This window comes from Streptomyces shenzhenensis, assembly GCF_003688995.1.
Lineage (GTDB): Bacteria > Actinomycetota > Actinomycetes > Streptomycetales > Streptomycetaceae > Streptomyces > Streptomyces shenzhenensis_A.
In genome coordinates, this window is record NZ_PENI01000055.1 from 1 (window position 1) to 40,539 (window position 40,539).

Annotated in this window: 36 protein-coding genes; 20 read left to right on the forward strand and 16 right to left on the reverse strand. The window is 72.9% G+C overall.

Annotated features, from left to right (window positions below; translation table 11 throughout):
- The coding region (locus CTZ28_RS44255; protein WP_121895418.1) for a potassium-transporting ATPase subunit C at positions 1-629 on the forward strand (629 nt) is incomplete at its 5' end.
- A 375-nt stretch (positions 630-1,004) separates the two neighbouring features.
- Positions 1,005-1,724: an FAD binding domain-containing protein gene (locus tag CTZ28_RS44260; RefSeq protein ID WP_121895419.1), complete on the forward strand. Its 720-nt coding sequence runs from the start codon at positions 1,005-1,007 to the stop codon at positions 1,722-1,724.
- A 153-nt stretch (positions 1,725-1,877) separates the two neighbouring features.
- Here CTZ28_RS44260 and CTZ28_RS44265 read toward each other — a convergent pair whose 3' ends face one another.
- Positions 1,878-2,960: a fatty acid desaturase family protein gene (locus CTZ28_RS44265; RefSeq protein ID WP_121895420.1), complete on the reverse strand. Its 1,083-nt coding sequence runs from the start codon at positions 2,958-2,960 to the stop codon at positions 1,878-1,880.
- Positions 2,961-3,214: 254 nt separating this feature from the next.
- Here CTZ28_RS44265 and CTZ28_RS44270 point away from each other — a divergent pair, with 254 nt between their 5' ends.
- Both CTZ28_RS44270 and CTZ28_RS44275 read left to right on the forward strand, forming a co-directional pair.
- Positions 3,215-4,024 (forward strand): SAM-dependent methyltransferase, encoded by an 810-nt coding sequence (locus tag CTZ28_RS44270; protein WP_121895421.1) that lies wholly within the window; start codon positions 3,215-3,217, stop codon positions 4,022-4,024.
- A 319-nt stretch (positions 4,025-4,343) separates the two neighbouring features.
- On the forward strand, positions 4,344-5,675 hold the full coding sequence (locus CTZ28_RS44275; RefSeq protein ID WP_121895422.1) for a cation:proton antiporter: 1,332 nt from the start codon (positions 4,344-4,346) through the stop codon (positions 5,673-5,675).
- Here CTZ28_RS44275 and CTZ28_RS44280 read toward each other — a convergent pair.
- A complete protein-coding gene (locus tag CTZ28_RS44280) occupies positions 5,635-6,294 on the reverse strand; it encodes a response regulator (RefSeq protein ID WP_121895423.1) in 660 nt (219 codons plus the stop codon). The genes CTZ28_RS44275 and CTZ28_RS44280 overlap by 41 nt on opposite strands.
- A 3-nt stretch (positions 6,295-6,297) precedes the next feature.
- On the reverse strand, positions 6,298-7,245 hold the full coding sequence (locus CTZ28_RS44285) for a sensor histidine kinase (protein WP_121895424.1): 948 nt from the start codon (positions 7,243-7,245) through the stop codon (positions 6,298-6,300).
- A 266-nt stretch (positions 7,246-7,511) separates the two neighbouring features.
- Here CTZ28_RS44285 and CTZ28_RS44290 point away from each other — a divergent pair, with 266 nt between their 5' ends.
- From CTZ28_RS44290 to CTZ28_RS44300, 3 genes are all read left to right on the forward strand, one after another.
- Complete coding sequence (locus CTZ28_RS44290) at positions 7,512-7,793, forward strand: DUF3040 domain-containing protein (protein WP_121895425.1); 282 nt, start codon at positions 7,512-7,514, stop codon at positions 7,791-7,793.
- A gap of 490 nt (positions 7,794-8,283) precedes the next feature.
- Entirely contained in the window at positions 8,284-9,498 is a 1,215-nt protein-coding gene (locus tag CTZ28_RS44295; RefSeq protein ID WP_121895426.1) for a cation:proton antiporter, read from the forward strand.
- Between the two features lie 112 nt (positions 9,499-9,610).
- On the forward strand, positions 9,611-10,711 hold the full coding sequence (locus CTZ28_RS44300) for a PucR family transcriptional regulator (RefSeq protein WP_121895451.1): 1,101 nt from the start codon (positions 9,611-9,613) through the stop codon (positions 10,709-10,711).
- Between the two features lie 217 nt (positions 10,712-10,928).
- Here the strand turns inward: CTZ28_RS44300 and CTZ28_RS44305 are convergent, their stop codons facing one another.
- Positions 10,929-12,194, reverse strand: coding sequence for a cation:proton antiporter (locus CTZ28_RS44305; protein WP_121895427.1), 1,266 nt, complete (start codon positions 12,192-12,194; stop codon positions 10,929-10,931).
- A gap of 6 nt (positions 12,195-12,200) precedes the next feature.
- Positions 12,201-12,671, reverse strand: a complete 471-nt coding sequence (locus CTZ28_RS44310; protein ID WP_121895452.1) for a cation:proton antiporter regulatory subunit — start codon at positions 12,669-12,671, stop codon at positions 12,201-12,203.
- 153 nt (positions 12,672-12,824) lie between these two features.
- Here CTZ28_RS44310 and CTZ28_RS44315 point away from each other — a divergent pair, with 153 nt between their 5' ends.
- Complete coding sequence (locus CTZ28_RS44315; RefSeq protein ID WP_121895428.1) at positions 12,825-13,268, forward strand: hypothetical protein; 444 nt, start codon at positions 12,825-12,827, stop codon at positions 13,266-13,268.
- A gap of 147 nt (positions 13,269-13,415) precedes the next feature.
- On the opposite strand, the gene meaB is transcribed toward CTZ28_RS44315, so the two are convergent.
- From meaB to CTZ28_RS44335, 4 genes are all read right to left on the reverse strand, one after another.
- Complete coding sequence (gene meaB / locus CTZ28_RS44320) at positions 13,416-14,405, reverse strand: methylmalonyl Co-A mutase-associated GTPase MeaB (protein ID WP_121895429.1); 990 nt, start codon at positions 14,403-14,405, stop codon at positions 13,416-13,418.
- 6 nt (positions 14,406-14,411) lie between these two features.
- On the reverse strand, positions 14,412-16,586 hold the full coding sequence (gene scpA, locus CTZ28_RS44325) for a methylmalonyl-CoA mutase (protein ID WP_121895430.1): 2,175 nt from the start codon (positions 16,584-16,586) through the stop codon (positions 14,412-14,414).
- Positions 16,586-18,394 (reverse strand): methylmalonyl-CoA mutase subunit beta, encoded by a 1,809-nt coding sequence (locus tag CTZ28_RS44330; RefSeq protein ID WP_121895431.1) that lies wholly within the window; start codon positions 18,392-18,394, stop codon positions 16,586-16,588. The genes scpA and CTZ28_RS44330 overlap by 1 nt, the downstream gene beginning before the upstream one ends.
- A 147-nt stretch (positions 18,395-18,541) precedes the next feature.
- Entirely contained in the window at positions 18,542-19,039 is a 498-nt protein-coding gene (locus CTZ28_RS44335) for a MarR family winged helix-turn-helix transcriptional regulator (RefSeq protein ID WP_121895432.1), read from the reverse strand.
- Between the two features lie 101 nt (positions 19,040-19,140).
- On the opposite strand from CTZ28_RS44335, the gene CTZ28_RS44340 reads away from it, so the two are divergent.
- Entirely contained in the window at positions 19,141-19,656 is a 516-nt protein-coding gene (locus CTZ28_RS44340) for a YceI family protein (RefSeq protein WP_121895433.1), read from the forward strand.
- A gap of 215 nt (positions 19,657-19,871) precedes the next feature.
- Here the strand turns inward: CTZ28_RS44340 and CTZ28_RS44345 are convergent, their stop codons facing one another.
- Positions 19,872-21,566: a hypothetical protein gene (locus CTZ28_RS44345; RefSeq protein ID WP_121895434.1), complete on the reverse strand. Its 1,695-nt coding sequence runs from the start codon at positions 21,564-21,566 to the stop codon at positions 19,872-19,874.
- A 251-nt stretch (positions 21,567-21,817) separates the two neighbouring features.
- On the opposite strand from CTZ28_RS44345, the gene CTZ28_RS44350 reads away from it, so the two are divergent.
- The 4 genes from CTZ28_RS44350 (at position 21,818) to CTZ28_RS44365 (ending at position 24,568) form a co-directional block, all read left to right on the forward strand.
- Entirely contained in the window at positions 21,818-22,237 is a 420-nt protein-coding gene (locus CTZ28_RS44350) for a cell division protein SepF (protein WP_121895435.1), read from the forward strand.
- A 75-nt stretch (positions 22,238-22,312) separates the two neighbouring features.
- Positions 22,313-23,563 (forward strand): AAA family ATPase, encoded by a 1,251-nt coding sequence (locus CTZ28_RS44355; RefSeq protein ID WP_121895436.1) that lies wholly within the window; start codon positions 22,313-22,315, stop codon positions 23,561-23,563.
- The gene (locus CTZ28_RS44360; protein ID WP_121895437.1) at positions 23,560-23,922 is read left to right on the forward strand and encodes a nucleotide pyrophosphohydrolase; all 363 of its coding nucleotides are present in this window, start codon (positions 23,560-23,562) and stop codon (positions 23,920-23,922) included. Before CTZ28_RS44355 ends, CTZ28_RS44360 begins: the two co-directional genes overlap by 4 nt.
- Positions 23,923-24,094: 172 nt before the next feature.
- On the forward strand, positions 24,095-24,568 hold the full coding sequence (locus CTZ28_RS44365; protein WP_121895438.1) for a DUF6099 family protein: 474 nt from the start codon (positions 24,095-24,097) through the stop codon (positions 24,566-24,568).
- Between the two features lie 215 nt (positions 24,569-24,783).
- On the opposite strand, the gene CTZ28_RS47580 is transcribed toward CTZ28_RS44365, so the two are convergent.
- Positions 24,784-24,957 carry a hypothetical protein gene (locus CTZ28_RS47580; protein WP_183154886.1) on the reverse strand — a complete coding sequence of 58 codons (174 nt, stop codon included), beginning with the start codon at positions 24,955-24,957 and terminating at the stop codon, positions 24,784-24,786.
- Between the two features lie 181 nt (positions 24,958-25,138).
- Here CTZ28_RS47580 and CTZ28_RS44370 point away from each other — a divergent pair, with 181 nt between their 5' ends.
- From CTZ28_RS44370 to CTZ28_RS44380, 3 genes are all read left to right on the forward strand, one after another.
- A complete protein-coding gene (locus CTZ28_RS44370; protein WP_121895439.1) occupies positions 25,139-26,062 on the forward strand; it encodes an LLM class F420-dependent oxidoreductase in 924 nt (307 codons plus the stop codon).
- 191 nt (positions 26,063-26,253) lie between these two features.
- The gene (locus CTZ28_RS44375) at positions 26,254-27,714 is read left to right on the forward strand and encodes a 3' terminal RNA ribose 2'-O-methyltransferase Hen1 (protein WP_121895440.1); all 1,461 of its coding nucleotides are present in this window, start codon (positions 26,254-26,256) and stop codon (positions 27,712-27,714) included.
- Positions 27,711-30,254 carry a polynucleotide kinase-phosphatase gene (locus CTZ28_RS44380; RefSeq protein ID WP_121895441.1) on the forward strand — a complete coding sequence of 848 codons (2,544 nt, stop codon included), beginning with the start codon at positions 27,711-27,713 and terminating at the stop codon, positions 30,252-30,254. The genes CTZ28_RS44375 and CTZ28_RS44380 overlap by 4 nt, the downstream gene beginning before the upstream one ends.
- 92 nt (positions 30,255-30,346) lie before the next feature.
- Here the strand turns inward: CTZ28_RS44380 and CTZ28_RS44385 are convergent, their stop codons facing one another.
- Positions 30,347-31,246, reverse strand: coding sequence for an NAD(+)/NADH kinase (locus tag CTZ28_RS44385; protein ID WP_121895442.1), 900 nt, complete (start codon positions 31,244-31,246; stop codon positions 30,347-30,349).
- Positions 31,243-32,289, reverse strand: a complete 1,047-nt coding sequence (locus tag CTZ28_RS44390; RefSeq protein WP_121895443.1) for an SPFH domain-containing protein — start codon at positions 32,287-32,289, stop codon at positions 31,243-31,245. The genes CTZ28_RS44385 and CTZ28_RS44390 overlap by 4 nt, the downstream gene beginning before the upstream one ends.
- Before the next feature lie 136 nt (positions 32,290-32,425).
- On the opposite strand from CTZ28_RS44390, the gene CTZ28_RS44395 reads away from it, so the two are divergent.
- Both CTZ28_RS44395 and argF read left to right on the forward strand, forming a co-directional pair.
- Positions 32,426-33,649, forward strand: coding sequence for an arginine deiminase (locus CTZ28_RS44395; RefSeq protein ID WP_121895444.1), 1,224 nt, complete (start codon positions 32,426-32,428; stop codon positions 33,647-33,649).
- Between the two features lie 101 nt (positions 33,650-33,750).
- Entirely contained in the window at positions 33,751-34,758 is a 1,008-nt protein-coding gene (argF, locus tag CTZ28_RS44400; protein ID WP_121895445.1) for an ornithine carbamoyltransferase, read from the forward strand.
- Positions 34,759-34,952: 194 nt separating this feature from the next.
- Here the strand turns inward: argF and CTZ28_RS44405 are convergent, their stop codons facing one another.
- Positions 34,953-35,405, reverse strand: coding sequence for an ATP-binding protein (locus CTZ28_RS44405; RefSeq protein WP_121895446.1), 453 nt, complete (start codon positions 35,403-35,405; stop codon positions 34,953-34,955).
- Between the two features lie 302 nt (positions 35,406-35,707).
- Between CTZ28_RS44405 and CTZ28_RS44410 the strand changes: the two genes are divergently transcribed.
- Positions 35,708-36,535, forward strand: a complete 828-nt coding sequence (locus CTZ28_RS44410) for an enoyl-CoA hydratase family protein (protein WP_121895447.1) — start codon at positions 35,708-35,710, stop codon at positions 36,533-36,535.
- Positions 36,536-36,537: 2 nt separating this feature from the next.
- Positions 36,538-38,925 carry a bifunctional salicylyl-CoA 5-hydroxylase/oxidoreductase gene (locus CTZ28_RS44415; protein WP_183154887.1) on the forward strand — a complete coding sequence of 796 codons (2,388 nt, stop codon included), beginning with the start codon at positions 36,538-36,540 and terminating at the stop codon, positions 38,923-38,925.
- Here the strand turns inward: CTZ28_RS44415 and CTZ28_RS44420 are convergent.
- Together CTZ28_RS44420 and cysD are read right to left on the reverse strand one after the other, a co-directional pair.
- Positions 38,888-40,105: a sulfate adenylyltransferase subunit 1 gene (locus tag CTZ28_RS44420; RefSeq protein WP_121895449.1), complete on the reverse strand. Its 1,218-nt coding sequence runs from the start codon at positions 40,103-40,105 to the stop codon at positions 38,888-38,890. The two genes, CTZ28_RS44415 and CTZ28_RS44420, sit on opposite strands and share 38 nt — an antisense overlap.
- Before the next feature lies 1 nt (position 40,106).
- The coding region (gene cysD / locus CTZ28_RS44425; RefSeq protein WP_121895450.1) for a sulfate adenylyltransferase subunit CysD at positions 40,107-40,539 on the reverse strand (433 nt) is incomplete at its 5' end.

Sequence of the window (40,539 nt, forward strand, 5' to 3'; positions counted from 1 at the left end):
CGGGCCTGCGCGCCCTCCTCGTGCTCACCCTGGTGACCGGTGTCATCTACCCGCTGGTCGTCACCGGCATCGCCCAGGGGCTGTTCCACGGCAGGGCGAACGGCTCCGAGATCACAGCGGACGGCAGAGTCGCCGGCTCGTCCCTGATCGGGCAGTCGTACAACCTGCCGCTGAAGAACGGCCAGGAGACCCCGGACGCGGACCTGAAGTGGTTCCAGGGCCGCCCGGCCAACGGCCTCGGCAGCAACAGCCTCAACACCCGGTACAAGCTGATCCTGTCCGGTGCCACCAACCTCTCCGCCGACAGCAAGGTCCTGATCGAGCAGGTGCGGGACGCCAAGGCCGCGGTCGTCAAGGACAACTCGGTGCCCGGCCACACCGTCCGGCCGTCCGACGTCCCCGCCGACGCGGTCACCTCGTCCGGCTCCGGCCTGGACCCGGACATCTCCCCGGCCTACGCCGCACTCCAGGTCCACCGGGTCGCCGCGAAGAACGGCCTTCCGGCCGCCCAGGTCGACAAGCTCGTCGACGACCACACCACCGGCCGTACCCTCGGCTTCATCGGCGAGCCCCGGGTGAACGTCCTGGAGCTCAACATCGCGCTCAAGGGCCTTGTGGCGCAGCACTGATGGGGTGGGACGACGACACACACGGGAGCCGGTGGCCGGGGAACCCCCTCTGCCGCCGGCTCCCGCCCGGCGCACCAGCGGATCCCGCCGTCGAACATGGCACGCCGATATAGGGAATTGCGCCGCCGCTTCGCCGTGAATCCCGGAATTCATAAGCCCGGTACATTGCGCGGAAAGCGGCGGATCCGTCTTCGAGGCGTACGGCACGGCCGGCACCCGCCGTATCTGAGATACCGTCAGTTTTCCCTGGTCATGCTCATGTGAGCCCTTTACGCGCCCCCCGCTGTGCGGCAAAAATACGCCGTGCCGGTGGGGCGAAGGTCGACCTATCGCCTCTCCCGCCTTCAACTCCCCATGAAAGGCAGGTCGGTTGCCGTGCTGCTGCGGTTTCCCATATCCGTGTCCGAAGCCCAGGAGTGCCTGGCAGAGGAGGCCGTCCCGATCGGCGGGGCGACACTGGTGTGGGCCACCTGGCAACGCGACGGCTTCCCGCAACGGGCCATGTCACTGCGCGACCTGCCGGAAGCCAACGTCATCGGCGCCGAATCCCTCGGCGGTGCCGTCCTGCTGAACCGGGTGGACGAGCGGGTACCGGACGTCCTGCGGCTGGCCGCCGCCACCATCGGCACCGGCGCCGTGCGCCGGACCGCGACCGTCGGCGGCAACATCGTCGGCAGCGCCCTGCGGTGCCTGCTGCCCGCGGCCCTCGTCCTGGACGCCCGCGCCCGGGTCCTGGACGCCGACGGCATCCACGAGACCGACCTGGCCGAGGTCACCGCCAAACGCCCGCTGCTGCTCAGCATCCACTGGCGCGCACCGCTCGCCAGCGCGTACCACAAGGCGCCCGGCGAGATCGGCGGGCCGCCGCAGCTCGTCGTCGCGACGGCGCTGCACGCGGACGCGGGCGGCCGCAACCGGCTCCGGGTCGCCGTCCGCGACGGCTACGACGTGTTCAGCGGCAGCGTGGTGTGCGAGGCCGGCACCGACGCCGGACAGGTGCAGAGTTCGCTGCGGAGGCAGCACCTCGGCGACCTCCCGGACGAGGCCTGGGACGCGATCGACGAACAGGTCCGCGACCTCCTGAGCCGCGCGTGACGACCCCTGCGGGGTGCTCAAGCACCCGTTCTTCACAGCCACGCTGAAGCCGTCCGTGGCTGCGGCGGCTGAGCCAGGGCGAACCGCTGCGGGCGCCTGCCGTGGAGGGCCGACGCCCGCAGCAGACGGGGGGATCCGACGCTCCCCGCGCCGTCAGGACGCCCTGCGCCGCTGCCTGATCGGTTCCCCGACCCGATGCATGTGGGTGAGAGCCTCGCGGTACGACCGGATCAGCCCGGTCTCGTGGTAGGGCACGCCGATCTCCGCGCAGTACGCGCGCACGATGACCTGGGCCCGGCGCAGATGGGGCGTGGGCATGCTCGGGAACAGGTGGTGCTCGATCTGGTAGTTGAGACCGCCGAGCATCACGTCGGTGAGCGGGCCGCCGGTCACATTGCGGGAGGTGAGCACCTGGCGGCGCAGGAAGTCGGGCCGTTCGTCACCGCTGAAGGTGGGCATGCCCTTGTGGTTGGGCGCGAAGGTGCAGCCGAGGTAGACGCCGAAGAGGCACTGGTGGACGGCGAGGAACGCCACCGCCTTGCCGGGGGAGAGCACCAGGAACAGCGCGGACAGATAGCCCGCGATGTGCAGGAAGAGCAGGACGCCCTCCAGGACACGGTTCTTCATGGACGGCGAGCGCAGCGCCCGTGCGCTCGCCACGTGCAGGTTGAAGCCCTCCAGCGTCAGCAGCGGGAAGAACAGGAAGGCCTGGTGGCCGCCGATGAGCCGGGCCAGGCCGCGGCTGTGCCGGGCCTGTTCGGTGGACCACACCAGGATGTCCGGGGCGACGTCGGGGTCGAGTTCCTCGTGGTTGGGGTTGGCGTGGTGGCGGGTGTGCTTGTTCATCCACCAGCCGTAGCTCATGCCGATGCCCAGGTTGCCGAAGAGACGGCCCCACAGTTCGCTCGGCCGGCGCCGCCGGAAGACCTGCCGGTGCGCCAAGTCATGGGCCACAAGGGCGATCTGACCGAAGATCAGCGCCATGCAGGCGGCGACCGCCAGCTGCCACCAGGTGTCGCCGAGCGCGAAGAAGATCCCCCAGCCCGCCGCCAGCAGCGCGATCACCAGGCCGAGCCGCGCCGTGTAGTAGCCGGGGCGCCGCCGCAGCAGGCCCGCGTCCGTGATCCGCCGGGAGAGCCGGGCGAAGTCGCTGCCCGCCGCGGGGGCGGAGCCGGGCGCAGGGCGGCGGGGGGCGGGCGTGCCGGCCGCGACGGAGGAGTCGGTGGAGATCGTCATGCTGTCGAGTCTCGGGGCGGCGGACCGGCCGGGACAGCCTGCCAGGCACCCGAAGCGGCCGGGGGCTGTCCCCAGGCACCCCAGGGGGCTGCCCCCACTCCGGGCCGCTGACCTCGGTCTTTTCTCCGTCGTACGCGGGCCGGGGCGGTCCGCCCGCCGTGTGTCACGAACTCGCCTCGGCTCAGGGCACGTTGATGATCACAGCGTGGGTTAGTGTGCTCGCGTCGGCACACGCGAATGAGTAGGACCGAACGATGAGCGACAGACTGACCGGCGGCATGGCACCCTTCAACTCCTCGGTGGCGCACCCCGCGCGCGTCTACAACTTCTGGCTCGGCGGCAAGGACAACTATCCGGCGGACGAGGAGGCGGCGCGCCTCGCGGCGGCGGCGAACCCGCAGATCATCCCGGCCGTCCGGGCCAATCGCGCGTTCCTCGGCCGGGCGGTGCGCGAACTGAGCCGCGCCGGGATCCGGCAGTTCCTCGACATCGGCACAGGTATCCCCGCCGCCGACAACACCCACGAGGTGGCGCAGCGAGCCGACCCGGGCTCCCGGGTCGTCTACGTCGACAACGACCCGGTCGTGCTCGCCCACGCCCAGGCCCTGCTGGTCAGCGCGCCGGAGGGCGCCACCGACTACCTCCAGGCTGATCTGCGGGACGTCGACCGCATCCTCGCGGAGGCGCGCAACACCCTCGACCTGTCCCGGCCCGTGGGCCTGATGCTGGTGGCGATCCTCCAGTACATCCCGGACGCGGACGACCCGTGGGGGATCGCGCGCCAGCTCCTGGACGCCCTCCCGGCCGGCAGCTACCTCGTCCTGTCGCATCCGGCCTCGGACATCGGCGCCGACGAGGTCTCCGAGTCCATGCGCGTCTACAACGAGCGGGCAGCCGAGCAGGCGGCGCCGCGCAGGCACGCGGAGGTGTCCCGGTTCTTCGAGGGCACGCGGATCCTCGACCCGGGCGTGGTCGAGCTGCCGCAGTGGCGTCCCGACGCCGACACCGTCTCCGAGGGCGGCCCGCTGCCGATGTGGTGCGGTGTGGGACACAAGGAGCAGTGAGCTGACGTAACGTCAGATATGGCAGGTACAGAGCGGGCGGGCACCGGATCCGGTGCCCGCCCGGCGCTCGAGGGGTGCGGGCAGCTGCGCGACCTGCCACGACGCCGCCGCGGACGAGGGACGAGCCGGCACCGGATCGTGGCGGCGGCCTCCAGGGGCCGACGGGGTGGGATGGGGGTCGGCCCGGGGGTGAATTGGGGGTCGGCACCGATGGCGGCTCCGGGGGCGGGCCTGTGAGGGTGGGGTGTGCCGCGCTGCGGGTGCGGGGGGCAGTCCGGTACCAGCCGTCCCGAGACCGCGGTGCGGAAGGCGGTGGCCCGTGGGACATGCCGACACGCTGCTCGCCATGGGCGGTGCCTTCATGGGTGCCGCACTGCTCGCCCGGCTCGGGGGCCGGATCGGGCTCCCGACGATTCCGCTGTTCATGCTCGCCGGCATCCTGCTCGGCCCGCACACCCCCGGACCGGTCCTCGTCGAGGACGCGCACGAATTCGCCATGCTCTCCGCGCTCGGGCTGGTCCTGCTGCTGTTCTGCCTGGGCCTGGAGTTCCACCTCGACGACCTCAGGAACGGGGGCCGGCGGCTGCTGACCGCCGGCGGCGTCTATCTGCTGCTGAACGTCGGAGCGGGCCTGGCCTTCGGCTTCGCACTGGGCTGGGGCGTGCGGGAAGCGCTGGTGCTCGCCGGTGTGCTGGGCATCTCCTCGTCCGCGATCGTCACCAAGATCCTGATCGACCAGGGCCGTCTCGGCCGTCCCGAGACCCGGCTGATCCTGGGCGTCATCGTGGTCGAGGACATCTTCCTGGCGCTGTACCTCGCCGCGCTCCAGCCGGTCGTCGGCGGCGCCCAGGGCGCCGGGGACGCGGTGGCGCAGGGCGCGAAGGCGTTCGGATTCCTGCTGGTGCTGGCCGCCGCCGCGCGCCACGGCACCCGGCTCGTCAGCCGCCTGATCGTGACCCGGGACAACGAACTGCTGGTCATCAGCTTCCTGGGCGCCGCGGTCCTGATCGCCGGGGTCTCCGAACTCCTCGGCGTGGCCGACGCCATCGGCGCCTTCATGGTCGGTCTGATCCTGGCCGGCACCCCCTCCGGCCCGCGCATCCGCGCGCTGGTGCACCCGCTGCGCGACGCCTTCGCCGCGATCTTCTTCTTCGCCTTCGGACTCATCATCGACCCCGGAGACCTCGCCTCCGTCGCCGTACCGGTCGCCGCCGCTGCCGCGCTGACCCTCGTGATGAACGTCGCCGCGGGCCTGTGCGTCGCCCGCCTCTACCGCTACGGCCCGGAGCCCGCCGCGGTGATCGCCACCACTCTCGTGGCCCGCGGGGAGTTCGCGCTGATCCTGGCGGCCATGGCCACCGGCGCGGGCCTGGACGGCCGTCTCGCCCCCTTCATCGCCGGGTACGTCCTGGTCCTCGCGGTCCTCGGCCCCGTCGTGGCCGGACACGCGCGGCTGTTCGCCCGCGTCCTGCGGCCCGCGCACGGCCCGCCCGGCACCCCTGCCGAGGCCCCGGACGCCGAGGCCCCGGACGACGCCCCGGACACCCATGCCTCGGACGTCGACGCCCCGGACGCCGACGCCTCCGGCGCCCCGTCCCGGTCGGACTCGGTCAGGGCTCTATCAGGCCGACGCGGATCGCGTAGCGGGTGAGTTCCAGCCGGTCCTTCAGGCCGAGCTTCTGCAGCAGGTTGGCGCGATGGCGCTCCACCGTCTTCGGGCTGATGACGAGCAGGTCGGCGATCTCCTGCGAGGTGTGCCCCTCGGCGACGAGCTTGAGGATCTCCTCCTCGCGGTCCGTGATGGCCCGCGCGGGCAGCGCCCGGCCCTCCCGGGCCAGGTCCAGATAGGTGCGTACGAGGGCGTTGACGGCTCCCGGGTAGAGGAACGGCTCGCCGCGCATGGTGGCGCGGCAGGCCTCGACCAGGTCGCGGTCGGCGACGGACTTGAGGACGTAGCCGGAGGCGCCGGCGCCCAGTGCCTCGAAGAAGTACTGCTCGTTGTCGTACATCGTCAGGATGAGGATCCGCAGGTCGGGCTCGGTGCGGGAGAGTTCCCGGGCGGCCTGCAGACCGGTCAGCCGGGGCATGGCTATGTCGAGGATGGCCAGATCGGGACGGTGGGCGCGGGCCTGCGCGACCGCTTCGGCGCCGTTGTCGGCCTCGGCCACGACGGTCAGATCGGGTTCGCTCTCCAGGATGAGCCGTACCCCGCGGCGGACCAGGGCGTGGTCGTCGGCGAGCAGGATACGGGCGGGCGCGGGCTGGGGCATGGTTCAGGGATTCCGGTCGGGTACGGGGACGGCCAGACGTACTTCGGTGCCTCCACCGGGCCCGGGGCCCACCCCGAGATCGGCGCCGATGAGCAGGGCGCGTTCGCGCATGCCGTGGATGCCGGCGCCTTCGGGCGCACCGCCGATGCCGCGGCCGTCGTCGCGGATGCGCAGCTCCACTCCCGTGGCCGTGGTCCGGAGGCTGAGTTCGGCGCGGTGTGCGTGGGCGTGCCGGGCGGTGTTGGTGAGCCCCTCCTGGGCGACGCGGTAGACGACCAGCTCGGACGCGCGGGCCAGCGGTGGCAGATCCGCGTCGAGCCGGGGCTGGACGGCCAGGGTGGGCCCGGTGAACTCGGCGGTCAGGGCCTTCAGCGCGCGGGTCAGGCCGAGCTCGTCCAGGACGCCGGGGCGCAGCCGGCGGGCGATGCGCCGGATCTCGTCCAGGCTGCCCCGGGTGGTCTCCTGCACCTCGTGCAGCTCCGTGCGCAGGCCGGTCGGGGCGTGCCGGGCGACCCGCTCCAGTTCCAGCAGGACGGCGGTCAGGGTCTGCCCGACCTCGTCGTGCAGCTCCCGGGCGATGCGATGGCGTTCGGCCTCCTGGGCGGAGAGCGCGCGGGCGCTGCTGGTCGCCCGCTCGTCCTCGAGCCGGTCCAGCATGGTGTTGAACGCCGTGATCAGCTCGGCCACCTCGCCGTGCCCGTCGACCGGCGGGCGCCGCCCGGGCCGCAGCAGGTCGGCCGTGGTCATGGCGCGGGTGAGGCGTTGCAGCGGGGCCAGGCTGACGCGCAGCAGCAGGGCGTTGGCGACGAGCATCGCGGCCAGGCCCACGGCGAGGATCGCGGCCTCGGTGAGCAGCACGGGGGTGGACACGGTGACCGGGCCGAGCAGCAGAGCGGTGGCCGCGACGAGTACGACGGCGTTCAGCAGAAAGATCCGCCAGAACAGGGGCACCGCGTTCCGCCTCCTCGACGTGGACTCCGCTGCCACCAGGGTGGTGGTGTTCCGGCCAGGGCGCCATCCGTGCCAGCACCCATCTTCCGGGCCGTGCACCCGGTATGCGTGACCGCTTCCGTGCGGGGCAACCACCAGGAAGGATGAGGGCCGAACCCGATGGCGGCAGGCTGCGGGCGGGGGAGAGCCTGGAGGTCCGGTGGGCCGGTCGCGCCGGGAGCGACGGTCCGGTCCGTGACGGTGTCAGGTCCGGGAGGGATGGAGCCGTGACCCAGTTCGACGACGAACGCCTGGTCAATCTTGCCGCACGGCTGGAACGGGACGACCCTCGATTCGCCCGCGCCCTGGGCGCCGGGCGTCCCGCGCGGCCCCGTGAGTACCGGCGCACCGGCGCCTGGTGGGGGCTGGCCACCGGCGCGGTCGCGCTCGGCGCGGGCGTCTTCCTGCCCCACGGGCTGCTGATCGCGGCCGGCCTCGTGGTCATGGGCATCGCCGTGCAGCTGCTCGACCCCGACCGGGCCCGGCGGCGGAACGGGTCGTCGCGGTGAGGTTCCCCTATGCGCCAACGTTGACGTTCTTCTGAGGCCCGGTTCCGGGATGCGATAGACTTCTTTACCGAGTGCTTACGCTCTGTTGAGCGTTGGCTTGCTCAGTCGTTGGTGGTCGCCGGTTCCCGGCCGACGTGATGGGGGGCGTGAGATGGACCGAGTCGTCCGCGCGCGTACCGCCGTCCGGGTCCGCGTCGACAACACCGCCCGCGACAGCGTTCCTGATACCGACAGCGCCGCCTTGAGCACCCACCGCTCCCGCTGACGCCCCGGATCCACTGCCGATCCGGTTCCCTTTCCAGCGCGACGAGCCGCCCGGCGGCTCCCGCACTCACCCGCCCGGCACCCCGCTCGCCGTACGACGACTTCGAGCCGCCGGGCCGGCCAACGGACATGCGCACGCGCAACGGCACCGGCAACGCGTCCGGCGCCCGGTACCCGCGAAGGCACAGACGCCGCCACCGAACCGATCGACGGAGGTCAGACGCCCGTGCACGACACCACCGCCATGCTCATCGAACTCGGGGCGATCATTCTCGTCCTGGGCCTGCTGGGCCGCATCGCCGGGCGGGTGGGCTTCTCGCCCATACCTCTGTATCTGCTCGCCGGGCTCGCCTTCGGGCAGGGCGGCATCCTGCCCCTGACCGCCAGTGAGGAGTTCGTCGCCACCGGTGCCGAGATCGGGGTGATCCTGCTGCTGCTCATGCTCGGCCTGGAGTACAGCGCCCCCGAACTCGTCACCACCCTGCAGACGCAATTCCCCTCCGGGGCGGTCGACTTCGTCCTCAACGCCGTTCCCGGCGCCGTGGCGGCGCTGCTCCTTGGCTGGGGTCCGGTCGCCGCCGTGGCGCTCGCCGGGGTCACCTGGATCTCCTCGTCCGGGGTGATCGCCAAGGTGCTCGGCGACCTGCGCAGGATCGGTAACCGGGAGACCCCCGTCGTCCTCGGGGTGCTCGTCCTGGAGGACCTGGCCATGGCGGTCTACCTGCCCATCCTCACCGCCCTGCTCGCCGGGGTGAGCCTGGCCGGCGGCACCGTCACCCTGCTGATCTCACTGGGCACGGTCGGCGCCGTCCTGTACGTGGCGCTGCGGCACGGCCGTCTGGTCAGCCGCGCGGTCTCCTCCGACAACGCCGAGATGCTGTTGCTGGTGGTGTTGGGGCTGACCCTGCTGGTGGCCGGGGTCGCGCAGCAGCTCCAGGTGTCCGCGGCGGTCGGTGCGTTCCTCGTCGGGATCGCGTTGTCCGGTGAGGTCGCCGAGGGTGCCCACAATCTCCTCGCGCCTTTGCGGGATCTGTTCGCCGCGGTGTTCTTCGTCTTCTTCGGTCTCCACACGAATCCTGCGGACATTCCGCCGGTGCTGCTGCCCGCGCTCGGGTTGGCCGTCGTGACCGCGCTCACGAAGATCGCGACGGGGTACTGGGCCGCCCGCCGGGCCGGGATCTCCGCGAAGGGCCGCTGGCGGGCCGGTGGCACCCTCGTCGCCCGCGGCGAGTTCTCCATCGTCATCGCCGGACTCGCCGTCGGCGTCGAACCGCGCATCGGCCCCCTGGCGACCGCCTACGTACTGCTCCTCGTCATACTGGGGCCGCTCACCGCTCGCTGGACCGAACCCCTCAGCCGCCGCCTGACCCGCCGCCCACGGCGCGCGGTGCCCGATGCCACGGCGGCCGACCCGGTGGAGGTGGCTCGTGCGAACGGCTGAACACGGCAAGCGGGGCGGCCCCGGCGCGGAGGAGCACCGGAAGCAGGCGGGGCGTGAGGGCCCCGAGGAGCGCATACGGGCGGGGGAGACGGTGACCGTGGACGGGTTCCGGATGATCGAGGAGGCGTACCCGGGTGCGTCCCGGGCACGGCCCACGCCCGCGGAGGAGGCCACCACCGAGACGTTCCTCGACGGCTTCCAGCAGATCCTGGCGGACGCCGCGGTCACCGGCCGCCGGCTGACCCGCCCCGAGATCGAGTCCCGGCGCCTGCTCGGCGCCCGCGCGGCGGAGGCCGGGCACGGCTGGCGGGCCCTGGTACGCGCGCATCTCACGGCGGGCCGGGCCGGCCGGCCCGCCGGGGCCGACCCGGACAGCGTCCTCGCCGTCGTCGAGCAGGCGGTCGACGCGTTCGCCGACGGATACGAGCGTGCGCAGCGGCACGTCGTACGCCGGGAGGAGGCCGCCCGCCGTGAGTTCATCGACGACCTGCTGCACGGGCGCGGCGACCCCGGCCAGCTCGCCTCGCGCTGCGAACGGTTCGGGCTGCGCCTGTCCCGCACCCACTCCGTCGCGGTGGCCGGCGGGCCGGAGGGTTACGACGAGTCCGACCCCGTGCCCCGGCAGGTCGCGGACGAGTTGTTCGCCCGCTTCGAGAACCGCCGCATCCTGTTCACCACCAAGGACGGGCGGATGGTGTGCATCGCACCCGGCGACCAGGACGACGTGCTGACCTGGTTCGGCAAGCTCGTGCACGCCCGGGTCGTGGGGAGCCAGGTCGCCGTCGGACGGCCCCGGCCCGGCACGGTCGGCATCGGGCACAGCTACGAGGAGGCGCTCAACGCCCTCGACGTCGCCCAGCGGATGGGCTTCGACGATCCGCTGCTGCGCGCCGCCGATCTGCTCGTCTTCCCCGTCCTGGCCCGCGACCGGCCCGCGCTGATGGACCTGGTCCGGCACACGCTGGGCCCGCTGGAGCAGGCCCGCGGCGGTGCGCAGCCACTGCTCGACACGCTCACGGCGTACTTCGACAGCGGCTGTGTGGCCACCGTGGCGGCACGCGAACTGTCACTCAGCGTGCGCGCGCTGACCTACCGGCTGGCCCGGATCCACGCCCTGACCGGCAGCGACCCCACGGACCCCGGCGACCGCTACACCCTGCAGACCGCAGTAGTCGGAGCCCGCCTCCTGGCCTGGCCGGGCCGCCCCCTGTAACTGGCCCCGGTGGGGCAGGCGCCTTGAAGGGGCGCGGGGAACTGCGCGCTCGGCCACGACGGCGCTGCAGCCGGGTGACGGCGTGTTGTGGGGGTGCCGAACCGACCCCGGTGGGGCAGCCGCCCTGTAGGGGCGCGGGGAACTGCGCGCTCGGCCGCGATGGTGCCGCGGGCGGGGGACGGCGTGCTGTCGGTCCGGCCCCCGCCCCCGGGAGGGGTCAGGCGTGACCGACCGTGTCAGGATCCTCCGCGGAGCGCTCCGCGGAGTCCCTCGGTGCCGTGACCGCCGCCTCGGCGGGCGCCTCGGTCGCGACCGACGGCTTGCCGAAGCGGCGCGTGAGTGCCAGGGCCACCGGCTCGGTCCAGCGGGCGGTGAGCGGCCCCAGGACGACCAGGATCAGCACGTACGCCGTGGCGAGCGGCCCGAGCGAGGGCTCGATCCCGGCGGTCACGGCGAGTCCGGCGATGACGATGGAGAACTCGCCGCGGGCGACGAGGGTGCCACCGGCACGCCAGCGGCCCTTCGCGGAGATCCCGGCCCGGCGGGCGGCCCAGTACCCCGTCGCGATCTTCGTGAGCGCGGTCACGACGGCCAGCCCGAGCGCGGGCAGCAGCACCGGCGGAATGTCCGCAGGATTCGTGTGGAGACCGAAGAAGACGAAGAACACCGCGGCGAACAGATCCCGCAAAGGCGCGAGGAGATTGTGGGCACCCTCGGCGACCTCACCGGACAACGCGATCCCGACGAGGAACGCACCGACCGCCGCGGACACCTGGAGCTGCTGCGCGACCCCGGCCACCAGCAAGGTCAGCCCCAACACCACCAGCAACAGCTTCTCCGGGTCGTCGCTGGAGACGAAGCGCGAGATGTGCCGCCCGTAGCGCACCGCGAGGAGCAGTACCAGCCCGGCGACCCCGAGGGCGATGGCCAGCGTGACGCTGCCCGCGGCCAGCCCGGTGCCGGCCAGCAGCGCGGTGAGAATCGGCAGGTAGACCGCCATGGAGAGGTCTTCGAGGACCAGGATGCTCAGGATCACCGGGGTCTCGCGGTTGCCCAGCCGCCCCAGGTCGCCGAGCACCTTGGCGATCACCCCGGACGAGGAGATCCAGGTGACCCCGGCGAGGACCACGGCGGCGACCGGACCCCAGCCAAGCAGCAACGCCATCACCGCGCCGGGCAGGGCGTTCAGCGCCGCGTCCACCAGACCGGCCGGGTACTGCGTCTTGAGGTTGGAGACCAGATCGCTCGCCGTGTACTCCAGGCCGAGCATGAGCAGCAGCAGGATCACCCCGATCTCGGCACCGGTGGCGACGAACTCCTCACTGGCGTCCAGCGGCAGCAGCCCGCCCTCGCCGAAGGCCAGTCCGGCGAGCAGGTACAGGGGGATCGGCGAGAACTGCAGCCGCCCGGCGAAACGGCCCAGCAGACCGAGCCCGAGCAGGACCGCGCCGAACTCGATCAGGAAGATTGCGGAGGAGTGCACAGACCGTCACTCCCGACCGAGGATCTCGGCTGCCGCGTCCACGCCCTCACGGGTGCCGATCACGATCAGAGTGTCGCCGCCGGCCAGCCGGAAGTCGGGGCCCGGGGAGGGGATCGCCTCGGCCCGGCGCATCACGGCCACGATGGACACGCCGGTCTCCGTCCGCATCCGGGTCTCGCCCAGCAGCCGCCCGTTCCAGTGGGACGTGGCGGACAGCTCGACCCGCTCGGCCACCAGGCCCAGCTCGGTCGTCGACAGCAGGCTCGGGCTGTGGTGCTTGGGCATCAGCGCGTCGATGAGCGCGTCCGCCTCCCCGGAGGCCAGCCGCACCGACAGGGCGCAGGCGTCCGGGTCGTCCTCGCGGTAGGCGCTCAGCGTCCTGGACCCGTCCCGGTGGGCCACCACCGACAGGCGCCGTTGTTCGCGTGTGGTCAGGTCGTAGCGCACTCCGATGCCCGGCAACGGCGTACTGCTCATGCGTGCGGCGCCCACTGCGGCCCCCTGTCTGGTTTGACTGTTCCTTTGCAAAACGGTTGGTGACACTCTAACGAGCGCCCCGGAACCGGCCGAGGGAGCCCGTCGGGCACCACCCTGCGTCGGCACCGGGCAGGACCGGAAGGAAGCGTCAGCATGATCGAGTGGGTGTCATACCGCTCAGGGGCCACCCCCGTGCCCCAGCCCGTAGCGACGCCGCTGGTGTGGACCGGCGCCGTCGGCGGCGCATCGGTGCTCGTGGCGCTCCTCAATCACCTCGTGGGCCCGTACCGGCCCACGCTCGCGCTGACCGTGCTGTCCCTGCTGGCCGCGCTGCTCGGGCTGTGCGCCCGCTTCGTGGCGGCGCCCGGCACCGCCCTGCTGTGCTGGCTGCTCCTCAACGGCTTCGGCATCCCCCCGGCGGGCACCCTCACCTGGGCCGTCGACCGGGACGCGTTCTGGCTCTCGTGTCTGTTCGGCGCCACGCTCGTGGGCACGGTGCTCGCCCGCCTGGTCAACGCCCACGCCGCCTACCGACGGCTGGGCACGGCGACGGGTCCGCTGCCGCCCGAGAACGACGACGGCCGCAACGGCGGCTAGCGGCGGTCGGGCCGAGGCCGCCAAGTCCGAGGTACGGGCGGCCTTCGGCCCGCTGATCCGCGGGGCGGGCCGTGACGCGTCGTCGGTCGGCTGCGGCGGCAAGTGGGTGGGCGCGCAGTTCCCCGCGACCCTTCGGGGCGGGTGATGCTAGGCAGGCCGTTCGCCGAATGCCCTCAGGATGTGTTCCGCGGCCAGGGTCGCCGTCAACGAGCCGTCCCTGACCCGCTGTTCCAGCTCGGGGGCGAGCGCGCGGACCGCCGGGTCGGTGTGCAGCCGGCCGAGCAGTTCGTCGCGGACCATGGACCAGGTCCAGCCGACCTGCTGATCGCGCCGCTTGGCGGTGAGCCGGCCGGTCGACTCCAGCAGCGCACGGTGCTGTTCGAGCCGCTCCCACACCGTGTCGAGCCCGGTCGACTCCCGCGCGCTGCAACTGAGCACGGGCGGCGTCCAGAAGGCGTCCCGGCCGTGCATCAGCCGCAGCGCGCCCGCCAGTTCCCGCGCGGCCGCCCGGGCGTCCCGCTCGTGCGGGCCGTCCGCCTTGTTCACGGCGATCACGTCGGCCAGCTCCAGGACGCCCTTCTTGATGCCCTGCAACTGGTCGCCGGTGCGGGCCAGGGTGAGCAGCAGGAAGGAGTCGACCATGTCGGCCACCGCGGTCTCCGACTGCCCGACGCCGACGGTCTCCACGAGGACCACGTCGTAGCCCGCGGCCTCCATCACCACGATCGACTCGCGGGTGGCCCGGGCCACCCCGCCCAGCGTGCCCGCGCTGGGGGAGGGCCGTACGAACGCCGCCGGGTCCACGGCCAGCCGCTCCATGCGGGTCTTGTCCCCGAGGATCGAACCGCCGGTACGGGTCGAGGACGGGTCGACGGCGAGCACCGCCACCCGGTGCCCCAGCGAGGTCAGCAGCGTGCCGAACGCGTCGATGAACGTCGACTTGCCCACGCCCGGCACCCCGCTCACGCCGATCCGCCGGGCCCGGCCGCCGTGCGGGAGCAGTTCGGTGAGCAACTCCTGCGCCAGCGCCCGGTGCTGCGGCCGGGTGGACTCCACGAGGGTGATCGCGCGGGCCACGACCGCCCGCCGCCCGTCGAGCACACCCTTGACATACGTGTCGAGATCGATCGCCGCCATGGCGCCCTACAGTTCGTGGCCGAGGCCGGCCGACAGCCGCTGCACCAGGTCGTACGCCGCGTCCGGGATCACCGTGCCGGGCGGGAACACGGCCGTGGCACCCATCTCCAGCAGGGTCGGCACGTCCTGCGGCGGGATCACCCCGCCGACCACGACCATGATGTCCTCCCGGCCCTCCGCGGCGAGTTGCTCGCGCAGCGCCGGTACGAGGGTCAGGTGGCCGGCGGCCAGCGAGGACACCCCGACCACGTGCACATCCGCCTCGACCGCCTGGCGGGCCACCTCGGCGGGGGTCTGGAACAGCGGGCCGACGTCGACGTCGAAGCCCAGGTCGGCGAAGGCGGTCGCGATCACCTTCTGGCCGCGGTCGTGGCCGTCCTGGCCCATCTTGGCGACCAGGATCCGCGGCCGGCGCCCCTCGGCCTCCGCGAAGGCGTCCACCAGGGCGCGGGTGCGGTCCACGGACGCGGACTCGCCTGCTTCGTTGCGGTACACGCCGGAGATCGTACGGATCTGGCCCGCGTGCCGGCCGTACACCTTCTCCAGGGCGTCGGAGATCTCGCCGACGGTGGCCCGGGCGCGGGCCGCGTGCACGGCCAGCTCCAGCAGATTGCCGTCGCCGTCGGCGGCCCGGGTGAGCGCGTCCAGCGCGTCCCGGCAGGCGGTCTCGTCCCGCTCCGCGCGCAGCCTGCGCAGCTTCTCGATCTGCTGGGCGCGCACGGCGGAGTTGTCGACCTTGAGGACGTCGATCTGCTCGTCGCTGTCGACCCGGTACTTGTTGACGCCGATCACCGGCTGCCGCCCCGAGTCGATACGGGCCTGCGTGCGGGCCGCCGCCTCCTCCACCCGCAGCTTGGGGATGCCGGCGTCGATGGCCTGCGCCATGCCGCCCGCCCGTTCCACCTCCTGGATGTGCTGCCAGGCCCGGCGGGCGAGGTCGTGGGTGAGCCGCTCGACGTAGGCGCTGCCGCCCCACGGGTCGATGACCCGGGTGGTGCCGGACTCCTGCTGGATGAGCAGCTGGGTGTTGCGGGCGATGCGCGCCGAGAAGTCGGTGGGCAGCGCCAGCGCCTCGTCGAGCGCGTTGGTGTGCAGCGACTGGGTGTGGCCCTGGGTGGCCGCCATCGCCTCCACACAGGTACGGGTGACGTTGTTGAACACGTCCTGTGCGGTCAGCGACCAGCCCGAGGTCTGCGAATGGGTGCGCAGGGACAGCGACTTGGTGTTCTTGGGCGCGAACTGCGAGACGAGCTTGGCCCACAGCAGCCGGGCCGCCCGCAACTTGGCGATCTCCATGAAGAAGTTCATGCCGATCGCCCAGAAGAAGGAGAGCCGGGGCGCGAACGCGTCCACGTCCAGGCCCGCAGCCCGGCCCGCGCGGAGGTACTCCACGCCGTCCGCGAGCGTGTACGCCAGCTCCAGGTCGGCCGTCGCGCCCGCCTCCTGGATGTGGTAGCCGGAGATGGAGATCGAGTTGTAGCGGGGCATCCGCTGCGAGGTGAAGGCGAAGATGTCGGAGATGATCCGCATCGACGGCTTCGGCGGATAGATGTACGTGTTGCGGACCATGAACTCCTTGAGGATGTCGTTCTGGATGGTCCCGGCCAGCTTCTCGGGCGGCACGCCCTGTTCCCCGGCCGCCACGATGTACAGCGCGAGCACCGGCAGCACGGCGCCGTTCATCGTCATCGACACGGTCATCCGGTCCAGCGGGATGCCGTCGAACAGCTGCCGCATGTCGTAGATCGAGTCGATGGCCACGCCCGCCATGCCGACGTCGCCGGTCACCCGCGGGTGGTCGCTGTCGTAGCCGCGGTGCGTGGGCAGGTCGAAGGCGACCGACAGGCCCTTCTGACCGGCCGCCAGATTGCGCCGGTAGAACGCGTTGGACTCCTCGGCGGTCGAGAATCCCGCGTACTGGCGGATCGTCCAGGGCTGGTTGACGTACATCGTCGGGTACGGGCCGCGCAGATACGGCGCGATGCCCGGGTACGTGTCCAGGAAGTCCAGGCCCTCCAGGTCACGGCCGGTGTACAGGGCCTTGACGCCGATGCCCTCGGGCGTCTCCCACAGCGGCTCCGCGCCCCCGGTGGCCCGCCGCACGGCCGTGTGCCAGTCCGCGATGCCGCCCGCGGGGTCCGGGGTGCCCAGGTCGATGCCGGAGAAGTCGGGGATTCCCATCAGGACACTCCCATGCGGTCGAGGGTCGCGGACAGCACGGCGACGGCGTCACAGCCCGTGAAGACGTACGCGTCGACGCCCGGGTACGCGGCGGGCCGGCCCGCCAGGAACACCTGCCGGGCGCCGGCCGCCCGCAGCTCGGCGGCGGCCTGTTCGGCCTGTTCGGCGTAGACCGTGTCGCTGGAGCACAGCACGGCCTCGGTGGCGCCGCTGTCCGCGAACCGGCCCTCGGCGACCGGCTCGACGCCGCCCGCCTGGAAGAGGTTGGCGGCGAACGTGGCCCGCGCGGTGTGCGCGGCGGCGGGGCCGAGCGTCGCCAGGAAGATCCGCGGCCGGGCACCGGTCGCCGCCAGATGGGCGTCGGAGCGGGCGCGCAGCGCCTCGAACGCCTCGTCGCGGCGGACCCGCGGCAGCCCGCCGGACGGCGGCTCGGGCGCGGGCTCGCGGGTCACGGGCTGCTCGGCCAGGAGCGGGAACTCGCTGACGCCGGTGACGGGTTCGCGCCGGGTGGTGAGCCGTGCGGTGCGCTCCTGCCAGGTGCTCGCCAGGTCCGCGCGGATCCGGCCCGAGCGCAGCACGGCAGCCTGGCCGCCGTCCCGCTCGATCGACCGGAAGAACTCCCAGCCGGCGTGGGCGAGTTCGTCGGTCAGCCGCTCCACGTACCAGGAGCCGCCCGCCGGGTCGATCACCCGGGCCAGCTGCGACTCCTCCAGCAGGATCGTCGACGTGTTGCGGGCGATACGGCGGGCGAACGCGTCCGGCAGGCCCAGCGCGTGGTCGAACGGCAGCACGGTCACGGCGTCGGCGCCGCCGACCCCCGCGGCCAGCGTCGCCACGGTCGCCCGGAGCATGTTCACCCAGGGGTCGCGTCGGGTCGCCATCACCGGCGACGTCACGGCGTGCTGGAGCTGCGCGCCCGCGTCCGGCGCCCCGCACACCTCGGCGACCCGCGCCCACAGCCGGCGCGCCGCGCGCAGCTTGGCGACGGTCAGGAACTGGTCGGCGGTGGCCGCGTACCGGAACTCCAGCTGGGCACAGGCCTGTTCGACGCTCAGCCCGGCCCCGGTCAGCTTGCGCAGATAGGCGACGCCGGTGGCGAGGGAGGCGCCGAGCTCCTGCGCGGCCGAGCCGCCGGCCTCGTGGTACGGCAGCGCGTCCACGGTCAGCGCGCGCAGCCCCGGGTACGCGTCGGCGCAGCGCGCGGCGAGCGCCGTGACCGGGGTGAAGTCCTGCCGGTCGCCGGTGCGGGCCTCGTGGCCGAGCGGGTCGGCGCCGAGGTTGCCGCGCGCCGTCCCGGGGGCGACGCCCCGCTCCTCGTACAGCGCCAGCAACTGTGCCGCGGCGGCCTCGACGTCCCGGCCCGCGTCTAGCACGACCGGCGCCAGGTCCAGGTAGACGCCGTCGAGCGCGCGGCGCAGCCCGGTCAGGGGGATGCCGCCCGCGCCCACGAGCAGCCAGAGCGAGGTGGCGCCGTGCTCCAGGTCGGCGAGGACCGCGCCGTCGGCGAGCGCCGCGTGCCGCTGCCGTACGTCCCAGCCGGCCACGGTGGTGCCCTCCGGGCGGCCGCCGCGGACGAACGGGGCGAAGCCGGGCAGACCGGGGTCGGGTGCGGCGTCGCGCGCGGTGTAGAGGGGGCGGGTGCGCAGCCCGTCCTCCAGCGTCGTGGACAGGGCGTCCTCCGCTGCCGCGCCCGAGGCTTCCTTGCCCGACTTGCGCAGCACACCCTCGACCAGGCGTTGCCACTGCTCGTGTGTCGCGTCAGGGAACCCGGCGGCCAGTGAGAGCCCGTCGTCAGGCAGGACCGTCATGCTCGGATGCTAGGCCAGCCCGCTCGCGCGGCAATGGAGCACGCGCTGTGACATTGCCCTCGCCGACTCTGTGACCCGTGCCGCTTCGGGGCTTCGCACGGATTCTCAGGGGCTCTGAGGGGGAGGGTGACCGCACTTCGGAGCCGGTCAGCGGGTCCCGTCCGCGAGCCCGGGCAGCAGGCCGAGCACGGCCGCGCGCTGGGCCGGTCCGACGAACTCGGCCAGCGCGTCCTTGACCGCCTCGGCGAGCAGTCCGGAGGACTCCCGCAGCAGTCGCCGTGCCTTGTCGGTCAGGGCGACCTCCACGCCCCGCTTGTCGTCGCAGACGGCTCTGCGGGTGACCAGGCCCGGTCGCTGGAGGCAGGCGATCTGGTAGGTGAGCCGGGTCTTGGGGCGGCCCAGCAGTTCGGCGATCCGGGTCATGCGCAGACCGCCCTGCGGCTGCTCGGCCAGCAGACACAGGATCAGGAACTCGTCGTGCGAGACGTCCAGGGTCTGCTTCACCACGGAGCGCAGCCGCTGCTCCGCCGCCCCGGTGGCGGCCAGCAGCAGCATCCAGGCACGCAACTCGCCGGGGAGCAGCCCTGTTCCCTCCGCGGAGGGGCATTCGGGCCGGTCGGAGGGGGGTTCCTGGTCGGCTGCCATGGGTTCGAGTCTACCTGTTGTCCAAATTTGGATCGTGGGCTAGCGTTGGCTCATCCAAATTTGAACCATCGTCTTGAACCCGTCATCGAAGGAGTACGACCATGACCGTCGCCGTGGAAACAGGTCTCTGGCAGGTCGACCCGGCCGCCTCCGCCGTGAGCCTGCGGCACAAGACCTTCTGGGGCCTGGTCACCGTCAAGGGCGCTTTCGCCACGGTCGCCGGCCAGGGCGAGGTCCGGCCCGACGGCTCCGCCACCGGCACCGTGACCCTGGACGCCGCCTCCCTGGACACCAAGAACGCCAAGCGCGACGCCCATCTGCGCGCGGCCGACTTCTTCGACGCCGACAACCACCCGGAGATCACCTTCACGGTGCAGGGCGCCGAACTCCGCGGCGACGGCGCCGCGCAGATCACCGGCCGGCTCACGGTCCGCGGCATCAGCCGCCCGCAGACCCTGACCGCGCGGCTCGTGGAGGCCGACGCCGACGCGCTCACGCTGGAGACCGAGTTCACCGTGGACCGCGAACAGTTCGGCCTGCACTGGAACCAACTCGGCATGCTCCGCGGCCTGACGACCGTGACCGCCGCGCTCCGGTTCACCCGCGCGGCGGCCTGAATTCGCCCGTCAGCCCGCGCCGCCGGTCCCCCGCGGGCGGATCCGTACATGCGGCCCGGGGGCGGTGAACCGGCCTTCGGGTGGGTGGAGTTCGGGGGTGGCCGTGCCGTGGGCGGGGATCGTCGCGGGGTCGCGCGCCGGCACCTATGGCCCGTGGTCTGACGGTCGTGACGGTGGGGCTGTGGTTCATCCGCGTGGTGGTCTGAATTGGGCCGTCAGTCCGCGCCGTCGGTCCCCCGTAGCCGCACGTTCTGACTCGACAGTGTCTGCGGGGTGGCCGTGAATGCCCGCAGGCGGATCCGCACATGCGGCCCGGGGGCGGTGAACCGGCCCTTGGGCGGGCGGAGTTCGAGGGTGGCTGTGCCGTGGGCGGGGATCGTCGCCGGGCCGCGCGCCAGCGACCAGTATCTGCTCATGCCCTGGCCGGTGGTGAGCGTGAAGTGCGGGGTGAGCGCGTCGCCCGCCGTGTTCGTCACCCGCAGGGTGAGCGCCGAGACCACGTCCGCCGAGGCGTGCCGCACCGAGGTGACCCGCATCCGCAGCGGTGGCGCGCCGGTCACCGCCAGGGCCGCGCTCAGCAGCGCCGGGGAGACCAGCAGCGCGCTCACCGCGACCAGCGCGGGCCGGCGGCGCACACCCGTCAGCGGCCGGGGCCGCGGCTGCCAGGCATGCGCGAACTCCGCGGGCGGCGCCGTGACCGCGGCCGCCAGCCACAGCGGCGTCATCATCAGGTAGTAGCCGTCCTGGGAGCGGGTCGCCAGAAAGAAGGCGCACCAGGGCAGCACGGTCGCCGCCGGACCCAGCCGCCGCACGAACAGCACGAACAGCGCGAGCAGCGCGGCCGCCAGGAACATGCTCGCGTGCCCGTACCAGTCCAGCCGGTCGCTGCCGTCGGTGAAGTACAGCGAGACGCCCACCAGGCCCTGGCCGTGCAGCACCGCGCCCTGCGTCAGCGGCAGCGCGATCCCGTCCAGCCAGGGGCCCGGCTCCCGCACGACGAAGTACGTGTTGATCAGCAGCCAGGCGGTGGCCGCGGCCCCGACCAGCCGCAGCATGACCAGCCCGGCCGCCCGGCCGCCCAGCTCACCGCGGCGCACCGCGTAGATGCCGGCCAGCAGGAACGGCGCCACGAACCACGGGAGTTGCTGGGCAGCGCAGGCCGCGCCCAGGCACGCGGCCCGGGCGATCCCGGCCGCGCCCAGCCGCCCGCCCCGCCCGATCCGCGGCCAGCGCACCACCACCGGCACCAGCAGGGCAAGGCCGATGATCGCCGGGTAGCCGAGCCGCGCGTACGTCGGCAGGAAGCCGAAGCCCAGACCGGCCATGGTCGCCGTCGACCGCCACGGCGCGGGCAGCATCCGCCACAGCGTGACCGTGCCCACGACGAGCGCTCCGGTGCTCACCGCCGTGGCGGGCGCGCCGCCGTGCCCCAGCCACAGCAGCGGCGCGGTCAGCAGCGGGGCCAGCGGCGGATAGCCGTACGTCAGGTCGTAGCCGCCGCTCGTCGTCGGGGTCAGGGCCACACCCTTGCCGGTGAACAGCCAGGGCCAGGGCTGCCCGTAGACGGGGTGCCCGGCGGTGAGTTCCCGGGCGGCCTGGGTGGTGAGGACCGCCTCGTCGCCGCCGCCGTGGTTCAGCGCCCAGGCGCACAGGACCAGCGTGACCGCCGTCGCCAGCACCACCAGGTCGAGCCGGGCCAGCGAGCGGGTTCGACGAACCGTCAGGGCCAGTACGCCGGTGACCAGGACGGCCGCGTAGCATACGGAGATGACGGCCGCGAGGACCATGCGGTGCGTGGCCGTCTGCGTCCACACCGACCGGGTGCCGATGAACAGGCTCACATCGGCCAGGAGCGTGAGGACGCGGTGCCACTGCGCGGGAGGGCCGGGATGCTCCCGGGCGGCGGACACCGCCGACTGCGTCCGCTGCCCAGGCGCCACCAGCTGTTTTTCTGCCAAGTGCACGACACGGCACGCTAGTCGCGGCGGGTGAGCCGGGCGTCACAGGAGGCGAAGAGTCCGGTGTGAGGCCGGTAAGAACCGGGCGTATGCGTCCATGTGATCGAAGAACTGCCGGCGACGAGTGGCCGATGCCCGGTCGCGCTTCGTGTCGCAGTTGGGCCGAACGGGTGACTTGGCGTAAGAATTGGCCCGGTGAAGGCATGGAGTGCGAGTCAGATCGGGGGGAGCCGGTGAGCCGTTACGACGCCACCGATGAACAGTGGGAAGGGCTCGCCCAGGTCGTGCCGCTGCGGGGCCGGGACGCCTGGCCGTCCGCGGTGGGCCACCGCGCGCTGCCCGACGCGGAGACCGAGACCCGGCGCCGGTTCGTCGTCCTGCGGGTCAATGTGTTCGCGGACGCCCGCGAGGTCGCCGAGACCGTGATGGCCGGCATTCCCGTCCTGCTCGACCTCAGCAGTGCCGAGACCGATGTCGCCAAGCGCGTCCTCGACTTCAGCACCGGCGTGGTCTTCGGACTGGGCAGCGGGATGCACCGCGTCGACCGCAACGTCTTCCTGCTCACCCCGCCCGGCATCCAGGTCAGCGAACTCATGGCCGGGGCCGGGGCCTCCGGCGGCTGAGCCCGGTCCCCCGATCGTAGGAAGGTGCCACGGACGGAACGGTTCGCCTGGGCACCGGGGTCCTACGGTCCGGACATGGCCGAGCCCTTCGCGTCCGTCGCGCCCGTCCCGCCCCCCGCACACCCCCGAACCGGCCGGCCGGGGCCGCCGCCGGGTTCCGACGTGCCGGCGGGCTCCTCGGCACGGTCCGAGCGGACGGTGCGGCCGGGCCTGACCGAGCTGCGGCTGTCCGCCTTCGCCGGGCACCGCGGGACCGGGTTCCCGCTGGGGCCGCTCACCCTCTTCGCGGGACCCAGCGGAAGCGGCAAGACGACCGCGCTCCGGGCGTACGAGGCACTCGCCCGCCTTGCCGGCGGCGCCCCGCTCGCGGAGGTCTTCCCGGACCCGGCCGCCTGCGTGCCCGAGCGGGCCAGACCCGACGCCCAGCGCCGCCGCGGCTTCCGCATCGGATGCACCGCGGACGGTCCCGAGGGCCCGGTCCGGCTCGACGTCGCCGTCCAGGCGGAACCCGAACTGCGCATCGTGGGCGAGCGGTTGACGGCGGGCGGGCGGATCCTCCTGGAGACCGCCCTGCGCGACCCGGGGCGGCCCGCCGTCCAGGCCGCCTGGCACACGGCGGGGTCGGCCCCCGTCACCCGCGCCCCGCTCCCCGACGACCGGCTCGGCACCGCGCTGCTGCCGCTGCGCGTGGCCGGCAAGACCGACGGACAGCGCCAGGTGCTCGCCGCCGCCGAGCAGACCGTGGTCGCCCTGCGCTCCGTGTTCGCCTGCGATCCGCGGCCCGACCGGATGCGCGGACCCGTCCCGCTGGGCTCCGGGCGGCTGCTGCCCGGCTGCGACAACCTCGCCGACGTCCTGTGGCGCACCCGGTCGGAGTGCGGGCGCCGGTACGCGCGACTCGTCGCCGCGGTGCGCGACGGCTGCCGCGGTCCCGTGACCGACGTGCTCGCCGAGCCGCTGGGCGACGACACCGTACGGGCGGTGCTCGACCGGGGCGACGGCATCCGCACCGACGCAGGGCGGCTCGGCGACGGCGAACTCCGGTACCTCGCGCTGGCCCTGGTGCTGCTCACCGGGCCGGGCGTGCTCGACGTCGACGCGCCCGGCGAGGTGCCCGACGCCATACGGGGGCTCACCGTCCTCGCCGACGGCCTCGACCGGGCCCTGGACGGCCGCCAGCGCGGCGGGCTGCTGCGGCTCGCGGCGCGGATGTGCGCGCTCGGGCACATCCGGTTCGTCGGGGCGGTGAGCGACGCGTCCTGGGCCGCCGGAACGGAGGGGGTCACGGTGGTGGACCTGGACCCGGTGGTACACCTGGAGGCGTGACGGAACACCTGGACGTGGCGAAACTGCAGCGCCGCCTGGCCGACTTCGCGGCCGCCCGGAACTGGCAGCCCTTCCACACCCCCAAGAACCTGGCGACCGCGCTCAGCGTGGAGGCGTCCGAACTGGTCGAGATCTTCCAGTGGCTGACGCCCGAGGAGTCGACCCGTGTCATGGCCGACCCGGACTCCGCGCACCGGGTCAACGACGAGATCGCCGACGTCCTCGCCTATCTGCTCCAGCTGTGCGAAGTGCTGGGCGTCGATCCGCTGTCCGCGCTCGACGCGAAGATCGACCGCAACGAGCGGAGGTTCCCCGTACCGGAGGGCGGGGGTGCGCAGGGCGGGGGCGCGGGCGCGTAACCTTGCGCTCCGCTTTCACTCTCCGAAGTCGGAACGCCCGCCGAATCCGAATTGTTGTCCACAGATTTCCGTCTTCCTCTGGCTTTTCGTCCCAAGGAACCTCACTCTGGGTAGTGGACAGCGGACTCAGGGTGAGGCGTGCGCGAGCGCGTCGGAGGGACGGGGGCAGCGCATGGACGCAGTGCGGCTCATCGTGACGAGCAGGTGCGCCCTGGCCGCGAGCGGCGACGCGCCTCAGATCCTGGCGGAGGTGTGGCAGGCGCAGGCCCTGGCCCAGGCCATCGGCAGCCGGCTGGCGGTCTCCGGACCACCCGAGCTGCGCGGCGAGGCGCTGGGCCTGACGGAACTGGCGGGCCGGGGCTGCGGCGTCCTGGACGCACCGGACCTCGACCCCGGGGACTTACGCGCGGCCCAGCTCACCGAACTGGACGACGCCCGCCACACGCTCCTGTGCCTCGGCGTACTGCTCGCGGAGGTCGGCATCGCCCTGGTCGGACTGGCCAGCGCCGCGGCCGACGAGACGACGTACTGGCAGTGCATGGAGGCGATCGACGCGGCGGACGAGTCCCGCGACCGCGTGCGGGAGATGCTGCGCAAGCTGGCCGCCAGAGAGGAGGCGGCGCTGCCGGAGACGGAAGTGGGCTGAGCGGGTCCGGTGAGATCCGCTGCGGGTTCGGCAGCCCCTGAAGGGGTGCGGGGCTGTATTGATATGCGGCTCCGCCGCGATGGGGGTCCCCCCTGTTCGAGCGAAGCCGAGAACTTGGGGGAGCGACCAGCCACGACGGTGCCGCAGCCGACCGACGGCACTCGCGGCAGTCCCAGCGGAGCGCTGAGCACCGGCCGGGGGCGATCCGTCCCGCGTCAGGCGAGGTCGGCCTCGTCGGCGGGCGCGCGGCGGAGCTCCCCGGCCGACTGCAGGTCCGCGCCCAGCGCCGACAGGTCCGCGCTCAGCGCCGCCATCAGCTCCTCCATCTGCTCCAGCAACCCCTTCGGCTGCCCGCCCCCCACCGGGAGCGGCACGGACTCTTCGGACACGACGGCCTCCTCGCGGACGCCGGACGGTCCGGCCCCCACCGGCCAACGATCACCCTGAGGACCGGTCACTGCTCCCCACGGCACCCGTGCGCACGGTTGACGTGATTTCACCCGACCGGGGACGGCGGTGACAGGTGGTGCCGGTGGGGTCGGGCAGGGCTACGGCGTGCAGGATGGATGTATGGACCTTCGAATCTTCACCGAGCCCCAGCAAGGGGCGACCTACGACACTTTGCTCGCCGTGGCGAAGGCCACCGAGGACCTCGGCTTCGACGCGTTCTTCCGCTCGGACCATTACCTCCGCATGGGCGCCGTGGACGGGCTGCCCGGCCCCACCGACGCCTGGATCACCCTCGCCGGACTCGCCCGCGAGACGAAACGCATCCGGCTCGGCACGCTGATGACCGCGGGCACCTTCCGGCTGCCCGGCGTCCTTGCCATCCAGGTCGCCCAGGTCGACCAGATGTCCGGCGGCCGGGTCGAACTGGGCCTGGGCGCGGGCTGGTTCGAGGAGGAGCACCAGGCGTACGGCATCCCGTTCCCGAAGGAGAAGTTCGGCCGCCTCGAGGAGCAGCTGGCCATCGTCACCGGACTGTGGGAGACCAAGGTCGGCGACACCTTCGACTTCCACGGCGCCTACTACGACCTGACCGGCTCGCCCGCGCTGCCCAAGCCCGCCCAGGCGAAGATCCCGGTGCTGATCGGCGGGCACGGGGCGACCCGTACGCCGCGGCTGGCCGCGCGCTACGCCGCCGAGTTCAACATCCCGTTCGCCTCCATCGAGGACAGCGAGCGGCAGTTCGGCCGGGTCCGTGCCGCCGCCGAGGCGGCCGGGCGCGCCGCGGACGACCTCACGTACTCCAACGCCCTCGTCGTCTGCGTCGGCCGGGACGACCAGGAGGTCGCCCGCCGGGCCGCCGTGATCGGCCGCGAGGTCGACGAGCTGAAGACCAACGGCCTGGCCGGCTCCCCGGCCGAGGTCGTCGACAAGATCGGCAGGTACGCGGAGATCGGCGCCGAGCGGATCTACCTCCAGGTCCTGGACCTCGCCGACCTGGACCACCTGGAACTGATCTCGTCCCAGATCCAGACCCAGCTGTCCTGACACCCGGCACCTTCCCCGGCCCGCCTCGCCCCTTTTCCCGCCCGTCCCGCGTACCGCCCGCACCGGTCCACCGCGCACATGCGGGGCGGGCGGGCCGAGCCTCGGAATGCGGGCCGGCGGGCCGGGCGCCGGCTGCCGGGGGCCGGGAAAACCGCTGGTCGTCCGGGGGCGGGGAAGGGGAGACTCGGGGAATGTTCCTGACCCTCGGCACCATCGGTACCCCGGAGCGTCCTGCCACCGACCTCGGATTCCTGCTGCACAAGCATCCCGACAACGCGCAGGCCTTCTCCACCTCATACGGAACCGCGCACGTCTTCTACCCGGAGGCGGACGCGCGGCGCTGCACGGCAGCGCTGCTGCTGGAGGTGGACGCGGTGGCGTTGGTGCGGCGGGGGAAGGCAAAGGGCCGCGGAGGCGCTCCGGACGCGGCGCTCGCGCAGTACGTCAACGACCGCCCGTACGCGGCCTCCTCACTGCTCGCCGTGGCCCTGGGCAACGTCTTCTCCACCGCCCTGCGGGGCGTGTGCCACGCCCGCCCGGAGCGGGCCGCCGAGCCGCTGCCGCTGCGTGTGGAGGTCCCGGCGCTGCCCGCACGCGGCGGCCCCGACCTCGTACGAAACCTCTTCGAGCCGCTCGGCTGGACGGTGACGGCCGAACCGGTCGCGCTGGACGCCGAGTTCCCGGAGTGGGGCGATTCGCGGTACGTCCGTCTCGTCCTGGAGTCGAGGACCCTGACCCTCGCCGAGGCGCTGCGCCACCTCTACGTCCTGCTCCCCGTCCTCGACGACGCCAAGCACTACTGGGTGGCGCCCGACGAGGTCGACAAGCTGCTGCGGGCGGGGGAGGGCTGGCTGCCCGGCCACCCTGAGCAGAAGCTCATCGTCAGCCGCTACCTCTCCCGCCGCTGGTCGCTGACCCGGCAGGCGATGGAGCGGCTCGAACTGGTGCGGCTCGCCGAGGCCGACGACAGCGAGGTCGAACAGATCGACAACGCGGTCGCGCAGGAGACCGAGACCGAGGAGAAGCCGGCCCCGCTCGCCGTGCTGCGTCGGGAGGCGATCCTCGACGCGCTGAGGCGCTCCGCCGCGACCCGCGTCCTCGATCTCGGCTGCGGACAGGGACAGTTGGTGCAGGCGCTGCTGAAGGACCCGTCCTTCACCGAGATAGTCGGCGTCGACGTGTCGATGCGGGCGCTCACCATCGCCTCCCGGCGGCTGGGACTGGACCGCATGGGCGAACGCCAGGCCGCCCGCGTCCAGTTGTTCCAGGGCTCGCTCGCCTACACCGACAAGCGGCTCAAGGGCTACGACGCCGCCGTGCTCAGCGAGGTCGTCGAGCACGTCGACCCGCCCCGGCTGTCCGCCCTGGAGTACGCGGTGTTCGGCTCCGCCCGCCCGCGCACCGTCCTCGTGACCACCCCGAACGTGGAGTACAACGTCCGCTGGGAGACCCTCCCGGCCGGCCGCCCGCGCCACGGCGACCACCGGTTCGAATGGACCCGGGAGGAGTTCCGCGCCTGGGCCGGTGCGGTGGCCGGACGGCACGGCTACGACGTGGAGTTCGGGCCCGTCGGCGCGGACGACCCCGAGGTCGGGCCGCCCACACAGATGGCCGTGTTCACGCTGGTCGCAAAGGAGGCGAAGGCAGCATGACCGAGACACAGCACCAGGGACGGGTCCTCCCCGTCACCGACCTCTCCCTCGTCGTGCTCGTCGGCGCGTCCGGCTCCGGCAAGTCGACGTTCGCCCGCCGGCACTTCAAGCCCACCGAGGTCATCTCCTCGGACTTCTGCCGCGGCCTGGTCAGTGACGACGAGAACGACCAGAGTGCCACCCGGGACGCCTTCGACGTCCTGCACTACATCGCAGGGAAGCGGCTGGCGGCCGGCCGCCGCACCGTCGTCGACGCCACCAGCGTGCAGCAGGACAGCAGACGGCAGCTGATCGAACTGGCCAGGGAGCACGACGTGCTGCCCATTGCCATCGTGCTCGACGTGCCCGAGGAGGTGTGCGCCGAGCGCAACGCGGCCCGCGCCGACCGGGCCGGCATGCCGCGCCGGGTCATCCACCGGCATGTCCGTGAACTCCGCCGCTCTGTACGGCACTTGGAGCGCGAGGGCTTCCGCAAGGTGCACATCCTGCGCGGGGTGGACGAGGTCGAGGCGGCGAGCGTCGTCACCGAGCGGCGCTTCAACGACCTCACACACCTCACCGGCCCGTTCGACATCATCGGCGACGTCCACGGCTGCTCCGCCGAACTCGACGCACTGCTGGGCAAGTTGGGCTACACGGACGGGGTGCACCCGGACGGCAGGACCGCCGTGTTCGTCGGCGACCTGGTCGACCGCGGCCCGGACAGCCCGGGCGTGCTGCGCCGGGTGATGGCGATGGCCGCAGCGGGCAGCGCGCTGTGCGTGCCCGGCAACCACGAGAACAAGTACGGCCGGTACCTCAAGGGCCGCAGGGTCCAGCTCACCCATGGGCTCGCCGAGACCGTCGAGCAGATGGACCAGGAGAGCGAGGAGTTCCGGCAGCGGGTACGGGAGTTCATCGACGGGCTCGTCAGCCACTACGTCCTGGACGGCGGGCGGCTCGTCGTCTGCCACGCGGGACTGCCGGAGAAGTACCACGGGCGGACGTCCGGGCGGGTCCGCTCGCACGCGCTGTACGGCGACACCACCGGTGAGACCGACGAGTTCGGGCTGCCGGTGCGCTACCCGTGGGCGGAGGACTACCGCGGCCGGGCGGCCGTGGTCTACGGACACACACCGGTACCCGAGGCGTCCTGGCTGAACAACACGGTCTGCCTGGACACCGGTGCCGTCTTCGGCGGCAAGCTGACCGCGCTGCGCTGGCCGGAGCGTGAACTGGTGGACGTACCGGCCGAGCGGGTCTGGTACGAACCGGTGAAGCCGCTGCGGGAGGAGGCGCCCGGCGGTCGGGACGGGCGTCCGCTCGACCTCGGTGACGTGCGGGGCCGGCGGGCCGTCGAGACCCGGTACGCGGGCCGGGTCGCGGTGCGCGAGGAGAACGCGGCGGCGGCGCTCGAGGTCATGAGCCGGTTCGCGGTGGATCCGCGGCTGCTGCCGTATCTGCCGCCGACCATGGCGCCGACGGCCACGAGCCGGGTCGAGGGCTATCTGGAGCACCCGGCCGAGGCGTTCGCGCAGTACGCCGCGGACGGTGTCGCGCGGGTCGTGTGCGAGGAGAAGCACATGGGTTCGCGGGCCGTGGCCCTGGTGTGCCGGGACGCGGACGCGGCGCGCGGGCGGTTCGGCACGGACCGGGTGACCGGGGCGCTGTACACCCGTACCGGACGGCCGTTCTTCGACGACGAGGCCGTGACCGAGGAGGTGCTCGGGCGGCTGCGGTCGGCGGTCGACGCGGCGGGGCTGTGGGCCGGTCTTGACACCGACTGGCTGCTGCTGGACGCGGAGCTGATGCCGTGGTCGCTGAAGGCGTCGGGGCTGCTGCGCAGCCAGTACGCGGCCGTGGGCGCCGCGTCCGGGGCGGTGTTCCCGGGGGTGCTGGCGGCGGTGACGGGCGCGGCTGCGCGCGGGGTCGATGTGGCCGGGCTCCTCGCCCGCCAGCGGGAACGGGCCGCCGACGCGGCCGCGTTCACGGACGCGTACCGGCGCTACTGCTGGTCCACGGAGGGACTGGACGGGGTACGGCTGGCGCCGTTCCAGCTGCTCGCCGTGCGCGGGCGCAGCCTGGCCGGCCTGCCGCACGACGAGCAGCTGGCCCTGCTCGACCGGCTCGTCGAGCACGACGGGAGCGGGCTGTTGCAGACCACGCGGCGGCTGTACGTGGACACCGGGGACCCGGAGTCGGTGCGGGCGGGCGTCGACTGGTGGCTGGAGCTGACCGGGCGGGGCGGCGAGGGCATGGTCGTCAAGCCGGTGGCCGCGCAGGCCCGCGACCCGCAGGGCCGGCTGGTCCAGCCCGGCATCAAGTGCCGGGGCCGCGAGTACCTGCGGATCGTCTACGGTCCCGAGTACACCCGTCCGGACAATCTCGCGCGGCTGCGGCAGCGGTTCCTGAACCACAAGCGGTCGCTGGCGATCCGCGAGTACGCGCTGGGTCTGGAGGCCCTGGACCGGCTGGCGGACGCCGAGCCGCTGTGGCGGGTGCACGAGGCGGTGTTCGCGGTGCTGGCCCTGGAATCGGAGCCGGTCGACCCGCGGCTGTGAGCCGCGGAGTTCGCTGCGGCGACCCGTGGGGGACCGTTCCGGCCGGGCCGGCTCAAAGGAGCCGGCGCCGGCCGGGTCCGGTCCCCGTGGCCTCACCCCAGCAGCCGCAGCCGCTCCGCGCAGACCCCCACCCGGACCGTCTGGCCCCATGTCAGCTCCAGCGTGTCCGCCTCCATCCCGTCCCCGAAGGCGACCAGCCGCTCCGACTCCACGGTGACCGTCAGGGTGGCCGGGGCGGTGAGTTCGCCCGTGACCAGCGAGGTTCCCGTGGCCGGTGACGGCCAGGCCTCGCGGACGAACCACAGCAGCCGGTCCTCGGTGGGGGAGGGCAGCGCGGGCCGGCCGGACCGCTGCCGCCACACCGACCGCAGCCAGCCGGTGGCCCCGGTGCCCGTGCCCACCAGCACCCCGGACGAGGCCTGGGCCTCGACGGCACCCCCGTCGCCGTCGAGGCCCAGGCGGTAGCGGGCCGTCTGGTGCCCGGCCGCACCCAGGTAGATCTCGTTGAGCGCGACCAGGCGCTGTGTGTCGTCGGCGACCGCCTCGACCATGGTGAGTTCGTCGACGCCGGTGCCCGGTGACCGGGCCGCGGGCAGCAGGGTCGCCGCGTCGGCCGGCCGGTGCCGCACCAGCACGCCGGGGTTGCGGCCGGGGTCGGTGTCGATGCCGACGACCGGCCGGCCCGCCAGGTACTTGGCGGCGTTCGCCACCAGCCCGTCCTGGCCGACCACCACGACCACGTCCTCGGGTGCGAACGGGAAGCGGTCCAGGTCGGCCCGTTCCACCCGGGTCCGGCGCCAGCTCAGCGGCACCGCCGAGGCGACCTCGGCCAGCGCCCGCCGGGTGCGGTGGTGGCGTTCGAGGACCTCGGCGATGTCCCGGCCGCGGGAGGCGAGGAAGAAGGCGGCCTGGCCGTGCGTGCCGTGCCGGGCCACCAGCTCCTCGTACTCCGTGGTCCGGTGGACGAGTACGGCCCGCGGCGCGAGACTCATGCCCGCTCACCCGCGGCCAGTCTGGTCAGCAGCCCGGTGAGCACGTCCGGCGACACCGTCACGCTGTCGATGCGGGGCAGGTTCTCCGCCAGCCGGGTCCCGGTGAGCGCGTTGAGTGTGGTCACGCCGTCCACCCCGGCGTCCGCGTGCACCCGCAGCCATGCGGCCCGGTCCTGCGCCCGCGCCTCGCCGACCGCACGGGCTCCCGCGGCCTCCGCCTCCGCGAGCCGCAGGGTCCGTTTCGCCTCGGCCTCGGCGAGCCGTACGGTCCGTGCCGCCTCCGCCTCCGCGCGGACCGCGTCCGCCGCCGCGTGCTCCTCCGCCTCCCGGCGGGCGTTGACACCGCGCTGCTCGACCAGCCGCTCCTCGCGGCGGGCGAGTTCGATCCGGCTGGCCAGCTCGTTCTCGGCGATGGCCCGCTCGCGTTCGACCGCCACCGCCCGCCGCTCGTACGTCGCCCGGTCGGCCTCCTGCTGGATCAGCTCCCGGGCGGGCGTGCGCAGCGCCCGTTCCACCTCCGGCTCCGGCCGCAGCGCCATCACCCGTACCGCCACCGTCTCGATGCCGGTGGCCGGCAGCCGGGGGTCCGCGGCCAGGCCCGCCGCGATCCGCTCGCGCACCGCGCTCACCCCGTCGACCAGCGCGGCCGACAGCGGGGTGCGGGCCAGTACGTCCAGCGCGTGCTGCTGGGCCGTCTCCGTGAGCAGCGTGCCCAGCTGCTCCAGGGGCGTGCCCCGCCATGCGCCGGTGTCCGGGTCGATGGAGAAGTCCAGCCGGGCGGCGGCGACGGCCGGGTCGCCGATCCGGTAGGTGACCGTCGCCTGCACGGCCACGTCCTGGAAGTCGGCGGTACGGGCGTGGAAGGTCATCGCCAGCTCGCGGTCGTCGACCGGCACCTCGGAGAGCGCGGCGGTCAGCGGCCTGAACCAGAAGCTCAGCCCCGTGCCGTCGTGCGCGAGCCGGCCGGAGCGGTGGTGCCTGATGTGCGCCGTCGGCCCGCCCCGCAGGTGACGCAGGCCCAGGCGCCGGGTGATGTCGGCCATGTGATCCCCCTCACCGATTCTCGTCATATGGACGATAATCGCGATACGGGCTTGTCGTCAAGAGGACGAAAATAAGAACGGGCGGAAAGGACCCGGAGCGAGGGTGAAGCCGGTGCGCGACGGCCAGGATGGAGGCATGGGATTCCACGTCGACTCCGAGGCCGGGCGGCTGCGCCGCGTCATCCTGCACCGGCCGGATCTGGAGCTCAAAAGGCTCACCCCCAGCAACAAGGACGCCCTTCTCTTCGACGACGTGCTGTGGGTGCGCCGGGCACGCGCCGAGCACGACGGGTTCGCCGACGTGCTGCGCGACCGTGGGGTCATCGTCCATCTCTTCGGTGACCTGCTCACCGAGACCCTGAAGATCCCGCAGGCCAGAAGCCTCGTCCTGGACCGGGTCTTCGACGAGAAGGAGTACGGCCCGCTCGCCACCGACCACCTCCGGGCCGTCTTCGAGACCTTGCCCGCGTACGACCTGGCCGAGGCCCTGGTCGGTGGCATGACCAAGCGGGAGTTCCTGGACGCGCACGAGGAACCGACCTCCGTCCGCTTCCATGTGATGGACCTCGATGACTTCCTCCTCGACCCGCTGCCCAACCACCTCTTCACCCGCGACACCTCCGCCTGGATCTACGACGGCGTCTCCATCAACGCCATGCGCTGGCCGGCCCGGCAGCGCGAGACCGTGCACTTCGAGGCGATCTACCGGCACCATCCGCTCTTCCGCGGCGAGGAGTTCCACACCTGGTCCGAGGGGCAGGCCGACTATCCGTCCACCATCGAGGGCGGCGACGTCCTGGTCATCGGCAACGGCGCCGTGCTCATCGGCATGAGCGAGCGCACCACCCCGCAGGCCGTGGAGATGCTCGCGCACAAGCTCTTCGCCGCCGGGTCGGCGCGGACGATCGTCGCGCTGGACATGCCCAAGCGGCGCGCGCTGATGCACCTCGACACCGTGATGACGATGGTCGACGGCGATGTCTTCACCCAGTACGCCGGCCTTGGCATGCTCCGCTCGTACACCATCGAGCCGGGCGCCGTCGACAAGGAGCTCAAGGTCACCGACCATCCGCCGGAGCACATGCACCGCGCGATCGCCGCCGCCCTCGGCCTGAGCGAGATCCGCGTGCTGACCGCCACCCAGGACGTGCACGCGGCCGAGCGTGAGCAGTGGGACGACGGCTGCAACGTCCTGGCCGTCGAGCCCGGGGTCGTCGTCGCGTACGAGCGGAACTCCACCACCAACACACATCTGCGCAAGCAGGGCATCGAGGTGATCGAGATCCCGGGCAGCGAACTGGGGCGCGGCCGGGGCGGGCCGCGCTGCATGAGCTGTCCGGTGGTGCGGGACGCCGTCTAGGGAGACCCGCACCCGGGCGTTCGTATATAAATGCTGAGTATCGTATAGACTTCCATCATCTTGTGCAGTGCCCCCGTTCTCGTCACCCTGGAGCGCCCCTCATGGCGACAGTCCCGACCGCCCTCGCCGGCCGCCACTTCCTCAAGGAGCTGGACTTCACCGAGGAGGAGTTCCGCGGCCTGATCGAGCTGGCCGCCGAGCTGAAGGCGGCCAAGCGGGCCGGGGCCGAGACACGGCACCTGACCGGCCGGAACATCGCTCTCGTCTTCGAGAAGACCTCGACCCGCACCCGCTGCGCGTTCGAGGTCGCGGCGGCCGACCAGGGCGCGCACACCACCTATCTGGACCCGGCCGGCTCACAGATCGGGCACAAGGAGTCCGTGAAGGACACCGCCCGGGTGCTCGGCCGGATGTACGACGCCATCGAGTACCGCGGCCACGGCCAGGGCGTCGTCGAGGAACTGGCCGCCCACGCCGGGGTCCCCGTCTACAACGGCCTCACCGACGAGTGGCACCCCACGCAGATGCTCGCCGACGTGCTCACCATGACCGAGCACAGCGACAAGCCGCTGACCGGGATCGCCTTCGCCTACCTCGGGGACGCCCGCTACAACATGGGCAACTCCTACCTGGTCACCGGCGCCCTGCTCGGCATGGACGTCCGCATCGTCGCCCCCCGGCTGCTGTGGCCGGACGAGACGATCATCGAGGTGGCCCGGCAGCTCGCCGGCGCCTCCGGCGCCCGGATCACGCTCACCGACGACGTGAAGGAGGGCGTGCGCGGCGCCGACTTCATCGCCACCGACGTATGGGTGTCGATGGGTGAGCCCAAGGAGGTCTGGGACGAGCGCATAGCGCTGCTCGGCCCGTACGCGGTGACCATGGACGTGCTGCGCGCCACCGGCAACCCGGACGTCAAGTTCCTGCACTGCCTGCCGGCCTTCCACGACCTCGGCACCGACGTCGGCCGCGAGATCCACGAGCGGCACGGGCTGACCGAGCTGGAGGTCACCGACGAGGTCTTCGAGTCCGAGCACTCCGTCGTCTTCGACGAGGCGGAGAACCGAATGCACACGATCAAGGCAGTCCTGGTGGCCACCCTGGCCTGACGTGCGCGGGGTGCGCGAGCGCCCGGGTCACCGCCGCCAGGGCCGCTGTCTGGCTCGCCCGTCCCCTGACGGGCTCGTCGTGTGCGGCTTCGCCTCGCTGGACGCCGTGCTGACGCTGTGCGCCATCGGCGCGCTCCACGAGACGGACCGGCCGTACGGCCGCCCGCGCTCCGTCGGGTCGGCCGCGCCGGAAGTCATGTCCGGCGCCGCTGGCGCGGTACCGCGGGCAGTCTGAACCACACCGCCTTGCCCGACTCGGTGGGGCGGTGACCGCAGGACGAGCTGAGGGTCCGGATCAGCAGCAGCCCGCGCCCGCCCTCCTGCCACACATCGGGCTCCTCGACGGTCGGATGGGTCAGGCTGCCGGGCGGCGCCGGGTCCGGATCGTGCACCTCGACCTGGCAGCCGGACGGCCGCACCTCCACCACCAGCTCGATCGGGCCCCGCCCGGCGGTGTGCTCCACCGCGTTGGCGACCAGCTCCGCCGTCAGCAGCTCCGCGGTGTCGCGGTCGGCCATGTGCTCCAGCTCCGCGAGGGCGCTGCGGACCAGGGCACGGGCGACCGGCACCGCCGCGGTGGTGTGCGGCAGCGCTATGCGCCAGGAGGCTGAGGCGGAGGGGCGTTCGTGCACGGTGGGTCCGTTCATGGAGCAGGCTGTCCTGCCCGCAACCTTAGAAAGGGTACGGGGCCCGACCACAGAGGCCCTGGACGGGTACCGCTCGGGACTTTCGGCCCGACATCAGGCGGCTTACCCGGGCCGACGGCCCGCGTCGCACCTCCGCTCACGTTGTTACCGCCCCATTGACGAGCCGTGACCGACGTGGCCGGATCCGGCGGGTCCCCACGGCCCGGTCTGTCGCGCTCTTATGACGGTAGTCAGAATTCGGTGATAGCTTCATGGGGTAGCGCTACGTGAGGAACCGTCCGCGCCCGAGGAGGCCGCACCTCATGAGCCCCTTCACCGGCTCCGCCGCCCGCACCACGACCTGGGAACACCTCGGAGTCGACCGCACCGACGGCATCGCCACCGTCACCCTCGCCCGCCCCGAGAAGCTGAACGCGCTCACCTTCGGCGCCTACGCCGACCTGCGCGACCTGCTCGCCGAACTGTCCCGCGAGCGGTCCGTGCGCGCCCTGGTGCTGGCCGGCGAGGGCCGCGGCTTCTGCTCGGGCGGCGACGTCGACGAGATCATCGGTGCCACCCTCGCCCTGGACACCGCTCAGCTACTCGACTTCAACCGGATGACCGGCCAGGTCGTACGGGCCGTACGGGAGTGCCCGTTCCCGGTGATCGCGGCGGTGCACGGCGTGGCGGCCGGGGCCGGAGCCGTGCTGGCGCTCGCGGCCGACTTCCGCGTGGCCGACCCGAGCGCCCGCTTCGCCTTCCTGTTCACCCGCGTCGGACTGTCCGGCGGCGACATGGGTGCCGCCTATCTGCTGCCCCGGGTCGTCGGCCTCGGCCATGCCACCCGGCTGCTCATGCTGGGCGAGCCGGTGCGGGCCCCCGAGGCCGAGCGGATCGGCCTGATCAGCGAGCTGACCGAGGAGGGCCGCGCCGACGCGGCGGCAGGGGCCCTCGCCCGCCGGCTGGCCGCCGGCCCGGCCCTGGCCCACGCACAGACCAAGGCGCTGCTCACCGCCGAACTCGACATGCCGCTGGCGGCGTCGGTGGAACTGGACGCGGCGACCCAGGCGCTGCTGATGAACAGCGAGGACTACGCGGAGTTCCACGCGGCCTTCACCGAGAAGCGCCCGCCGAAATGGCGGGGGAGGTGAGCATGCGGGACGGTCACCGTCCGGCCGACGCGCGCATGCCGGCCGAAGGGGCGCGGCCGGCCACCGGCAACCCGCAGCCGCCCGGGTCGACCGGCCGGCCCCGGCGCATCGCGGTCATCGGCGGCGGCCCCGGCGGCCTGTACGCCGCGGCCCTCCTCAAGCGGCTCGACCCGGGACGGCACATCACCGTCTGGGAACGCAACGCCCCCGACGACACCTTCGGCTTCGGCGTCGTCCTCTCCGACGAGACGCTCGGCGGCATCGAACACGCCGATCCGGTGGTCCACGCGGCCCTGCAACGGGAGTTCGTCCGCTGGGACGACATCGACATCGTCCACCGGCACACCCGCCACACCTCCGGAGGCCATGGCTTCGCCGCCCTCGGCAGGCGGCGGCTCCTGGAGATCCTGCACGAACGGTGCCGCTCCCTCGGCGTCGATCTGCGCTTCCGCAGCGAGGCACCGTACCCGGCCTGGCTCGCGGAGGCGTACGACCTGGTCATCGCCGCCGACGGTGTGCACAGCACCACCCGTGAGACCTACGCCCATATGTTCCGGCCCCATGTGGCCGACCACCGGTGCCGCTATATCTGGCTCGCCGCCGACTTCGCCTTCGACGCCTTCCGCTTCGAGATCGCCGAGACCGAGCACGGGGTCATGCAGTTGCACGGCTACCCCTTCGCGGCCGACGCGTCCACGGTGATCGTCGAGATGCGCGAGGAGGTGTGGCGGGCCGCCGGCTTCGACGGACTCGGCGAACAGGAATCCGTCGAGCGCTGCGCCAAGATCTTCGCGGCCGCGCTCGGCGGACGGCCGCTGCGCTCCCACAGGTCCGCTTGGACCACCTTCCGTACGGTCGTCAACGAACACTGGTCGCACGGCAACGTCGTCCTGCTCGGCGACGCCGCCCACACCGCCCACTTCTCCATCGGCTCCGGCACCAAGCTCGCCGTCGAGGACGCCCTGGCCCTGGCCGCCTGCCTGACCGAGCACCCCACGACGGCCGGGGCGCTCGCCGCCTACGAGGCCGAGCGCCGACCCGTCGTCGCCTCCACCCAGCGCGCCGCCCGCGCCAGCCTGGAGTGGTTCGAGGACCTCGGCCGGTACCTCGACCAGCCGCCCCGCCAGTTCGCCTTCAACCTGCTCACCCGCAGCCGCCGCGTCACCCACGACAACCTGCGGCTGCGTGACGCCCGCTTCACCGAGGCCGTGGAACGCGAGTTCGGCTGCCCGCCGGGCACGCCGCCGATGTTCACCCGGTTCCGGCTGCGCGGGCTGACCCTGCGCAACCGGGTCGTCGTCTCACCCATGGACATGTACTCGGCCACCGACGGCGTCCCCGGCGACTTCCACCTCGTCCACCTGGGCGCCCGCGCCCTCGGCGGGGCCGGCCTGCTGATGACCGAGATGGTGTGCGTGAGCGCCGAAGGGCGGATCACTCCCGGCTGCACCGGCCTCTACACCGGCAGGCAGGCCGAGGGCTGGCGGCGGATCACCGACTTCGTGCACGCGCAGGCGCCGGGCACCGCGATCGGCGTGCAGCTCGGCCACAGCGGGCGCAAGGGCTCCACCAGGCTGATGTGGGAGGGCATGGACGAGCCGCTGCCCGAGGGCAACTGGCCGCTCGTGGCCGCCTCCCCGCTGCCGTACAAGCCGGGCAGCCAGACCCCGGGCCGGCTCTCCCGCGCCCGGCTGACCGACATCCGGGAGCAGTTCACGGCCGCCGCCTGGCGGGCCGCCCGGGCCGGCTTCGACCTGCTCGAACTGCACTGCGCGCACGGCTATCTGCTCTCCGGCTTCCTCTCGCCGCTCACCAACCGGCGCACCGACGGCTACGGCGGCCCGCTCGCGAACCGGCTGCGCTTCCCGCTGGAGGTCTTCGACGCGGTGCGCGGGGTGTGGCCCGAGGAGCGGCCCATGACCGTGCGCATCTCCGCCACCGACTGGGCCGACGGCGGGACCACGGCCGAGGACGCCGTGAAGATCGCCCGCGCCTTCGCCGCGCACGGCGCCGACGCGATCGACGTGTCGACCGGGCAGGTGGTGGCCGAAGAGCGGCCCGAGTTCGGACGGTCGTACCAGACGCCGTTCGCCGACCGCATCCGGCACGAGACCGGCGTCCCGGTGATCGCGGTCGGCGCGATCAGCTCCTGGGACGACGTCAACTCCCTGATCCTGGCCGGGCGCACCGACCTGTGCGCGCTGGCCCGGCCGCATCTGTACGACCCGAACTGGACGCTGCACGCGGCGGCCGAGCAGGGCTACGAAGGTCCGGGCGCCGGCTGGCCCGCCCCCTACCGCGCGGGCAGCCGCCGTCCGCGGACCGGGCGCACGGACGCCCCCAAGCCACGGCTCACGCTGGAGAGCCGACCCGCGCCATGCCCGCGGTGAGCGTGGCGCCGTCCGCCGGGTCGATCAGGATGAACGCGCCGGTGCGGCGGGAGACGGCGTAGTCGTCGAGGGCGAGCGGCTCCGCCGTGCGCAGGGTGATCCGGCCCAGGTCGTTCGCGGACAGCTCGGTCGCGTCCCCGAGGGACTCGACGACCGCCCGCACGGTCCGGGTGGTGTGCTTGAGCAGCACCCGGTCACCGGTGCGCAGCGGGCGGTCGGCGAGATGGCAGACGGCCGCCGTGACGTTCCGGGTGAGCGCGGGCGCGTCGACGCCCGCGGAGATCAGATCGCCGCGGGAGACGTCCCGCTGGTCGGCCAGGCACAGGCCGATCGACTGCGGCGCGTGGGCCGCGGCTACCTCCTCGCCCAGCACGTCGATCGCGGTGATCTCGGAGGTGGCGCCCGAGGGGTGGACGGTCACCCGGTCGCCCACGCGCAGCGCGCCGGACACCAACTGCCCGGCGTAACGGCGGACGTCGCCGTGCCGGATGACGTACTGGACCGGGAAGCGGGCCGGGGCGTCGGCCGGGTCCGCGGTGACCGGGACCGTCTCCAGGAACTCCAGCAGGGCCGGGCCGGTGTACCAGTCCATGGCGGCGGAGCGCTCCACCACGTTGTCGCCGACCAGCGCCGACACCGGGATCGGGGTGAACGACGGCAGACCCAGCTCGGCCGCGTGGCCCGCGAAGTCCGCGACGATGCGGTCGAACTCCGGCTCCTGGTAGTCGACGAGGTCCATCTTGTTGACGGCGAGGACGACGTGGGGGACGCGGAGGAGGGTGGCGATGGCGGCGTGGCGGCGGGTCTGTTCGACGATGCCGTTGCGGGCGTCGACGAGGATGATGGTGAGTTCGGCGGTGGAGGCGCCGGTGACCATGTTGCGGGTGTACTGCACGTGGCCGGGGGTGTCGGCGAGGATGAAGCGGCGGTGGGGGGTGGCGAAGTAGCGGTAGGCGACGTCGATGGTGATGCCTTGTTCGCGTTCGGCGCGGAGTCCGTCGGTGAGCAGGGCGAGGTCGGGGGTGTGTTGTCCGCGGTCGGCGGAGGCGCGTTCGACGGCTTCGAGTTGGTCGGTGAGGACCGATTTGGAGTCGTGCAGCAGGCGGCCGACGAGCGTCGACTTGCCGTCGTCGACCGAGCCTGCCGTCGCGAAGCGCAGGGTGTCGGTGGTCGTGGTCATGCTAGAAGTACCCCTCGCGCTTGCGGTCTTCCATCGCGGCCTCGGAGAGTTTGTCGTCGGCGCGGGTGGCGCCGCGTTCGGTGAGGCGGGAGGCGGCGATCTCGGTGATCACTTTGTCGATGGTGTCGGCGTCGGAGTCGACGGCTCCGGTGCAGGACATGTCGCCGACGGTGCGGTAGCGGACCTGTCGTTTCTCCACGTGCTCGCCGTCCTTCGGGCCGCCCCACTCGCCCGCCGTCAGCCACATGCCGTCCCGCCGGAACACCTCACGGTGATGGGCGTAGTAGATGGCCGGCAGCTCGATCCGCTCGCGGGCGATGTACTGCCAGACGTCGAGTTCGGTCCAGTTGGAGAGGGGGAAGACGCGGACGTGTTCGCCGGGTGCGTGGCGGCCGTTGTAGAGGTTCCAGAGTTCGGGGCGTTGGCGGCGGGGG

What these genes read in the sequence shown, in the direction of transcription:
- CTZ28_RS44335 (WP_121895432.1), bottom strand. Translation starts at nt 19,039, where the DNA reads ATGGCAGCCGACCAGGAACCCCCCTCCGACCGGCCCGAATGCCCCTCC.
- CTZ28_RS44280 (WP_121895423.1), bottom strand. Translation starts at nt 6,294, where the DNA reads ATGCCCCAGCCCGCGCCCGCCCGTATCCTGCTCGCCGACGACCACGCC.
- CTZ28_RS44390 (WP_121895443.1), bottom strand. Translation starts at nt 32,289, where the DNA reads ATGGCCGACATCACCCGGCGCCTGGGCCTGCGTCACCTGCGGGGCGGG.
- CTZ28_RS44395 (WP_121895444.1), top strand. Translation starts at nt 32,426, where the DNA reads ATGGGATTCCACGTCGACTCCGAGGCCGGGCGGCTGCGCCGCGTCATC.
- meaB (WP_121895429.1), bottom strand. Translation starts at nt 14,405, where the DNA reads ATGGCGGCGATCGATCTCGACACGTATGTCAAGGGTGTGCTCGACGGG.
- CTZ28_RS44265 (WP_121895420.1), bottom strand. Translation starts at nt 2,960, where the DNA reads ATGACGATCTCCACCGACTCCTCCGTCGCGGCCGGCACGCCCGCCCCC.
- CTZ28_RS44355 (WP_121895436.1), top strand. Translation starts at nt 22,313, where the DNA reads ATGGCCGAGCCCTTCGCGTCCGTCGCGCCCGTCCCGCCCCCCGCACAC.
- CTZ28_RS44375 (WP_121895440.1), top strand. Translation starts at nt 26,254, where the DNA reads ATGTTCCTGACCCTCGGCACCATCGGTACCCCGGAGCGTCCTGCCACC.
- scpA (WP_121895430.1), bottom strand. Translation starts at nt 16,586, where the DNA reads ATGGGAATCCCCGACTTCTCCGGCATCGACCTGGGCACCCCGGACCCC.
- CTZ28_RS44405 (WP_121895446.1), bottom strand. Translation starts at nt 35,405, where the DNA reads ATGAACGGACCCACCGTGCACGAACGCCCCTCCGCCTCAGCCTCCTGG.
- CTZ28_RS44370 (WP_121895439.1), top strand. Translation starts at nt 25,139, where the DNA reads ATGGACCTTCGAATCTTCACCGAGCCCCAGCAAGGGGCGACCTACGAC.
- CTZ28_RS44415 (WP_183154887.1), top strand. Translation starts at nt 36,538, where the DNA reads ATGCGGGACGGTCACCGTCCGGCCGACGCGCGCATGCCGGCCGAAGGG.
- CTZ28_RS44420 (WP_121895449.1), bottom strand. Translation starts at nt 40,105, where the DNA reads ATGACCACGACCACCGACACCCTGCGCTTCGCGACGGCAGGCTCGGTC.
- CTZ28_RS44270 (WP_121895421.1), top strand. Translation starts at nt 3,215, where the DNA reads ATGAGCGACAGACTGACCGGCGGCATGGCACCCTTCAACTCCTCGGTG.
- CTZ28_RS44300 (WP_121895451.1), top strand. Translation starts at nt 9,611, where the DNA reads ATGATCGAGGAGGCGTACCCGGGTGCGTCCCGGGCACGGCCCACGCCC.
- argF (WP_121895445.1), top strand. Translation starts at nt 33,751, where the DNA reads ATGGCGACAGTCCCGACCGCCCTCGCCGGCCGCCACTTCCTCAAGGAG.
- CTZ28_RS44410 (WP_121895447.1), top strand. Translation starts at nt 35,708, where the DNA reads ATGAGCCCCTTCACCGGCTCCGCCGCCCGCACCACGACCTGGGAACAC.
- CTZ28_RS44315 (WP_121895428.1), top strand. Translation starts at nt 12,825, where the DNA reads ATGATCGAGTGGGTGTCATACCGCTCAGGGGCCACCCCCGTGCCCCAG.
- CTZ28_RS44330 (WP_121895431.1), bottom strand. Translation starts at nt 18,394, where the DNA reads ATGACGGTCCTGCCTGACGACGGGCTCTCACTGGCCGCCGGGTTCCCT.
- CTZ28_RS44365 (WP_121895438.1), top strand. Translation starts at nt 24,095, where the DNA reads ATGGACGCAGTGCGGCTCATCGTGACGAGCAGGTGCGCCCTGGCCGCG.
- CTZ28_RS44380 (WP_121895441.1), top strand. Translation starts at nt 27,711, where the DNA reads ATGACCGAGACACAGCACCAGGGACGGGTCCTCCCCGTCACCGACCTC.
- CTZ28_RS44310 (WP_121895452.1), bottom strand. Translation starts at nt 12,671, where the DNA reads ATGAGCAGTACGCCGTTGCCGGGCATCGGAGTGCGCTACGACCTGACC.
- CTZ28_RS44340 (WP_121895433.1), top strand. Translation starts at nt 19,141, where the DNA reads ATGACCGTCGCCGTGGAAACAGGTCTCTGGCAGGTCGACCCGGCCGCC.
- CTZ28_RS44350 (WP_121895435.1), top strand. Translation starts at nt 21,818, where the DNA reads ATGGAGTGCGAGTCAGATCGGGGGGAGCCGGTGAGCCGTTACGACGCC.
- CTZ28_RS44385 (WP_121895442.1), bottom strand. Translation starts at nt 31,246, where the DNA reads ATGAGTCTCGCGCCGCGGGCCGTACTCGTCCACCGGACCACGGAGTAC.